General features: G+C 70.4%; 46 protein-coding genes (1 of these 46 only partly in view). 26 read left to right on the top strand and 20 right to left on the bottom strand.

Annotation, left to right across the window (positions count from 1 at the left end):
- The 7 genes from ACFLIT_RS12015 to ACFLIT_RS12045 all read left to right on the top strand — a co-directional run.
- Positions 1-225: the 3' end of a dienelactone hydrolase family protein gene (locus tag ACFLIT_RS12015; protein WP_479911470.1), read on the top strand. It extends 456 nt beyond the left edge of the window; 225 of the gene's 681 nt are visible here — the last part of the coding sequence; its start codon lies beyond the left edge, outside the window; it ends in the stop codon at positions 223-225.
- 128 nt (positions 226-353) lie between these two features.
- Positions 354-986, top strand: a complete 633-nt coding sequence (locus ACFLIT_RS12020; RefSeq protein ID WP_479911471.1) for a YceI family protein — start codon at positions 354-356, stop codon at positions 984-986.
- 158 nt (positions 987-1,144) lie between these two features.
- The gene (gene ccmI / locus ACFLIT_RS12025; protein WP_479911472.1) at positions 1,145-2,251 is read left to right on the top strand and encodes a c-type cytochrome biogenesis protein CcmI; all 1,107 of its coding nucleotides are present in this window, start codon (positions 1,145-1,147) and stop codon (positions 2,249-2,251) included.
- A gap of 5 nt (positions 2,252-2,256) precedes the next feature.
- Positions 2,257-2,772: a cytochrome c maturation protein CcmE gene (gene ccmE / locus ACFLIT_RS12030; RefSeq protein WP_479911473.1), complete on the top strand. Its 516-nt coding sequence runs from the start codon at positions 2,257-2,259 to the stop codon at positions 2,770-2,772.
- Positions 2,769-4,766: a heme lyase CcmF/NrfE family subunit gene (locus ACFLIT_RS12035; RefSeq protein ID WP_479911474.1), complete on the top strand. Its 1,998-nt coding sequence runs from the start codon at positions 2,769-2,771 to the stop codon at positions 4,764-4,766. The genes ccmE and ACFLIT_RS12035 overlap by 4 nt, the downstream gene beginning before the upstream one ends.
- A complete protein-coding gene (locus tag ACFLIT_RS12040; RefSeq protein WP_479911475.1) occupies positions 4,763-5,209 on the top strand; it encodes a cytochrome c-type biogenesis protein in 447 nt (148 codons plus the stop codon). Before ACFLIT_RS12035 ends, ACFLIT_RS12040 begins: the two co-directional genes overlap by 4 nt.
- A gap of 60 nt (positions 5,210-5,269) precedes the next feature.
- Positions 5,270-5,554, top strand: a complete 285-nt coding sequence (locus ACFLIT_RS12045; protein ID WP_479911476.1) for a GIY-YIG nuclease family protein — start codon at positions 5,270-5,272, stop codon at positions 5,552-5,554.
- A 169-nt stretch (positions 5,555-5,723) separates the two neighbouring features.
- On the opposite strand, the gene ACFLIT_RS12050 is transcribed toward ACFLIT_RS12045, so the two are convergent.
- The 5 genes from ACFLIT_RS12050 to ACFLIT_RS12070 form a co-directional block, all read right to left on the bottom strand.
- Complete coding sequence (locus ACFLIT_RS12050; RefSeq protein ID WP_479911477.1) at positions 5,724-6,086, bottom strand: VanZ family protein; 363 nt, start codon at positions 6,084-6,086, stop codon at positions 5,724-5,726.
- Between the two features lie 24 nt (positions 6,087-6,110).
- Positions 6,111-6,485 (bottom strand): c-type cytochrome, encoded by a 375-nt coding sequence (locus ACFLIT_RS12055; protein ID WP_479911478.1) that lies wholly within the window; start codon positions 6,483-6,485, stop codon positions 6,111-6,113.
- 174 nt (positions 6,486-6,659) lie between these two features.
- A complete protein-coding gene (locus ACFLIT_RS12060) occupies positions 6,660-7,946 on the bottom strand; it encodes a hypothetical protein (RefSeq protein ID WP_479911479.1) in 1,287 nt (428 codons plus the stop codon).
- Positions 7,947-7,971: 25 nt separating this feature from the next.
- The gene (locus tag ACFLIT_RS12065) at positions 7,972-10,320 is read right to left on the bottom strand and encodes a putative bifunctional diguanylate cyclase/phosphodiesterase (protein ID WP_479911480.1); all 2,349 of its coding nucleotides are present in this window, start codon (positions 10,318-10,320) and stop codon (positions 7,972-7,974) included.
- A gap of 8 nt (positions 10,321-10,328) precedes the next feature.
- Positions 10,329-10,940 carry a methylamine utilization protein gene (locus ACFLIT_RS12070; protein WP_479911481.1) on the bottom strand — a complete coding sequence of 204 codons (612 nt, stop codon included), beginning with the start codon at positions 10,938-10,940 and terminating at the stop codon, positions 10,329-10,331.
- A gap of 82 nt (positions 10,941-11,022) precedes the next feature.
- Here ACFLIT_RS12070 and ACFLIT_RS12075 point away from each other — a divergent pair, with 82 nt between their 5' ends.
- Entirely contained in the window at positions 11,023-11,766 is a 744-nt protein-coding gene (locus ACFLIT_RS12075) for a hypothetical protein (protein WP_479911482.1), read from the top strand.
- On the opposite strand, the gene ACFLIT_RS12080 is transcribed toward ACFLIT_RS12075, so the two are convergent.
- The 4 genes from ACFLIT_RS12080 to ACFLIT_RS12095 form a co-directional block, all read right to left on the bottom strand.
- Positions 11,763-13,010: a dipeptidase gene (locus ACFLIT_RS12080; protein WP_479911483.1), complete on the bottom strand. Its 1,248-nt coding sequence runs from the start codon at positions 13,008-13,010 to the stop codon at positions 11,763-11,765. The genes ACFLIT_RS12075 and ACFLIT_RS12080 overlap by 4 nt on opposite strands.
- Before the next feature lie 46 nt (positions 13,011-13,056).
- On the bottom strand, positions 13,057-13,698 hold the full coding sequence (gene upp, locus ACFLIT_RS12085; RefSeq protein WP_479911484.1) for a uracil phosphoribosyltransferase: 642 nt from the start codon (positions 13,696-13,698) through the stop codon (positions 13,057-13,059).
- Positions 13,698-14,879 carry a URC4/urg3 family protein gene (locus tag ACFLIT_RS12090; RefSeq protein WP_479911485.1) on the bottom strand — a complete coding sequence of 394 codons (1,182 nt, stop codon included), beginning with the start codon at positions 14,877-14,879 and terminating at the stop codon, positions 13,698-13,700. Before ACFLIT_RS12090 ends, upp begins: the two co-directional genes overlap by 1 nt.
- A gap of 145 nt (positions 14,880-15,024) precedes the next feature.
- The gene (locus ACFLIT_RS12095) at positions 15,025-16,281 is read right to left on the bottom strand and encodes a GTP cyclohydrolase II (protein ID WP_479911486.1); all 1,257 of its coding nucleotides are present in this window, start codon (positions 16,279-16,281) and stop codon (positions 15,025-15,027) included.
- Positions 16,282-16,420: 139 nt separating this feature from the next.
- Between ACFLIT_RS12095 and ACFLIT_RS12100 the strand changes: the two genes are divergently transcribed.
- Positions 16,421-17,554: an acyltransferase family protein gene (locus ACFLIT_RS12100; protein WP_479911487.1), complete on the top strand. Its 1,134-nt coding sequence runs from the start codon at positions 16,421-16,423 to the stop codon at positions 17,552-17,554.
- Positions 17,555-17,607: 53 nt separating this feature from the next.
- On the opposite strand, the gene ACFLIT_RS12105 is transcribed toward ACFLIT_RS12100, so the two are convergent.
- Together ACFLIT_RS12105 and ligK are read right to left on the bottom strand one after the other, a co-directional pair.
- The gene (locus ACFLIT_RS12105) at positions 17,608-18,669 is read right to left on the bottom strand and encodes a 4-oxalomesaconate tautomerase (RefSeq protein ID WP_479911488.1); all 1,062 of its coding nucleotides are present in this window, start codon (positions 18,667-18,669) and stop codon (positions 17,608-17,610) included.
- Positions 18,662-19,333, bottom strand: a complete 672-nt coding sequence (gene ligK / locus ACFLIT_RS12110; RefSeq protein ID WP_479911489.1) for a 4-carboxy-4-hydroxy-2-oxoadipate aldolase/oxaloacetate decarboxylase — start codon at positions 19,331-19,333, stop codon at positions 18,662-18,664. Before ligK ends, ACFLIT_RS12105 begins: the two co-directional genes overlap by 8 nt.
- Positions 19,334-19,442: 109 nt before the next feature.
- Here ligK and ACFLIT_RS12115 point away from each other — a divergent pair, with 109 nt between their 5' ends.
- The 13 genes from ACFLIT_RS12115 (at position 19,443) to ACFLIT_RS12175 (ending at position 33,187) form a co-directional block, all read left to right on the top strand.
- Positions 19,443-20,663 (top strand): LysR family transcriptional regulator, encoded by a 1,221-nt coding sequence (locus tag ACFLIT_RS12115; RefSeq protein ID WP_479911490.1) that lies wholly within the window; start codon positions 19,443-19,445, stop codon positions 20,661-20,663.
- 100 nt (positions 20,664-20,763) lie between these two features.
- Positions 20,764-21,669: an NAD(P)-dependent oxidoreductase gene (locus ACFLIT_RS12120; RefSeq protein WP_479911491.1), complete on the top strand. Its 906-nt coding sequence runs from the start codon at positions 20,764-20,766 to the stop codon at positions 21,667-21,669.
- Positions 21,666-22,685 (top strand): amidohydrolase family protein, encoded by a 1,020-nt coding sequence (locus ACFLIT_RS12125; protein ID WP_479911492.1) that lies wholly within the window; start codon positions 21,666-21,668, stop codon positions 22,683-22,685. The genes ACFLIT_RS12120 and ACFLIT_RS12125 overlap by 4 nt, the downstream gene beginning before the upstream one ends.
- A 2-nt stretch (positions 22,686-22,687) precedes the next feature.
- Complete coding sequence (locus ACFLIT_RS12130) at positions 22,688-23,524, top strand: gallate dioxygenase (RefSeq protein ID WP_479911493.1); 837 nt, start codon at positions 22,688-22,690, stop codon at positions 23,522-23,524.
- Positions 23,524-23,892 carry a hypothetical protein gene (locus ACFLIT_RS12135; RefSeq protein WP_479911494.1) on the top strand — a complete coding sequence of 123 codons (369 nt, stop codon included), beginning with the start codon at positions 23,524-23,526 and terminating at the stop codon, positions 23,890-23,892. Before ACFLIT_RS12130 ends, ACFLIT_RS12135 begins: the two co-directional genes overlap by 1 nt.
- 268 nt (positions 23,893-24,160) lie before the next feature.
- The gene (locus ACFLIT_RS12140; protein WP_479911495.1) at positions 24,161-24,865 is read left to right on the top strand and encodes an alpha/beta fold hydrolase; all 705 of its coding nucleotides are present in this window, start codon (positions 24,161-24,163) and stop codon (positions 24,863-24,865) included.
- Positions 24,866-24,905: 40 nt separating this feature from the next.
- On the top strand, positions 24,906-26,126 hold the full coding sequence (mhpT, locus tag ACFLIT_RS12145) for a 3-(3-hydroxy-phenyl)propionate transporter MhpT (protein WP_479911496.1): 1,221 nt from the start codon (positions 24,906-24,908) through the stop codon (positions 26,124-26,126).
- 17 nt (positions 26,127-26,143) lie between these two features.
- Entirely contained in the window at positions 26,144-27,136 is a 993-nt protein-coding gene (locus ACFLIT_RS12150) for a hypothetical protein (RefSeq protein ID WP_479911497.1), read from the top strand.
- A complete protein-coding gene (locus ACFLIT_RS12155; protein ID WP_479911498.1) occupies positions 27,040-27,912 on the top strand; it encodes a hypothetical protein in 873 nt (290 codons plus the stop codon). The genes ACFLIT_RS12150 and ACFLIT_RS12155 overlap by 97 nt, the downstream gene beginning before the upstream one ends.
- Positions 27,913-28,127: 215 nt before the next feature.
- Complete coding sequence (locus tag ACFLIT_RS12160) at positions 28,128-28,691, top strand: class I SAM-dependent methyltransferase (protein ID WP_479911499.1); 564 nt, start codon at positions 28,128-28,130, stop codon at positions 28,689-28,691.
- A 5-nt stretch (positions 28,692-28,696) separates the two neighbouring features.
- A complete protein-coding gene (locus tag ACFLIT_RS12165) occupies positions 28,697-29,713 on the top strand; it encodes an adenosine deaminase (protein ID WP_479911500.1) in 1,017 nt (338 codons plus the stop codon).
- Between the two features lie 80 nt (positions 29,714-29,793).
- On the top strand, positions 29,794-31,470 hold the full coding sequence (locus ACFLIT_RS12170) for an O-linked N-acetylglucosamine transferase family protein (protein ID WP_479911501.1): 1,677 nt from the start codon (positions 29,794-29,796) through the stop codon (positions 31,468-31,470).
- 58 nt (positions 31,471-31,528) lie between these two features.
- Positions 31,529-33,187, top strand: a complete 1,659-nt coding sequence (locus tag ACFLIT_RS12175; protein ID WP_479911502.1) for an O-linked N-acetylglucosamine transferase, SPINDLY family protein — start codon at positions 31,529-31,531, stop codon at positions 33,185-33,187.
- Here the strand turns inward: ACFLIT_RS12175 and ACFLIT_RS12180 are convergent.
- From ACFLIT_RS12180 to ACFLIT_RS12215, 8 genes are read right to left on the bottom strand one after another with little or no spacing between them, the layout of a single operon-like run.
- The gene (locus tag ACFLIT_RS12180; RefSeq protein WP_479911503.1) at positions 33,184-34,197 is read right to left on the bottom strand and encodes an aromatic ring-hydroxylating oxygenase subunit alpha; all 1,014 of its coding nucleotides are present in this window, start codon (positions 34,195-34,197) and stop codon (positions 33,184-33,186) included. The two genes, ACFLIT_RS12175 and ACFLIT_RS12180, sit on opposite strands and share 4 nt — an antisense overlap.
- 2 nt (positions 34,198-34,199) lie before the next feature.
- Positions 34,200-34,820, bottom strand: coding sequence for a NeuD/PglB/VioB family sugar acetyltransferase (locus ACFLIT_RS12185; protein ID WP_479911504.1), 621 nt, complete (start codon positions 34,818-34,820; stop codon positions 34,200-34,202).
- A gap of 21 nt (positions 34,821-34,841) precedes the next feature.
- The gene (locus ACFLIT_RS12190; protein WP_479911505.1) at positions 34,842-35,606 is read right to left on the bottom strand and encodes an SDR family NAD(P)-dependent oxidoreductase; all 765 of its coding nucleotides are present in this window, start codon (positions 35,604-35,606) and stop codon (positions 34,842-34,844) included.
- Positions 35,603-36,655 carry a 3-oxoacyl-ACP synthase III family protein gene (locus tag ACFLIT_RS12195; protein WP_479911506.1) on the bottom strand — a complete coding sequence of 351 codons (1,053 nt, stop codon included), beginning with the start codon at positions 36,653-36,655 and terminating at the stop codon, positions 35,603-35,605. The genes ACFLIT_RS12190 and ACFLIT_RS12195 overlap by 4 nt, the downstream gene beginning before the upstream one ends.
- Positions 36,652-36,873, bottom strand: a complete 222-nt coding sequence (locus tag ACFLIT_RS12200; RefSeq protein WP_479911507.1) for an acyl carrier protein — start codon at positions 36,871-36,873, stop codon at positions 36,652-36,654. Before ACFLIT_RS12200 ends, ACFLIT_RS12195 begins: the two co-directional genes overlap by 4 nt.
- Before the next feature lie 16 nt (positions 36,874-36,889).
- Complete coding sequence (locus ACFLIT_RS12205) at positions 36,890-37,900, bottom strand: ketoacyl-ACP synthase III (RefSeq protein WP_479911508.1); 1,011 nt, start codon at positions 37,898-37,900, stop codon at positions 36,890-36,892.
- 25 nt (positions 37,901-37,925) lie between these two features.
- Entirely contained in the window at positions 37,926-38,774 is an 849-nt protein-coding gene (locus ACFLIT_RS12210) for a class I SAM-dependent methyltransferase (protein ID WP_479911509.1), read from the bottom strand.
- Position 38,775: 1 nt separating this feature from the next.
- Positions 38,776-39,918 carry a DegT/DnrJ/EryC1/StrS family aminotransferase gene (locus ACFLIT_RS12215; RefSeq protein ID WP_479911510.1) on the bottom strand — a complete coding sequence of 381 codons (1,143 nt, stop codon included), beginning with the start codon at positions 39,916-39,918 and terminating at the stop codon, positions 38,776-38,778.
- 165 nt (positions 39,919-40,083) lie between these two features.
- Here ACFLIT_RS12215 and ACFLIT_RS12220 point away from each other — a divergent pair, with 165 nt between their 5' ends.
- From ACFLIT_RS12220 to ACFLIT_RS12235, 4 genes are all read left to right on the top strand, one after another.
- Positions 40,084-40,542: a MarR family winged helix-turn-helix transcriptional regulator gene (locus ACFLIT_RS12220; RefSeq protein ID WP_479911511.1), complete on the top strand. Its 459-nt coding sequence runs from the start codon at positions 40,084-40,086 to the stop codon at positions 40,540-40,542.
- Between the two features lie 71 nt (positions 40,543-40,613).
- Positions 40,614-42,050 (top strand): efflux transporter outer membrane subunit, encoded by a 1,437-nt coding sequence (locus ACFLIT_RS12225; protein ID WP_479911512.1) that lies wholly within the window; start codon positions 40,614-40,616, stop codon positions 42,048-42,050.
- 14 nt (positions 42,051-42,064) lie between these two features.
- Entirely contained in the window at positions 42,065-43,108 is a 1,044-nt protein-coding gene (locus ACFLIT_RS12230) for an efflux RND transporter periplasmic adaptor subunit (RefSeq protein ID WP_479911513.1), read from the top strand.
- Entirely contained in the window at positions 43,105-46,329 is a 3,225-nt protein-coding gene (locus tag ACFLIT_RS12235) for an efflux RND transporter permease subunit (RefSeq protein WP_479911514.1), read from the top strand. The genes ACFLIT_RS12230 and ACFLIT_RS12235 overlap by 4 nt, the downstream gene beginning before the upstream one ends.
- An 11-nt stretch (positions 46,330-46,340) precedes the next feature.
- Here the strand turns inward: ACFLIT_RS12235 and ACFLIT_RS12240 are convergent, their stop codons facing one another.
- Positions 46,341-46,796 (bottom strand): GNAT family N-acetyltransferase, encoded by a 456-nt coding sequence (locus ACFLIT_RS12240; RefSeq protein WP_479911515.1) that lies wholly within the window; start codon positions 46,794-46,796, stop codon positions 46,341-46,343.
- Positions 46,797-47,013: the final 217 nt, after the last annotated feature.

The raw sequence follows: 47,013 nt of genomic DNA on the forward strand, positions 1-47,013 counted from the left end.
GTTCCGGCCATCCTGCACTACGGCAAGACCGACCCCTCGATCCCGCCGGAGAACTACGAGGCGGTGATCGCCGCCCAGCCGGACCTGCCGGTCTACCTCTATGACGCCGGCCACGGCTTCAACTGCGACCAGCGCGAGGACTACGCCCCCGACGCCGCGCATCTCGCCCGCCTGCGCACCCTGCAGCTTTTCACGCGCAACAGCGGCGTGAAGGCCGAGGCCTGAAGGTCGCGGAGACTGAAGGTCGCCGGGAATGTATCGGATCTGAAATAAGCTGCGACAGCTTCGCAGGTTAGTATCAGCACGAGTTACGCGTCTCCCGCGCCAGCCGACCACACCGGAGATTTCCCCTTATGATCCGTCCCGCCCTCGCGGCCGCCTTCGGCCTCGCCCTGATCGCCGCCCCGGCCTTCGCCCAGGCGCCGCCCGCGCCGCAGGTGCCGGCGGTGGTTTCGAAGGACCCGACCAAGGCCCCCACGGGAACCTACAAGCTCGACGAACGCCACGCGGCGGTGGTCGCCCGCATCGGCCACGGCGGCGGCTTCTCCTACAGCGTGTTCCGCTTCGACAAGATCACCGGCACGCTGAACTGGGACGGCGCCGACGTCACCAAGTCCAAGGTCAACATCACCGTCGACCCGGCCTCGATCACCTCCAACGTCGCCGGCTTCGCCGACGAGCTGAAGGGCGACCGCTTCCTGAACACGCCGAAGTTCCCGACCGCCACCTTCGTCTCGACCAAGGTCGAGAAGACCGGCGCGACCACCGGCAAGATCACCGGCGACCTGACCTTCATGGGCGTCACCAAGCCCATCGTCGTCGACGCCGAACTGGTCGGCGCCGGCAACAACGCCCGCAACGTCAAGATCGTGGGCGTCCACGGCAAGACCACCTTCACCCGCGCCGACTGGGGCTTCACCACCGCCGCGGGCGCCATCGGGCCGACGGTCGAACTGACCATCGACCTCGAATTCAACATGCAATAAAGGCAGGCGATCCGGTTCGAGACGCCGCGAGGCGCGCTCGGACCGGAGCGTGTTCGCTTGGAGCGCGGGTTCGCCCCCGCGTCTCCCAATAAAAGGTCGGGCCCGCCGACCGCCCCGGGCTCGCCGCCCGGACGGGCAGATGGGCCTCAGGGGTCGGAATGATCACCTTCTGGATCGCCGCGGCGCTGCTGTCGGTGCTGGTCGCCCTGCCCATCCTGGCCGGCGCGGCGCGGGGCGCGAAAGTCGGCCCCACCGATGAAGACCCGACCCTGGCGCTGCATCGCCGCCAGCTGGCCGAGATCGACGACCTCGCCGCGCGCGGCCTGCTTTCCGAAGACGACAGCCGCATCGCCCGCGCCGAGGCCGGCCGCCGCCTGCTGGCCGCCGCGGACGCCGCCGCCCCCGTCGACAACGGCGTCAAGGTCCGACGCCTGGCGCTCGGCATCGGCGTCGCCGCGCCGCTGCTGGCGGTGCTCGCCTACATCTTCGTCGGCTCGCCCAGCGTGCCCGATCAGCCCTTCGAGGCCCGCCTGAAATCCTGGTTCGCCGCCGATCCCGCCACCCTGCAGCCCGACCAGATCGTCGCCATGCTGGAGTCGCGAAAACAGGCGCAGAAGGGCGATCCGCAGTTCTGGCGCTTCCTGGGCCTGGCCCGCGCCCGCGCCGGCGACGCCGCCGGCGCCGCCGAGGCCTTCCGCAGCGCCGTGCGCCTCGATCCCCAGCGCGCCGATCTCTGGCTGCAGCTCGGCCAGGCCCTGGTGATGGGCGCGAACGACACCATCGGCGACGATGCGCTCGCCGCCTTCCGCGAGGCCGACCGCCTCGACCCCGGTCTGCCCGCCGCCAACTACTTCATCGGCCGCCGCCTGATCTCCGACGGCCAGGCCGCCGAGGGCGTCGCCCGCTGGCGCGCCATCCTGCCCAACATGCCCGAGGCCGCCCGGCCCGCCCTGCAGCAGGAGATCGAAACCGTTCAAGCCACCGGCCGCCTGCCCGGCGCCGTGGACGCCGCCGCCGCCCAGGCTCAGGGTCAAGGCCAACAGGTCAGCGGCGCGCAGATCGCCGCCATGGTCGAAAGCCTCGCCGCGCGCCTGAAGCAGAACCCCGACGATCCTGAGGGCTGGGTCCGCCTGGTGCGCGCCTATACGGTGATGGGCGAGACCGCCAAGCGCGACGCCGCGCTCGCCGAGGCCCGCGCCCGCTTCAAGGATCGTCCCGAAGTGCTGCAAGGCCTCGATTCCGCCGCTCAGCCGGCGCAAAGATAAGAGCCATGAGCTGGTTGCCGAAATCCCGAACCGCCCGTCGCCGCCTGATGGTGGTGGCCGCCGCCGCCCCGGTCGTGGCCCTGGCCGTGGGCCTGACGCTGTTCGCCATGCGCGACCAGGTGTCGTTCTTCTACACGCCGTCGCAGGCCATCGAGGCCAAGGTGCCGGCCGGGCGCAACGTGCAGCTCGGCGGCCTCGTCCAGGCCGGCAGCGTGATCAAGCACCCAGACGGCCGCGTCGAGTTCACCGTCGCCGACGTGAAGGGCGCCTCCAAGGTCAGCTATCAGGGCGACCTGCCCGACCTGTTCCGCGAAGGCCAGGGTGTGGTGGCGCAGGGCGCGTTCGACGCCGGCGGCGTCTTCCAGGCCAAGCAGGTGCTCGCCAAGCACGACGAGAAGTACATGCCGCGCGAAGTGTCCAAGGCCCTCAAGGAGCAGGGCGAGTGGCGCGGCGACGGCGCCGCCCCTCCCGACTACAACAAGGCGACTGACGCCGCCCCCGTTCGGACCACCGGCGCATGACCGCGGAACTGGGCGCCTTCGCCCTCACCCTCGCCCTCGCCCTCTCGGTCGCCCAGGCCGTGCTCTCGGCCGTCGGCGGCCGTCGCCGCGCCCCGGCCCTCACCGCCGCCGGCGAGGGCGCGGCCTTCGCGGCCTTCCTGGCCTGCGCCTTCGCCTTCGCCTGCCTGATCAAGGCCTTCGTCACTTCCGACTTCTCGGTGGCCAACGTCGCGGCCAACTCCCACACCGCCAAGCCGATGCTCTACAAGGTGGCCGGCGCCTGGGGCAGCCACGAAGGCTCGATGCTGCTCTGGTGCATGGTGATGACCGCCTACGGCGCCGCCGTCGCCGCCTTCGGCCGTCACCTGCCGCTGCGCCTCAAGGCCTACGCCCTGGCCACCCAGGGCGTGCTGGGCGTGCTGTTCCTGTCCTACACCGTCTACGCCTCCAACCCGCTGGCGCGGCTGGCCGAGGCGCCCGTCGAGGGCCGCTCGCTGAACCCGCTGCTGCAGGACCCGGCGCTCGCCTTCCATCCGCCCTTCCTCTACTGCGGCTATGTCGGCTTCTCGGTGGTGTTCTCCTTCGCCGTCGCCGCGCTCCTCGAGGGCAAGGTCGAAACGGTGTGGGCCCGCTGGGTGCGTCCGTGGACTTTGGCGGCCTGGAGCCTGCTGACCATCGGCATCACCCTCGGCGCCTTCTGGGCCTACTATGAGCTCGGCTGGGGCGGCTGGTGGTTCTGGGATCCGGTCGAGAACGCCTCGTTCATGCCCTGGCTGATCGGCGCGGCCCTGTTGCACTCGGCGGTGGTCACCGAGAAGCGCGGCGCCCTGCCCGGCTGGACCGTGTTCCTCAGCCTGGCCGCCTTCACCTTCTCCATGCTCGGCGCCTTCCTGGTCCGTTCGGGCGTCCTGACCTCGGTGCACGCCTTCGCGGTCGATCCGACCCGCGGCGTGCTGCTGCTGTCGATCCTCGGCCTCTCGGCCGGGGCCGGCTTCGCCCTGTTCGCCTGGCGCGCGGGCGCCTTGCCCAGTGGCGGCGTCTTCGCCCCGATCAGCCGCGAGAGCGGCATGGTGCTGAACAACATCTTCCTGTCGGCGGCCACGGCCACCGTGCTGCTCGGCACCCTCTATCCGCTGATCCGCGAGGCCATGGGCGGCGACACCGTCTCGGTCGGCCCGCCGTATTTCAACCTGACCTTCCTGCCCCTGATGGGCCTGACCATGCTGCTGGTGCCGCTCGGTCCGATGATGTCCTGGAAGCGCGGCGACGCGCGCGGCGCCCTGCAGCGCCTGTGGATCGCGGCCGCCATCGGCGTCGCCTGCGGCCTGCTGACCTTCGCCCTGGTCTCGCCGCGCAAGGCCCTGGCCAGCCTGATGATCGGCATCGGCGCCTGGCTGATCCTCGGCGCCCTCACCGAGATGGCCGAGCGCATCCGCGCCTTCCGCGCCCCGATGGCCGAGGTCATGCGCCGCCTGCGCGGCCTGCCGCTGGGCGCCTACGGCATGACCCTGGCCCACGCGGGCCTGGGCGTCTTCGTGCTCGGCGCGGCGGTGGAGACGGCGTGGAAGACCGAGGCCGCCGAGACCCTCCAAGTCGGCCAGTCGATGCGCTTCGGCGCCTATGAGCTGACCTTCCAGAAGATCGAGGACGTCGAGGGCCCGAACTACCAGGCCCAGCGCGGCACGACGATCGTCACCAAGGACGGTCTGCCCGTCTGCATCGCCACGCCCGAGCGGCGCTTCTACCCGACCGGCGGCCAGACCACCTCCGAGGTGCATATCTGCCCCCGCGGGCTGGACGACATCTACATCGTGCTCGGCGAGGGCCGCATGGGGCCCCAGGGTCCGGTCTGGCTGATCCGCGCCTATGACAACCCGTGGGTGCGGCTGATCTTCCTCGGCCCGCTGATCATGGCCCTCGGCGGGGTGGTGTCGCTCTCCGACCGCCGCCTGCGCTTCGCCGCCGCCAAGCGCGCGGCGACCGCCCCGGCGTTCGTACCGGAGCCGGCCGAATGAAGCTGCGGGCCTTCTTCCTGACCCTGGCGGCGGTGGTCTGCATGGCCGCCGCCTCCGATCCATCGGAACGGTTGCGGGACCCGGCCCAGGAGGCTCGCGCCCGTTCCCTGTTCAAGGAAGTGCGCTGCCTGATCTGCCAGTCGGAATCGATTGACGATAGCGAAAGCCTGTTCGCCCAGACCGCCCGCAAGGTGATCCGCGAACAGGTCGAGCAGGGCGCCAGCGACGCCCAGGTCAAACGCTTCCTGATCGACCGCTACGGCGAGTACATCCTGCTGAAGCCGCCGTTCAACCCGGCCAACCTCGCCCTGTGGCTCGGCCCCTTCGTGCTGGTCGCCGTCGGCGGCGCCGGCATGTTCATGCTGCTCCGCCGCCGCGAGGCCCCGGCTCCCCTCAGCCCCGAGGAAGAGGCCCGCGTCGCGCGGCTGATGAGTGGCGATTGACGGGAACTTTCCCCTAATTCCGCTCATCCCCGCGAAGGCGGGGACCCAGGTTTTTTTTGCATGGCGTTCTACACCTACATCCTCGCTAGCAAACGCAACGGCACGCTCTACACCGGCTCAACCGACAACCTGATCCAGCGCACGGCCGACCATCGGGATGAGGTCCGGGCGGGCTTCACGGCACGCTACGGCGTGAAGACGCTCGTCTGGTACGAAACCCACGACACGCGCGAAGCGGCCTTCTTGCGCGAGCGCCAGATGAAGAAATGGAACCGAGCCTGGAAGCTGGCCCTGATCGAACGGTTCAATCCGGGCTGGCGTGATCTGCTTCCGGACTTACTGTAAAAAGCCTGGGTCCCCGCCTTCGCGGGGATGAGCGGATTTTTAGGAATCGGAGTTGTGAGACTCTAAGGAACGCTCGTCCCTGCATCCACGCTCGCGACCACCTCGGCCCCACCGGCCGACTTCACCATCGTCAGCCCCGGCTTCACCTTCGACGGCGTCCGGAGGGCCGCTAGCGCGGCGCGCGGGCGGGCAGGTTCGGCCAGCGGTGGGCCAGCGCCCACGGCAGAATGGCGGCGCAGACGCCGAGGATGTCCGCGACGAGATCCCAAAAGCTGCGGTCGCGCCCCACCATGCCCTGCACGATCTCGATCAGGGCGCCCAGCGCCACGAGCCCGACGGCCGGCAGGATGCGCCTACGCCGCGCCGTGACCAGGGCCAGCAGCTCGAGCACGTAGAAGGTGGTGAAGTGAAGATACTTGTCGCCGCCCTGGCTTTCGACCGCCAGGGGATCGGGCCAGATCGCGGCCGTGAAGGCGAAGAGGCAAGCCGCCACGAAGGCGACCCGCATCAGGGCAAGCGGCGGCCGGACCATGGACTGCTCCGGCCGCCTCTTGGATTACTTCTGGGTTTGCAGGAAGGCGACGATGTCGGCGCGGTCCTGCGGGTTCGGGACCACCATCATCATCTTGGTGCCGGGCACCATCTTCTGCGGCGCGGTGATCCAGGTGTTGATCTTGTCCGGAGTCCACACCGGCGCGGCCTTCTTCAGGGCGTCGCTGTACTTGAACGTCGCCGAGTGCGCGCCGCCCTTGGCGCCCACGATGCCCTTCAGGGTCGGGGCCATCGGGGTGTCGGTGCCGGTGGTGTTGTGGCAGACGCCGCAACGCATCTTGAAGGTGGCGGCGCCCTTGGTGGCGTCGCCGGTCTGGGCCAGAGCCAGGGCGGGAGAGAGGGCAGCCGCAACCGCGGCGACGGCGAACAGGCGTTTCATCACAGGTCCTTGCGAGGGCTTTCTTCCGGTTTTCACGGACGGGGTCAGATTGTCGCCATATCCGTCTAAAGTAAGGCGGATGACTGCAAGCTGAACGAGCCGGACCGGTTGCGGGGCGCTGTATAGACGTATCCTGACGCGTCCTCAATCACCCCGCCGCGCGACCGCTCGCCGCTACAGCGCGAATCTGAGAGACGATTGCAGAACTGTTTGCGACTGCATCGCATCTAGTCCGAGGCGCAGCCGATCGTTGCGCCGGCTGTCGATGCGCAGCGCCTCCACCAGCCAGGTGACCCGCGCGTTCAGGGGGCGCTTGTAGGCTGCGGTGAAGGCCCAGCCGTGCTCGGCGTTGTTGTCGATGTCCTGGTAGGTCTTGTCGACGATGTCGAACCAGTCGACCCGCCCATGGAGCGAGGGGGCGTCGGCCTCGTCGTCGAGCTTGCGCGTGGCCGAGAGGTAGGCGCTGTCGAAGTCGACGTCGATCCACACGCCGCGCGGCCGGGGAAACCCCATCAGCGTCACGCCGCGCATCGCCTGCGCCTTCAGGGTCGTGCGGTCGTCCAGCGTCGCCGTCGCCCCGAGGTTCCAGAACCGCGTGTCCCACGCCCACTCCTTGCCTTCGGGGCGGGCCGGCCCCGCCGGGGTGTTCGAGATCAGGTCGCCGGCGTTGTCATAATAGAGGGCGTTCAGCGAAAGCCGGCCCGAAGGCGACCAGTCGAGGCGTCCGTAAAAGCCGACGCGGCCGTCGATCTCCAGCACCGGCGTGGTGTACCCGGTCTGCCGCCCGCTCATGAAGGTCGAGAGCTTCGGCAGCGGGAAGGCCCCGCCGATCACGGCCTTCTGGTCGCCCAGCGCCCAGCCCCGCATCGAGACCAGGGTTCCCGAGGTGTCGTTCCACCCGAACGCTCCCAGCGTCGCCGCGACCTCCTGGCCGCCGAGCGCCGCAGTGGCCTTGAACTCGACGCCGCCCGTGCGCAGTTCCTCACCCACCCAGCTGTTGATCGCCGAGGGCGTGATGCTGTCGGAGACCAGCCAGGCGCCGCCTTCGTGCTCCTGGCTGATGGGCGGATAGAAAACGCCCGCCTTCACCGCATAGCGCACCGGCCCGCTGGGGGTCGGCTTGTAGGTGACATAGGCTTCCGAAACGCCGACGGGATCGGGCATGTCCGGCTGGGCCTGCACGACGACGAGGCCCGAGAGGTTCCAGCCGATCCGCGGACGCCAGATCAGGTCAGCCTCGGCCAGGGATAGACTTCCGCCTTTCGCCGCCCGCGCCTTGCCCAGGCCGCCGTCGACCCAGGACTCTTCGCCATCGCTGTAGGCGGCCCGCAGGTCCACCACGCCGCTGACGGCTTCTCGGGAAAAGAGATCGATCTGGGCGCGGGCGGGCGCCGCGAACCCAAGGGCCGCCGCCCCAAAGGCCGTCGCAAGGACGATCAGCCCCGCCGCCGGACCGCGCAAACGCCTGCTCCCCTTCAGCCCGGCGTCACGCCAGCCGAAGGGCCTTCGGCGAGGTCACGGGCTTTGCGTCGTGGTTATTGGCCAGAAACGTCAAAACATCGTTGAGCGGCATGGGCCTGGCGATGTGGTAGCCCTGCGCCAGGTCGCAGCCCATGGCGCAGAGGGCGGCGAGCACGGCGGCGTCCTCCACCCCCTCGGCGGTCACCTTCAGGCCCAGGCCGTGCGCCAGGTCGATGGTCGACTTCACCAGCAGCGAGTCGTCGCCGGCCGCCATGCCCATGACGAAGGCCTTGTCGATCTTCAGCTCCTGGGCGCGGATCTGCTTCAGATAGGCCAGCGACGAGAGGCCCGAGCCGTAGTCGTCGATCGACACCGCCACCCCGGCCAGCTTCAGCCGCTCGATGGTCTGCAGCGCCACTTCGGGATTGTCGATCACCGCCGTCTCGGTGATCTCGAAGCATAGCTCGCCCACGGCCCGACCCACCGCTTCCAGGGCGCTTTCGGCGAAGTGGGCGTCGCCCAGCAGGCGGCCGGAGATGTTGATCGACATCGCCAACGCGTGGCCGGCGGCCTTCATCACCGCCTGGTCTTCCAGGGCGCGATTCAGCACCCAGTCGGTCAGGGCGCGGATATGGCCGGTCTCCTCGGCCATGGGGATAAACAGGTCGGGGCCGAGACGGCCGCGCGTCGGATGGGTCCAGCGGATCAGAGCCTCGACGCCGGTCACCGCGCCGCTGCGAAGATCGAGCTTGGGCTGGTGGTGCAGGCTGAACTGTCCCCGCTCCAGCCCCGCCAGCATGTCGCTCATCAGCGAGAGGTTGCTGGCCGGATCGCCGTAGGCCACGGCGTCGAACACCGCCAGCTTGTTGCGGCCGGCGATGGCCTGGTCGAAGGCGATGGTGGCGCGGTCGATCAGGGCGCCGGGCTCGTCGCCGTGCAGGCCGAGCGCCGCCATGCCGATGGTCAGGCTCACGTCGATGCGCACGCCGTCCAACTCCAGCGGCGCCTCCACCGGCTCCAGGGCCGAGACCAGATCGATCCAGGCCTCGTCGATGTCCTTCGCCCAGAAGGCCAGACCCAGCATCTTGGTGGAAAGCCGCGCCACGCGCCCCGCGAAGCCGGCCGCCTCCAGCCGTTCCCCGACGACGCCCATCATCCGGCCCGACAGTCCGTAGCCTATGGCGCCCCTTACATGCTCGAAGCGGTCGATGCCGACGGCGGCGACGATCAGGCTTTCGCGCCCGGCGGCGGCCGCCATCTCCGAGACGGTCGTCTCCAGGGCGCTGCGGTTCGGCAGGCCGGTCTCGGCGTCGTGCAGGGCCTGATGGGTGATGCGGGCCTGCCGCTCGCGCAGGTCCACGGCCATGGCGTTGAAGCTGTCGGCCAAGCGGCCCAGTTCGTCGCGGGTCTCCACCTCGACGCGCGCGTCCTCCCCGCGACGCAGACGATCGACGCCGCCCTCCAGGGCGGAGATCGGGCGCGTGACGCTGCGCGACAGCGTCCAGCTGCCGATCAGCAGCAGCGCCATGCCGAGCACGGCGGCGGCGATCACGGTATGGATCAGAGGCTGATACGGCGCGAGGGCCTCGGCGAGCGGGAAGCGCAGCACCAGCACCGAGGCGCCCTCCCCGGTCAGGGACTTCAGCGGCTTGACCAGCACCAGGTCGGCCTTGCCGTCGACGCGCAGCTCGGCCTGGCCCGCGCCGGCCGGCTTGCGGGCTGCATCGATGATCCGGCTGAGGGCGACGTTTTCCCGCGGCGACGACGCGCGGGTGGCGATCCAGGCGCCCTTGGCGTCTTGCGACACCACTTCGGCGGTCAGCGGAATGGCGGCCAGTTCTTCCAGCGCGCTCATCTCGGTGCGGTCGAGATGGATGGCGAACACCACCCAGCCGTTGAGGGTCGGCGACAGGATCGGGGCGGCGATGGCCTGGTAGGGCCGACCATGGCTCATGAACACCCCGGTGGCGCTGCGCTCGTCCAGGCTCGCCAGCAGCTGCTCGGCCACCGCGTCCGCCCCGGCGTCGCCCGAGGCCGCCACCTTGCCGTCGATGCCGACCATGAAGGCCATGTCGACGCCCAGCCGGCGGCGCAGGTTCTCCAGGGCCGAGCTGATTGTCGCCTCGTCGCCCGAGGCCACCGCCTCGCGGAAGCCGAAATCGCGCGCCAGCAGCGAGGCGCCGTCCTCCAGTTGCTGCGAGCGCAGGGCCCACACGCGGTCGAACACCGTGCCGCTGGCGGCCAGTTCGTTGCGCACGCCGGTCCGCGCGTTCGAGTTCACCCCGGCGTAGACCGCCAGGGCCACCGCCAGCAACGCCACGCCGAACAGGCTGGCGTAGAGCACAGTGAGCTTGGTGCGCAGGTGCGTGAACATGCCGGCCGTCAGTAGGCGTGATTGTGCGAGACGGGGGTGCGCAGATCGAGCTGCACCTCCTGGCGGCCGCCGGTCGCGGGCAGGGTCACGGTCCGCACCACTTCGCCTCCGGCCGCCTTGCCGTAGGGATGCCAGACCCGCAGGGTAATCTGGCCGGCCGGCACGCCGCGCAGGCGCGCCTCGCCGTTGGCGGCGGTCTTGTCGGCGAATGGGGTGGTCACCACGCGGATGAAGGCCACCATGCTGTCGTGGATGTTGCAGCCGACGGCGACGATCCCCGGCTTGTCGAAGGTGACGCTGCGCGTCTCGTCCTTGCCGTAGAGCTTCAGCTCGAACTTCTTGGCGCCGGAGAACGAATAGACGTGGTGGCGCACGGTGTCGTGGTTCGGAAAGGCCACCGCCGCGCCGACCGGGACCACCAGCATGAAGGGGCGGAACTGCATGTCCTTCTGCTCGATGACCAGCGGCCAGTCGAAGCGCGCCGTCCCCTGCCCGTCGACCATCACCACCGCGTCGGTCACCGGCTGGCCGCGCGGGGTCTTCACCGCGACCGTCAGATCTGCGGCATGGGCCGGGACGGCCAGGGCGAAAAACGCCAGGGCGGCGAACGCGGTGCGCATAGGGCGCAGGATCGCCCGCGCTCTGTGAAGTTCACGTAAATTCCGATAGTTCGCTTGAGTTGGACGCCTCCGGAGAGCCCTGATGAACCGCCTCGCCGCCCTCGCCCTGGCGCTCGCCGCCGTCGCCGCCCCGGCCGCCCCGGCCGCCGCCGAGCCCACCCGCGTTATCGTCCGCGCCCACAGCCTTGACGCCAAGTTCATCGGAACCTCGATGGGCGGCGTCGAAATCACCCTCACCGACCCCGGCGGCAAGGTGCTGGCCAAGGGCCTGACCAGCGGCGGCACGGGCAATACCGACATCCTGGTCCGCAATCCCCACGCGCGCGGGACGCCCCTGGCCGACGCGGGCTCGGCCGCCTTCACCGCCACCCTCGATATCGACAAGCCCACCCTGGTCACCGCCACCGCGCGCGGCCCCATGGGCAAGCCCGCCTCGGCGATCACCGTCAGTTCCAGCCTGTGGATTCTGCCCGGCCGCGAAGTCGGCGGCGACGGCTGGATCCTCAGCTTCCCCGGCCTCGTGGTCGAACCGACCGCCGTCCCTGCGCCGGGCGGCCTGCGGGTCACCGCCAAGGTCTCTCCGATGTGCGGCTGCCCGATCGAGCCCGGCGGTCTGTGGGACGCGGCGAACTACGCCGTCGAGGCGCGGCTCCTGCAGGGCGAGCGCGTGGCCGCCAAGGCGCCCCTCGCCTACGCCGGAACGGTCGGCACGTTCGCCGGCGCCGTGAGCGGCCTCGCGCCCGGCCGCTACACCCTCCAGGTCGTCGCCGCCGACGCCAAGACGCCCAACGCCGGGGTGGTCGAACAGGCGGTGGAAGTCCGCTAAGCCGCCGGCCTCTGGCTGGCCGCGTAATCCTGCACCTGCTGCATCACCCGCAGCACATTGCCGCCCATCACCTTGGCCACGTCGTCCTGGGTGTAGCCGGCCTGGATCAGCCGCTCGCTGACGCCCGGGAAGTCGGCCACGCTGTCGAAGCCGTCGATGCCGCCGCCGCCGTCGAAGTCGCCGCACAGGCCCACGTGATCGACGCCGACCAGGCGGATCACATGCAGGATGTGGTTCATCAGGTCGTCGAGGTTCGCCCTCGGCGGTTCGGGGAACCGGGCCATCGCCGCCTTCCGCTCGGCGGTGATCTTCACCACGTCGGCCTCGCTCCAGCGCCCGCGCGGCCCGTACTTGGCGGCGACGGAGGCGTTGAAGGCCGCCAGGGCCTTGTCCCGTTCGGGGTTGGCGGCGACCGGTATCATGTAGCTGTTGTAGGCGTTGATCTGGATCACCCCGCCCTTGTCGGCCAGCTTGCGGATCAGGGCGTCGGGCACGTTGCGCGGATTGTCGAACACCGCCTTGGCCCCCGAGTGCGACAGCACGATCGGCGTCTTTGAGAGGTCGAGAATCTGGTCCAGCACCTCGTCCGACGAGTGGCTGGGGTCGGGGATCACCCCCAGCCGGTTCATCTCGGCCAGCAGCGCCTTGCCCTTGGGGCTGAGCCCATGCCACTCGGGCGTCCCGTTGGCGCTGTCGGCGAAGTCGTTGTTGCCGAAGTGGGCGAAGCCGACCATCCGCACGCCGAGCGCGTAGAAGGCCTGCAGCATCCCCGGGTCGCTGGCCAGCGGATAGGCGTTCTCCATGCTCATGAACACGAAGCGCTTGCCCTTGCCGGCGATGCGCACCGCCTCGGCCGGCGTCGTCGCCAGCTCGAACGTGTCGGCGTGCTTGACCAGCATCTCGCGGATTTCCATCGCCCGCACCAGGCCGGCGGCGCGGGCCGCGTTGTTGCCCGCCTCCGTGCGCGGCCCCTGGCCGATGTAGACCGCGAAGAACCCGCCATCGACGCCGCCGTCGATCATCCGCGGCAGGTCCACCTGGCTGCCGTCCACCTTCACGTCGTGGCGGTCGGCGATGTCCCAGCCCGGACGCGAGAACAGGGCCGGGGTGTCGAAGTGGGTGTCGAGCACGATGGCCGCCTCATGCGCGGCCTTGGCGGCGGGGCTGATCCTCACGGCCTGGGCCGAGGCGGCGCTGGCGAGGACCGAAAGGGCGGCGGCGAGGAGGAGAATGCGCTTGGTCATGCGCTCAAGCTGCCACGCAAACCAAGGCCCGCGCGAGCGGGAAGCGCTACTTGGTGCCAAACATTCTGTCGCCTGCATCGCCCACGCCCGGAACGATGAAACCCTGGGCGTCCAGGCCCTCGTCGACGCCCGCCGTCCAGACCCCGACGTCCGGATGTTCGCCCCGCAGCCGCTCCAGCCCCTCGGGCGAGGCCAGCAGGCAAACCACGCGAACTTGCCGCGCCCCCGCCTCCTTCAGCCGGTCGACCGCGGCCACCGCCGTGGCGCCCGTGGCCAGCATCGGATCGACCACGATCACCAGCCGGTCCTCCAGCTCGGCGGGCATGCGGAAATAGTACTCCACCACCCCCAGGGTCGCCGGGTCGCGATAGAGGCCGATGTGGCCCAGCCGCGCGGCGGGCACGAGGTCGAGCATGCCCTGCACCATCTCCGCGCCGGAGCGCAGCACGGCCGCGAACACCAGCTTCTTACCGGCCAGCATCGGGGCGCTCGTCGCGGCGACCGGCGTCTCGATCTCCACCGTCTCCAGCGGCAGGTCGCGCGTCACCTCGTAGGCGATCAGCCCAGCCACCTCGCGCAGCAGCTGGCGGAAGGCCTTGGTCGAGGCGTCCTTCTTCCGCATCAGGGTCAGCTTGTGCTGCACCAGCGGATGGTCGACGACCGTCACGCCCTTCGGAACTTTCGGCATCAGAACACGGCTCCGTCGGAGATGATGGTCAGGGGCGGCCCGCCGCCCGGGCGCTTCTCGGCGGCGATGCGTCGCCCGGCCGCCCAGGTGCCGCCCTCCAGCACGCGGGCCAGGGGAAAGGCCTCGGCGGAGACGCCCAGCCGCTCGCGCACCATCGGCGCGACGCGGTCGAGCAGGGCCACGGTCAGCGACCGCCAGCCGACCACCAGCGGGCTTTCGACGGCGTGGCTGCGCGCCAGGGCCGTGGGGTCTTTCGGCGTCAGCACGCCGGTGTCGATGAACAGGCCGCCGTTGCGATATTCGGCCAGGCCCGTCAGCCCGTCGATGTCGGTCACTTCGATCCCCGCCGCCTGCAGCGGCTCGATCAGCGAATAGGACAGCCACTGCGAAAGCTTGTGCAACGGCGTCAGCCCGGCGACCGGATGGCGCCAGGTGTCGCCCAGCGCCACGCCGTCGATCACCGGCCGCCCCTTCCAGATCGGCCCCAGGCCCTCCAGCACCGCCTCCAGGATGCGCGGCGCCGCCAGGCGGCCGCCGACGGCCCGGCTCGCCAGCAGATCGTAGAGTCCGCCGGGTCGAGGGCCGTCCTTCAGGGCGAACAGGTCCGACCGCGCCAGCGCCGCCTCGCCCAGCCGACGCAGCAGCGCGGCCCGCCCCTCCAGCCCGACCAACGGATTGGCTTCGCCAACCTGGAACGCCGCCGCCAGCTTCGCCGCGTCGAACCGCGCCAGCGCCCTGGCGTCCGCCCGCATCGGGTCGTCCGCGTCGTCGGAAAACCCGCCCGCCTGAAACAGCCGGAACGAGGCGATCCCCAGCCCTTCCGACCGCCGGATCGTCAGTCCCGTCACCGGATCGCGAAACGCCCAGTCCGGCCCCGAACCGGCGTCCAGCAGCACCGAGGTGATCGCCAGGTCGAACGCCGCCCGCGCCCGCGCATCGCCCGCAAGTCCCCCCGCCGCCTCGGCCCACAGGTCGCGCCCCTCCAGGGTGAAGTGCCGCCACCGCGCATGGAACGGTACGTCCAGGGTCGGGTACTGGTCGCGGATCACCTCGGCCGTCAGGTCGGCGGCGACGGGCAGGCGCGAAAGGTCCACCGACCAGTCGTCGAGCCGGTCCTCCAGGGCGAGGTCCAGCATGCGCTGGGCTTGCCGCCGCACGGCGGCGGCTGAGAGCAAGTTCATGATCCCTCTCCCTCGATGGGAGAGGGGCAGGGGTGAGGGTGAATGCTGAGCCTGCCGGAAGCGCGGCGCTCACCTTCAACCACCGGAGTCACCCCCATCCCTGCCCTTCCCCCATCAAGGGGGAAGGGTTCAATCTTTCGCGCCCTCAAAACTCCTTCAGCCCCCGCCCCACCACCTTCCTCAAATCCTCCGCCGTGGGCGCGGGTGCGGGCGTGAAGTAGCCGGCCGCCTTCTTGGCCTCCATCTCCACCGAGGCGTCGTCGGGGATCAGGTCGGCAGGGATCGGCACGCGTTCCCCGATCGTGATGCCACTGGCGGTCAGAGCGTCGTGCTTCATGTTCGACATCGAGACGAAGCGGTCGATGTGCGAAATGCCCAGCCAGTGCAGCACGTCCGGCATCAGCTGCTGGAAGCGTGCGTCCTGCACTCCCGCCACGCACTCGGTCCGCTCGAAATAGGTCGCCGCCTGGTCGCCGCCCGGCTGCCGCTTGCGGGCGTTGTAGACCAGGAACTTGGTCACCTCGCCCAGCGCCCGGCCCTCCTTGCGGTTGTAGGCGATCAGCCCCGCCCCGCCCTCCTGCGCCTGGCGCACACACTCCTCGATGCCGTGGATCAGATACGGCCGGCAGGTGCAGATGTCGGAGCCGAACACGTCCGAGCCGTTGCACTCGTCGTGCACGCGGCAAGTCAGCTTGCGCGCCCGGTCGCCCAGGTAGGCGGGGTCGCCGAAGATGTAGAGGGTGATGTTGCCGATCGGCGGCAAGAAGACCTTGATGTCCGGCCGCGTGACCAGCTCGGGATACATGCCGCCGGTCTGTTCGAAGAGGGTGCGGCGCAGGTCCGCCTCGGCCACGCCGAACCGCTCGGCCACGCCGGGCAGCCACCACACCGGATCGACCGCCGCCTTGGTCACCGCCACGTCGCCGCCTTCGTGCACGATCTTGCCGTCGACCTTCAGCCGCCCGGCGGCGATGGCCATGTCGATCTCCGGCAGCGACAGCCGCGCCTTGGTCACCGCGATGGACGGGCGGATGTCCACCCCCTCGGCAATCTCCTTGGCGAAGGCGCCGGCCACCTCATGGCCATAGGGATCGAGGCTGACGATCTTCGACGGATCGCTCCACTGCGGATGCGGGCCGAAGTCGAAGGTCGGGGCCGTATCGGTCAGGTCCGGCCGCACCAGCGGGCTCATCGCCCCCGCGCTGATCGCCAGCGCCCGATAGACCGAATAGGCGCCGCCGTGGGCGCCGATGGCGTTGCGGTCGCTCCCCGCGTTCACCGTCGCGATCACCGGCCCCCGCTCCCGCGCCGTCGCCGCCCCCCACTGGATCGGAAACCGCGAGGCCGCGCCGGCGCCGGGGTGGGAGGTGATGCGGATGTGGGAGGACTTGTTCACCGACATGGCCGGCCTTTTCTGCAAAAGAAAAAGGCCCCGCGCCGGGGTTCGCCGGCGGGAGGCCTTTGAGCGGAAATGCTGCGCCCGAGCTTCCGACTTGGCAAGAGGCTTCAAGGACTTGGGCGGGCGGTGTAGAGCGCTGCAGGTGACGCCTCCGCAGCCCAAGCAGCATTTCCTTACCCTCGACGGCCTGCGCGGCGTCGCGGCGCTGACGGTGATGGTCATGCATCGCGGCCGCTGGTTCTACGAGTCGGGCGGCTTTCTCGGCCACGCCTACCTGGCGGTGGACTTCTTCTTCCTGCTCAGCGGCTTCGTCGTCGCCTTCGCCTATGAGGACCGGCTGCGCTCGGGGATGACCTTCCTGAAGTTCGCGCGTCTGCGGCTGATCCGCCTCTATCCGCTGATCTTCCTGGGCATGTTGATCGGCGGCGGTTTCGCCTGGGCGCAGTTCGCCTTCGACTTGCCCGGCTCGCGCCAGACCGGCGACCTCGCCACCCGCCTCGCTCGCCACCTGCTGCTGATCCCCTCCGTCGGCGGCAATCCGGCCGGCATCTTCCCGCTGAACGGCCCGGCCTGGTCGCTGTTCTTCGAGATCGTGATCAACCTCGCCTACGCCCTTACCCTGCGCTGGATGCGGCTGCGCTGGGTGATCGCGGTGATCGCCGTGTCGGCCCTGGCCCTCGGATATTACGCCCTGCAGGGCGACGTCGACGTCGGGGCCGCGCCGGGCAGTTTCTGGGGCGGTTTCCCGCGCACCGCCTTCGGCTTCTACGGCGGCGTCCTGCTCTATCGCCTGATGCGCATGCAGCGCCTGCCGACGCTGGGCGCTCCCGTCTGGCTGCTCGGCCTCGCCCTGATCGCGGTGTTCGCCACGCCCCACCTGCGCGCCGCCAACGCGGCGTTCGACCTGGTCTGCCTGTTCGTGATCTTCCCGGTGATCCTGGTGCTCGGCGCCCACGCGGCGACGGGCTGGTGGGATGGGTTCAACCGCGTCTCCGGCGCCCTCTCCTACCCGGTCTACGTGCTGCACTACCCGCTCTACATGGTCGTCGGCGGGCTCCTGCTCGAAGCCGGCGCCCCGCTCGCGGCGCCGCTGCACGGCCTGTTCGCCGCCGCCGTGGTGCTGGCCGTCTCCTGGGCCGCCCTCAAGCTCTACGACGAGCCGCTGCGGGGCTGGCTCTCGAAGGCGGCGTTTCGCAAGAAAGCTTCCTTCCCCCTGGATGGGGGAAGGGTCGGGGATGGGGGTGGTGCCCTTTCCGGCAAACCCACCGAAGGCTGAACTGCTTCCACCCCCAATCCCTGCCCTTTCCCCCATCCAGGGGGAAAGGGTTCTCAGTCGAACACCACCCCGTCCATCAGCTTCCGCGCCGTCCGCAGCATTCCCGCCCGAACCACCGTCCCGGCCTCGTCCGTCTCCAGCACACACTCGGTGATACCCGCCGGATGTTCGACATCGACGGTCAACCGCCCCGAGGTCGCCCCCAGCGTCGCCAGTCGATGCGCCGGCGAGCCCTCCAGAAGACATGCCGTCGCCACCGTCACCGCCCCGAACACCCCGATGGAATCGTGGCAGCGCTGCGGGATGAACGAGCGGGTCGAGATCGCGCCGCCGTCGCGCGGGGCGGCGACCAGCACCAGCTTCGGCACCGACTTCGTCGTCACGTCGCCGAAGCCCATCAGTGGCCCGGCGGCGATGCGGATCGCCTCGATCTTCGCCCGCAGCGCCTCGTTGGCGTCCAGCTCGGCCGGCGTCTCATAGCCGGTGACGCCCACGTCCTCGGCCGCGAAGACCGCGCTCGGCATGCCGTTGTCGATCAGGGTGCAGGCCACGCCCTCGACCATGTCCACGGCGTTGCCTGTCGGCAGCAGGGCGCCGCAGGTCGAGCCGGCGGTGTCGCTGAACAGCAGGGGGATGGGCGCCGAGACGCCCGGCACGCCGTCGATGGCCGCGTCCCCGGCGTAGGTCACTTTCCCGCCCGGCGTCTGGATGGTCGCGCGGGCGACCTGATTGGTGTTCTCCATGAACACCGTCACCTCGGTCTCGCCGTCCTTGGCCGCCACCAGGCCGCGCTCGATGGCGAAGGGGCCGACGGCGGCCAGCAGATTGCCGCAGTTCTGGCTGTCGGTGACGATCGCCTGATCCACAAACACCTGCAGGAACAGGTAGTCGACATCGACGCCCGGGCGCTCGGAACGCTTCACCACCGCGATCTTCGAGGTCAGCGGATTGGCCCCGCCCATGCCGTCGATCTGGCGCGGATCGGGCGAGCCCATGATCCGCAGCAGGAAGGCGTCGCGCGCCGCCGGGTCGGCCGGCAGGTCGTCGGCGAGGAAGTAGCCTCCTTTGGAGGTGCCGCCCCGCATCCACATGCAACGCACGCCCGCCTCAGACATACTTCAGCCCCTTCGCCGCCAGGGCGCCGCGCATGTCGTAGATGTCGAGCCCCAGCTCACCGGCCTTGAACCGCTCGCGCCGCGCCCCCTCCGAGGCCTCCCGCTTGCGCGCCGCCTCCAGCACCGCCGCCGCCGTCTCCCGCGCCACGACGCAGACGCCGTCGTCGTCGGCCACGATCACGTCGCCCGGGTTCACCGCCGCGCCCGCGCAGACGATGGGGATGTTCACCGAGCCCAGGGTCGCCTTGATCGCCCCCTGGGCGTGGATCGCCTTCGACCACACCGGAAAGCCCATGTCCTCCAGGTCGCGCACGTCGCGCACCCCGGCCTCGATCACCAGGCCGCGGCAGCCGCGCGCCTGAGCCGAGGTGGCCAAGAGGTCGCCGAAGTAGCCGTCGGTCGAATGGCTGGTCGGGGCCAGCACCATGATGTCGCCGTCGCGCAGCTGCTCGATGGCCACGTGGATCATCCAATTGTCGCCGGGCGCGGCGCTGATCGTCACCGCGTTGCCGGCGATGCGGGCCCGCCGATAGATCGGCCGCATGTGCGGGGCCATCAGGCCGGTCCGCCCCTGCGCCTCGTGCACCGTGGCGACGCCCAGTTCGGCCAGGCCGTCGACCACCTCCAGCGGGGTGCGCTCGATGTTCTGCACGACGACGGGCATGGGCGGCGGCCTCTCTTGTTATCGGACGGCGACGTTCTCGCCCCGCCGCCGGGCTTTCCCAAGTTCGATCTGTCGGGCGGCTATAAGAAATGCGAAAGTCTCGCCGCCGATGTCGATGCTTTCGCCCTACGACCTGAACCTCCGCCACCTCCTGGCCGTCAGCGCCATCGGCGCGCTCGGCAGCCTCGGCCGCGCGGCCGAGGCCGTGCACCTGTCGCAACCGGCGCTGACCCAAGCGGTCGTCAAGCTGGAGGGGCAACTGCAGCACCGGTTGTTCGACCGCCTGGCCAACGGCATGACCCCGACCGCCGCCGGCGTCGAGCTGATCGAGCGGATCGACCGCGCCGCCCGCGAACTGGCCGACGCCTTCGACGCCGTCGCCGGCGCTCGGCGCGGCCGCTCCGGCCACGCGATCCTCCTGCGCATAAGCTTCACGCACTTGCGGGCGGCCGTGGCGGCGGTCGAGTTCGGCAACTTCGTGCTCGCCAGCCGCGCCACCGGCGCCTCGCCGCCGGCCATCCACCGGGCGGTGCGCGAGTTCGAGCGCCTCACCGACGTCACCTTGTTCGAACGTCGCGGCCGCTCCGTCGCCCCCACGCCGAAAGCCCGCCGGCTCGCCGCCGCCGCCCGTCGCGCGGTGGCCGAGATCGAGGCCGCGCTGGCCGACCTTTCCGCCCGGCGCGGCGAAGGCGGCGGCCGGGTCGCCATCGGCGCCCTCCCCCTCGCCCGCGCCCGCCTGATCCCCGAGGCGGTCGCCGCCTTTCACCGCGCCCGGCCGGAGGTCGCGGTCAGCATCGTCGACGGTCCCTATGCCGAACTCTTCGCCCGCCTTGTGGCCGGCGAACTCGATCTGGTGGTCGGCGCCCTGCGCCTGCCCCTGCCCTCGCCCGAGGTGGTGCAGACCCCGCTCTATGAAGACCGTCTGGTGGTCGTCGCCCGCGCGGGCCATCCGCTGAGCCAAGCTTCCGATATCCAGATCGACGACCTTGCCGCCTACCCCTGGATCATGGCCGCCCCCGGCGTGCCGATGCGGGCGATGTGGGAGGCGATGTTCACCCAGGCCGGTCACGCGGTTCCGTCCGTCGCCATCGAATGCAGCTCGGTCGTCACCATCCACGGCCTGCTGAAGGGCGGCGACTGGTTGACCCTGCTCTCCCCCGAGCAGATCGCCGGCGAAGTGGCCGCCGGGCGCCTCGCCATCGTCGCCGACCTCGGCGCCAAGCGAACGATCGGCGTCACTACCCGCGCGAACTGGCGGCCTTCAGGGGCGCAGGCGGGGTTCATGGAGCAGCTGAAAGTTCGAGCCGCCCAAAGAATCCCTCCCCCTTGATGGGGGAGGGGTTCTCGTTGGAGATATAAATTCCGGAAATTGAATAGGCCGCGGCCTGTTCGAATTTTCCGCCCGCCGCCCCCTGTCGCTAGGTGGCGCCATGCCGAACGCCGCCGAAAGCCCCGACGACCGGACCCTCGCTCTCATCGGCTTCGGCGAGGCGGCGCAGGCGTTCCTCGAAGGCATGGGCGACCGACGCCCCCCCGCCTGCCGCGCTTTCGACCTCATGACCCTCGACCCCGCGACCCGCGCCGCCAAGCTGGCCGACTACGCCCGCTGGTCCGTCACCGGCGCCGGCGCCTCCGCCGAGGCCGTCAGCGGCGCCGCCGCCGTGCTGTCGCTGGTCACCGCCGACCAGGCCGTCGCCGCCGCCGAGACCGCCGCCCGGGCCATCGCCCCCGGCGCCTTCTACTTCGACGGCGCCAGCGTCTCGCCCGACGCCAAGCGCGCCGCCGCCATGGCCATCGAGGCTGCCGGGGGCCGCTACGTCGATGTGGCCATCATGTCGCCGGTGCGCCCGGCCCTGACCCTCACGCCCCTGCTGCTCAGCGGCCCTCATGCCGAGGCCGCCGTGGACGCCCTCACCGCCCTCGGCTTCACCCACGTCCGCGCCCTCGAAGGCCCGGTCGGGGCCTCGTCGGCCGTGAAGATGATCCGCAGCGTCATGGTCAAGGGCATGGAAGCCCTCACCGCCGAATGCCTCACCGCCGCCGTCGCCGCCGGGGTGGACGCCGAGGTGATCGCCTCCCTCGACGCCAGCGAGAAGCCCCGGCCCTGGGCCGCACGCGGCGATTACAACCTCGATCGCATGATGGTGCACGGAACCCGCCGCGCCGCCGAGATGGAGGAGGTGGTCAAGACCCTCGAAGCCCTCGGCGTCGCCGCTCCCCTGACCCGCGCCGTCGTCGCGTGGCAGGCCGCCGTCGGCGCCGCGAACCTCAAGGCCCCGCCCGAGGGCTATGTCGAAAAAGTGCGTGCGATCACCAAGGCCGGAGCGACCCCATGATCATCGACTGCCACGGCCACTACACCACCTGCCCCAAGGCGCATGACGACTGGCGCGAGGCCCAGGTCGCCGCCTTCAAGGCCGGGGCGACGACGCCGCCCTATCCCGAGATTTCCGACGACGACATCCGCGCCACCATCGAGGCCAACCAGCTACGCCTGCTGACCGAACGCGGCGCCGACATGACCATCTTCTCGCCGCGCGCCTCGACCATGGCGCACCACATCGGCGACGAGGCGGTGAGCCAGGAGTGGACCCGCCGCTGCAACGACCTGATCGCCAGGGTCGTGCGCCTCTTTCCTGAAACGTTCATCGGCGTCGCCCAGCTGCCGCAGTCGCCGGGCGTGACCATCGCCCATTCCATCGCCGAGCTGGAACGCTGCGTGCTGGAGCTCGGCTTCGTCGGCTGCAACCTGAACCCCGATCCCTCGGGCGGCCACTGGACCTCGCCGCCGCTCACCGATCGGGCCTGGTATCCCTTCTACGAGAAGATGGTCGAGCTCGACGTGCCCGCCATGGTCCACGTCTCCGGCTCCTGCAATCCCAACTTCCACGCCACCGGCGCCCACTACATCAACGCAGACACCACCGCCTTCATGCAGTTCCTGCAGGGCGACCTGTTCGCCGACTTCCCGACCCTGCGCTTCATCATCCCCCATGGGGGCGGGGCCGTGCCCTACCACTGGGGCCGCTACCGGGGCCTGGCCGACATGCTGAAGAAGCCGGCCCTGCGCACCCACGTCATGAAGAACGTGTTCTTCGACACCTGCGTCTACCACCAGCCGGGCATCGACCTGCTGTTCAAGGTCATCGACATCGACAACATCCTGTTCGGATCGGAGATGGTCGGCGCGGTGCGCGGCGTCGATCCGGAGACCGGCCGGTACTTCGACGACACCAAGCGCTACGTCGACGCCCTGGGCCTCTCCGATCACGACCGTCGCAAGGTCTACGAAGGCAACGCCCGCCGCGTCTATCCGCGGCTCGACGCCCAATTGAAATCGCGAGGACTCTGACCATGGCCCGCATCATCGGCGGCATCGGCACGTCCCACGTGCCCACCATCGGCGTCGCCTACGACAAGAAGAAGCAGGCCGACCCGTCGTGGGCGCCGCTGTTCGAAGGCTACAAGCCGGTGGCCGCCTGGCTGGCCGAGCAGAAGCCGGACGTGCTGCTGTTCTTCTACAACGACCACGCCACCACCCTGTTCTTCGACCTCTACCCGACCTTCGCCCTGGGCGTCGGCGAGCGCTTCCCCGTCGCCGACGAGGGCGCGGGCCTGCGCGGCCTGCCGGACCTGCGCGGCGACGTCGATTTCCAGGCCCACATTGCCGAGAGCCTGGTCAACGACGAGTTCGACATCGCCGTCTTCCAGTCCAAGCCCATCGACCACGGCATCGCCTCGCCCCTGCCGCTGATGTGGCCGCACGAGCCGGACTGGCCGGGCACGATCGTGCCCATCGCCGTCAATGTGCTGCAGTATCCGCTGCCCACCGCCCGCCGCTGCTTCCGCCTCGGCCAGGCCGTGCGCCGCGCGGTCGAGAGCTATCCGGAGGACCTCAAGGTGGTGGTCGTCGGCACCGGCGGCCTATCGCACCAGATCCACGGCGAGCGGACCGGCTTCAACAACACCGAGTGGGACCTCGAATTCCTCGACCTGTTCCGCGACAACCCCGAACCCCTGACCCGGCTGACCCACGCCGACTATGTGAAACGCGGCGGCGCCGAGAGCGTCGAGCAGATCATGTGGCTGGCCATGCGCGGCGCCCTGACGCCGACCGTGCGCGAGGTGCACCGCAACTATTACCTCGCCACCACCACGGCCATGACCGTCACCGTCTACGAGCCGGCCTGATGAAGACCCAGAACCCCCAGCTCGCCGGTCTGGAAGACCTCCCGGGCACCTATGTCTTCGACCTGCGCGTCTCCAACCGCACCCTGGCGATCAATCGCTTCTTCTGGAACATGATCCACCAGTGGGCGCGCGACGCCTTCCTCGCCGACGAGGAAGCCGCCTTCACGGCCGCCGGCCTCTCGGAGCCGGAAAAGGTGCTGATCCGCAACCGCGACTGGCTCGGCCTCATCCAGTACGGCGTGAACTTCTTCGTGCTGGAGAAGTGGGCCCGAGTGGTCAAGCACACCAACCTGCAGGTCTACGCCATCATGCGCGGCGAGACCTTCGAGCAGTTCATGGCCACCCGCAACGTGCCGGAGATGCGGTGATGGCGCGGGCGAATGAAGAACCTTCTTCTCATCCAACGGGCAGGACAACGACCGCTCGGCGATCGGCTCGCCCCCTTCCCCCTGTTGAAGGGGGAAGGGCCGGGGATGGGGGTGCAGACCGTCCGGAAAAATCTGTGAGCGGCAGTTTGCGTCGTCATTCTCTTGGTGACGCGGACCTGCCCAGCCCCCCCCAATCCCTGCCCTTTCCCCCTCCAGGGGGGAAAGGGTTCATCCGCGCCTCCTCCCCCGTCGAAGGAGAGGCGTTGCAATGACCCGTCCCACCCTCTTCCTCCTGCCCGGCCTGCTCTGCGACGCAAGCATGCTGACCCACCAGATCGCCGCCCTGTCGGCCGACTACGACGTCCGCGTCCCGGACTTCACGACCTTCGACAGCATCGGCGACATGGCGCAGTCGGTGCTCGACGCCGCGCCGGATCGCTTCTCGGTCGCCGGCCACTCGATGGGCGCCCGCGTCGCCCTGGAAATCTATCGCCGCGCCCCCGAGCGCGTCGAACGCATCGCCCTGCTCGACACCGGCGTCCACCCGGTCAAGGAGGGCGAGCCGGCTCAGCGCCAGGCCCTGATCGACCTGGCCTTCAGCGAAGGCATGCAGGCGCTGTGCGACCGCTGGCTGCCGCCGATGGTGCGCGACGAGCGGCTCGGCGACGAGGCTCTGATGGCCCCGCTGCGGGCCATGGTGCTCGCCAAATCGCCGGACATCTACAAGCGCCAGGTCACCGCCCTGCTCGGCCGCCCCGACGCCGCCGCCGTCCTGCCGACCATCACCGTGCCCGCCCTGGTCGGCGTCGGCCGCCAGGATCGCTGGAGCCCGCCCGCCCAGCACGCGCCGATGGCCGCCGCCATTCCCGGCTCGACCTATGTCATCTTCGAGGAAAGCGGCCACATGTCGCCCGCCGAGGCGCCCGAGGCGGTGACCGAAGCGCTGCGGTCCTGGATGGCGCGGCCCGCGTAATGATATAAACCATAACAATAACAAGCCGGGGAAACGACCAGTGACGATCCAGAACAATGGCAAAGCCCGCGGCGGCTCGACCGCCGTCCTCACCATCGCCCTCTGTTACCTCGTGGCGATCTTCGAGGGCTTCGACCTCCAGGCCGCCGGCGTCGCCGCCCCGGCCCTGAAAGGCGTCTTCAACCTGACGCCCAACCAGCTGTCGTGGTTCTTTTCCTCCTCCACCTTCGGCCTGATGCTCGGCGCGGCCGTCGGCGGCCGGCTCTCGGATCGTTTCGGCCGCAAGGCGGTGCTGATCGCCTCTGTGGCGGTGTTCGGCGCCATGTCGGTGCTCACCGGTCTCGCCCAGGACTTCAACATGCTGCTGTGGGCCCGCTTCCTCACCGGGGCCGGCATCGGCGGCGCCCTGCCCAACCTCGTGGCCCTGGCCAGCGAGAACGCCTCGCCCGCCCGCAAGAACACCGCCGTCGGCCTGCTCTACGCGGGCCTGCCCAGCGGCGGCGCCCTCTCCAGCCTGATCACCCTGCTGGGCGGCCACGGCGACTGGCGCACGGTCTTCTTCGTCGGCGGCATCGCGCCGCTCGTCGCCGTGCCTCTGCTGCTGTTCGTGCTGCCGGAATCCCAGCAGCAGAAGGCCGTCGCCGGTCAGAACAAGAAGGTCGGCTTCGCCATCGCCGCCTTCGGCGAAGGCCGCGCCGCCCGCAGCCTGCTCCTTTGGGTCAGCTTCTTCCTCTCCCTGCTGACCATGTATCTGCTGCTCAACTGGCTCCCGACCCTGATGGTCGCTCGCGGCCTTTCCCGCGCCGACGCCTCGATCCTGCAGATGCTGTTCAACGTTTTCGGCGCCATAGCCAGCATGGTCACCGGCCTGCTGATGGACCGGATGTCGCTGCGTAACGTGGTCATCCTGTCATTCGTCTCCGCGGCCATCGGCCTCCTGGCCCTGGCCGGCGCGCCCTCGGTAGTCTCGATCTCCCTGGCCGTCGGCGCCCTGGTCGGGTTCACGGTGTCGACGACCCAAGCCCTGCTCTACGCGGTGGCCCCCAGCAACTACCCGACCGAAGTCCGGGGCACCGGCGTGGGCGCGGCCGTCAGCGTCGGCCGTCTCGGCTCGGCCGCCGGGCCGATCCTGGCGGGCGTGCTGCTGACCTCGGGCCAGACTCCGGACCAGCTTCTGTCGCTCCTCGTGCCGATCATCCTCGTCGCGGGCCTCGCCGCCCTCGTCCTCGCCATCCTCATGAAGCGCGCCGAGGCGCGCTGAGCCCGAAAGCTCCACCCATGTCCAACCTCCGCAAGGCCACCGCCCTCGCAGCCCTGCTGCTGACGGGCTCGGCCACGCACGCCCTGGCGCAAGCGCCCGATCCCCTGGTCTTCGACCCCGCGAACTTCACCACCGTGAACGTCACCATCGACGGCCAGCCGATGCAGGTGCGCCGCTACCGGATGGTCTACGTCGCCAAGCCGGTTGAGATCGACGTCACGCGCGTCGTCAGCATGGGCCCGCCCGGCGGCGCCCCGGGCGGGCCTCCCGGCGCAGGCGTCCCGCCGACCTCCAACGCCACCGCCCCGCCCAACGGCCAGGGTCCGATGGCGGCGGCCAGCGATCCTCACGCCTGGCAGACGATGTACGTCTACGTGCCCGCCGCCAGCGCCGCCGACCAGGCCAATGCCATCGTCCTGCAGGTCAACAACGGCGGCTGGATGGCCAGCCCGGCCCGCGACATCCTCCGCGAAGGCGCCGCGCTGAGCGCCACCAGCAACACCGACAACACCGGCGCGGCTCTCAAGGCCGGCTACATCGTGGTCAGCGCCGGCACGCGCAGCCGCGGCATCCGCGACATGGCGGGAGACTGGGTCGGCAAGGCCCCGGCCGTGGTCGTCGACGCCAAGGCCGCCATCCGCTACCTGCGCAAGAACGACGCTGTCATGCCGGGCTCGGCCGAGCGCATCGTCATCACCGGCACGAGCGGCGGCGGCGGCCTCTCCGTCGCGGTCTCGGCCAGCGAAACAGCCCGGACTACCTGCCTTACCTCGCGGCGGTCGGCGCCGCCGGCGTCGACGCCTCCGGCAAGAGCACGCTCCGCGACGATGTCTTCGCCACCATCGCCTACTGCCCGATCAACGACCTCGGAAACGCCGACACCGCCTACGAGTGGCAGTACGGCGCCGTCCGCATGGCCGAAAACACGCAAGGAGGCCGCTGGACCGCCGCCAACCAGGCCGCGTCGAAAACCCTCGCCGCCCAGTACCCCGCCTATCTCGACGGCCTGAAGCTCAAGCGGGAAGACGGCTCGCCGCTCACCGCCGCCACCCTGCCCGCCGCCATCACCGCCATGGTCCGCGACGCCGCCGAGGCCGCCCTGGCCAAGGGGACCAAGCTGCCCAACCTCGGCGAGGATTTCGAGATCGCCCGTCGCGGTCCGCCCGGCGGCGCCCCGGCGGGGGTGAACCGGATCAGGAATACGTGGCTGACCCTCGATGGCGGCCACGTGAAGTCGATCGACTACGCCGCGTATCTGGCCTTCGTCGCGGGTAACCAGACGCTGAAGGGCGTCCCGTCCTTCGACGCCACCGCCAGCACCGGCAATCAGGGCGTTTCCGGCGAGAACACCCTCTTCGGCTCGGCCAAGCTCGAATACTCGAACTTCAGCGCCTACCCCTGGGACAACAACGACAGGCCCGGCGACGGCTCCGGCAAGGACGACACCGGCCTGACCTTCGCGGCCTACACCGCCGGGCCTCAGGGCGCCGAACTCGCCCGCCAGATCAAGCTGACCAGCCCGATCCCTTACCTCACCGGCCCAAACCTGAATGAAAGGGGGGGCTCGACCGTCGCCCCCAACTGGTACGTCCGCCACGGCACGCTCGACCGCGACACGTCCTTCGCCATCCAGGCCACCCTGGCCGCCGCCATCCACAACAATCCGGCGGTGAAGGACGGCGACGTCAAGCTCGCCTGGGGCCAGGGCCACGCCGGCAACTACGACGTACAGGAAGCCTATGCCTGGCTCGCCGGCGTGCTGCGGAAGGCGGGCGCTCCCCAGTAACCAGAACCCCTCTCCCTCGAAGGGAGAGGGGCAGGGGTGAGGGTGCGCGCACGAGTTCGACAGCGAAGCGCTGGAGGCGCTGCCTGTTGAGGCTGCTCGGCGCCGCTCTGCCAACACCCTCATCCCCAACCCTTCTCCCTTCGAGGGAGAAGGGTGCAGGACTCTACTGACGCCCGCGGCGTGGCCGTCGCACCGACGCGTGCTAGAACCTTCCCATGCTGAAGTTCAACATGGGCTGCGGGCACAACAAGGTCCCCGGCTACGTCAATGTCGACGCCTATGCCGAGGCCCGGCCGGACGAGGTCTGGGATCTCGAAAACACCCCCTGGCCGTGGGACGACAACTGCGCCCAGGAGGTGCTGTTCATCCATTCGCTGGAGCATATGGGCGCCCGCAGCGAAGTGTTCCTCGCCATCATGCAGGAGCTCTACCGGATCTGCGCGCCGGGCGCCGTGGTGCGTATCCACGTGCCCCACCCGCGCCACGACCATTTCCTCAACGACCCCACCCACGTGCGCCCGATCACCGCCGAGATCCTGCAGCTGTTCGACCGCGCCGAGAACGACCGCATCAAGGCCGCCGGCTACTCCAACACCCCGCTGGCCCACTACCTCAACGTCGATTTCCGCGTGGAGCAGAAGACCGCGATGCTCGACGAGCCGTACCGCAGCCAGTTCAACGCGGGCCGCATGTCCGCCGAGGAGATCGGCGGCTACATCATGCAGCGCAACAACGTGGTCGCCGAGCTGCAGATGCTCCTGCGCGTGCACAAGGGTTAGCCACAATGAGCGCCGATCTCGCCGACTTCATCCGCGGCCTGCCCAAGGCCGAGCTGCACCTGCACATCGAGGGCAGCCTCGAGCCCGAGCTGATGTTCGAGCTTGCCCGCCGCAACAAGGTCGCCCTCCCGTTCAAGACGGTGGAGGAGGTCCGCGCCGCCTACGCCTTCTCCAACCTGCAGGACTTCCTCGACATCTACTACCAGGGCGCTCAGGTGCTGCTGACCGAGCAGGATTTCCACGACCTCGGCATGGCCTATTTTCGCCGCCTCGCCGCCGACGGCGGCCGCCACGCCGAAATCTTCTTCGATCCCCAGACCCACACCGACCGGGGCCTGCCGTTCGGCGTCGCCATCGAGGGCCTGCTGTCGGCCATGACCGCCGCCGAGGCCGAGCTCGGCGTCACCTCCAGGCTGATCCTCTGCTTCCTGCGCCACCTCTCGGAAGAGGCGGCGTTCGAGACCCTCAAGGCCGCCGAACCCTGGCTCGATCGCCTGGCCGGCGTCGGCCTCGACAGCTCCGAGGTCGGCCATCCGCCGGAGAAGTTCCAGCGCGTCTTCACCGCCGCCCACAGCCAAGGCCTGCTGCGCGTCGCCCACGCCGGCGAGGAGGGGCCGCCCGAATACGTCTGGCAGGCGTTGGACCTGCTGAAGGTCGACCGCATCGATCACGGCAACCGGTCGCTTGAAGACGACGCCCTCGTCCGCCGCATCGTCGACCAGGGCCTGACGCTCACCGTCTGCCCGCTGTCCAACCTCAAGCTCTGCGTGGTGGACGACATGACCACCCATCCCTTGAAGCGGATGCTGCAACTCGGCCTGCGCGCCACCGTCAACTCCGACGACCCGGCCTATTTCGGCGGCTACCTGCACGACAACTTCATGGCCGCCGCCACCGGCCTCGGCCTCACGCGCGACGAGCTGGCGACCCTGGCCCGCAACAGCTTCACCGGCTCCTTCCTGCCCCTCGCCGACAAGGCCGCGCACCTGGCCGGGATCGACCGTTACCTGGCGCAGGCCTAGGCGCAACAGCCAAGCTTCACGCCGCGTTAACCACGTTTGCCCCAAGTCTCCACGGTCCATTCTCGCCCTGGGGGGCCCTGATGACCGTAGTTTCGCCTGACGCCTTCGCCGAGGCGCGCGCCCTCTTGATCGGTGGTCGGGTCGCCGCCGCCCTCGCCGCCTTCCGCGCCCTGGTCGACAGCCATCCCAACGCGCCGAACCTGCGCTACTGGCTGGGCTCGGCCCTGGCCGCCAACGGCGACGACGCCGCCGCGGTCGACGCCTGGTCCACCGCCCGCATCTTCCACAGCCTGGCGCTGATGCGCGACCTCGGCGTCGACATGGACGCCATGGCCGGCAATCCAGCCTACGCCGCCGAAGTCGGCCGCCAATTGATGGGTCAGGGGCTGCCCGGCGTCGCCGCCAGCGCCCTGGCCAAGGCGTCGGAAAGCGCCGTCAGCGCCGACGCCCTCACCGACTACGGCCTCGCGCTCGCCGGCCTCGGCGAGCTGGCCGGCGCCTTCGAAGCCCTGCAGTCGGCCGCCATGCTGCAGCCCGGCCCCGCCAGCCAGGCCTGCCTGATCGCGCTTGGCGCCTTCCTGCCCGATGGCGGCGCCGACCGCGCCGCCGCCGCCCATGCCTGGAGCGCGACCTACGCCCCTCGCGTCACCGCCCCGCCGGTCGCCGAGCCGCTCGGCCGCCCGCTCCGTGTCGGCTACCTCGCCTCCAGCTTCCATTCCGAGTCGCTGCAGCGTCACGCCCTGCCGGCCATCGCCAACCACGATCCGGCGGTCGTCCATCCGATCCTCTATCTCGCCGATGGTCGCGGCGCCCCGGCGGACGAGCAGATTCGTCCGCTCGACGGCCTCGACGATCACGCCGCCGCCGAAGGGCTCCGCGCCGACAACCTCGACATCCTGGTCGACATGGCCGGCCACGGCCCGGGCGGCCGCCTCGGCGTCCTGGCCCTGCGCCCCGCCCCCATCCAGATCGCCTGGTCGCGCGACCCCTACACCACCGGCCTGACGGCCATCGACCACCTGCTGCAGGCCGACGGCGTCGCCGACGCCGCCAGCAACGCCCTGTTCGCCGAAGCGCCCCTGGCCATCGGCCCGGTCGCCGCCCCCTACCGTCCCGAGACCGAAGTCGCCGGCGAGGCGACCCCCGCCCTCGCCAAGGGCCACGCTACGTTCGGCTTCTTCGGCGCCCCGGCCTGGCTGGCCGACAGCACCGTCGCCCTGTGGTCGCGCCTGCTGGTCGCCCGGCCGGACGCCCGCCTGATCCTCAAGCACGCCCTGTTCGACGATCCGGTGGTCCAGCGCCAGACCGGCGCCCGCTTCGCCACCCAGGGCGTCGCGCCCGAGCGCATCGAGTTCCGCGGCCAGACCAGCGGCGCCTTCCATGACGCAGAGTTCGCCGATGTCGACATCGGCCTCCTGCCCGCCGCGTGCGTCGAGGCCGCGCCGCTGCTGGAGATGCTGGCCCACGGCGTGCCCGTGCTGGCGGTGGACGGCGGCGACTTCCAGTCCCGCGTCGCGACCTACCCCCTGCGCGCCTGCGGCCTCGACGGCCTGATCAGCCACCGCGACGACGCCATGATCGGCGTCGCCCTGCGCCTGGCCGAGAACGTCGCCATGCTCGACAAGCTTCGCCGCGAAACCCTGGCGGCCTTCCGCGCCTCACCGTTCCGCGATGAAGCCGGCTTCGCCCGCCGCCTGGAAGCCGCCTATGCCGCCATGATCGAAGCCCGCACCGAGCGCGCCGCGGCGGCGGCCTGAGGCCTCGTCGCCCAACGTGGTTAACGCCGCCTTCACCGGGCGGCTTCAGCTTGCGGGCATGAGCGCCCTCGCCCTTCTCGACACCGCCCGCGACGCCGTCATCGCCGGCGACAGCGATACCGCGACGGCGCTGCTGCAGGCGCTGGTGAGCGAGGCGCCGCAACTGCACGACGCGCGCTACGGCCTGGCGTCCGCCCTCTTCGCCTCCGGCCGGTTCGACGCGGCCGCCGCGACGATGGACGACGCGCGCCTGCTTCATGCCGCCGCCATCATGCGCGCCAACGGCGTCGACTTGGCGCGCTGCCGCGCCGACGCGGTCTACGCCGCGACCATCGGCTCCAAGTTCTACGCCGCCAAGCACGTCGCGGTCGCCTCGGTCGCCTTCAGCCTCGCCGTCTCGGCCGGCTACACCGACAAGCCCGGCCTCCTGACCTATGGCCTGTCGCTGCAGCATCAGGGCCGCGCCGAGGAAGCCGCCCAGGTCTTCGCCGCCGTCACCGAGATGTATCCCTCGGCCGCGACCCACCAGTTCCTGCTGTTTTCCCTGTTCGCCTGCGACAACGGCGTCGAACGCCACGCCGCCGAGGCGCGCCGCTGGGGCGAACTCTACGGCCGGTCCAGCGAGCCCGCCCCCCGCCTCCAGCCGCTCGGCGGGCGCCGCATCCGCATCGGCTACGTCGCCCCCTCCTTCTACGGCAGCCAGGTCCGCCAGTTCCTCGAGCCGGTGCTGGAAGGCCATGACCGCGCCGCCTTCGAGGTCTTCGCCTACGCCGCCAAGGACGAGGCCGACCGCTGCCCGCCGGGCGTGGTCGCCCGCGCCATCGGCCACCTGCCCGACAGCCAGGCCGCCGCCCTGATCCGCGACGACGGGATCGACATCCTGATCGACTGCTGGGGCCACAACGCCGGCAGCCGCCTCACCTTGTTCGCGCGCCGCCCGGCGCCGATCCAGGTCAGCTGGCTGAACTACCAGCAGACCACCGGCGCCCCGGCCATCGACTACGTGATGTGCGCCGACAGCGTCGATCAGCCGGGCATGGACGCCCTGTTCACCGAAAAGATCGTCCGCCTCGGCGTCACCTCCGCCCCGTTCCGCCCGGACGCCGCCGGGGCCAGCCCAGCCCCGGCTCTGCGCAACGGCCACGTCACCTTCGGCAGTTTCCTGAACCCCACCAAGCTGACCGCCGAAACCATCGCCGGCTGGGCGCGCGTTCTCATCGGCCGGCCCGACTCGAAGCTGGTGCTCAAGTACGGCTATTTCGCCGATCCGGTGCTGCGGTCGGTCACCGCCGCCCGCTTCGCCGGCCACGGGGTCGATCCCCGCCGCATCGAGTTCCGCGGCCACACCACCGGCGACGCCTACGAGGCCGAATTCGCCGACATCGACCTGGCCCTCGACGCCTCCCCCTGCCCCGGCGGCACCACGACGCTGGAAGCGCTGAGCCGCGGCGTGCCGGTGCTCTACCTGGCCGGCCCGACCTACTATTCGCGTATCGGCATGCAGATCGTCGCCGGCGCCGGCCTGCCCGATCTGGTCGCCGAGGGTTGGGACGACTATGTGGCGCGCGCCGTCCGCCTGACCGAGAGCCCCGAGGCGCTGCAAGCGCTGCGCGACCGGGCGCGGGAAGGCTTCGCCGCCGCCATCTATCGCGACGAGCCGGCGGTGATCGGGCGTCTCGAAGACGCCTATCGCGAGATGGTCCGGCGCAGCCTTTAGCGCGGCGTGAGGCCGTCGAGGACCGACCACAGGCGGCGCACCCGCGCTTCCGATTGAGCGAAGAACCGGCCCGGCTTGGCCATGTCGTAAAGCGAGCTCACCCGGGCGCAGATCGCGTGATCTTCTTCGAAAACCTGCCGATTCACCCGTGCGGACGAGTCGAAGAAAGCGCCGAGCGCGGCATCCGCTCCCGGCTTGGTCTTCGACGCCAACAGACGGCTGGTGAACCAGCTGCGGTTCGCCTCGGGCGCGGGGAAGAAGGTCTGCAAGGCATAGGAATAGCCGAAGGTCGAAGAGACCATGGCGAAGGGAAAGACGTGGATCGTCCAGTAGCCGTCATAGGCATGGTCGATGTCGAAGAAGCGCCGCATGCGCTCCAACCCCTTGCGGCTTCGTTCGTCGCCGATCCGCGCGGTGTAGATCGCGTTGGCCGCCGCATAGCTGGTTTCGTCGTCGATCAGGCCCAGGGGCGCCAGGGTCTCGGGGTGGATCGGATTGACGTGGTAGCCCTCGAGCGCGTTCTCGACCGCCACCCTCCAGTCGGACCTCCACTCGAAGGCGTTGAAGTCCCGCCGCCTAGCGATCTGCCGTGAGACGGCGGCCAAGGGCTCCGACGCGCCCGCAAGCTGCTCCGCCAGCGACTGCTCGGGGTCCAGGGCCGCGAACAGGAAGTCCCCGCACCAGTCGGTCCGGTAGGTGTTCAGCCGGGCGGAGGCGATCTCGGCCGCATCGAAAGTCTGTTTCAGGGGGATGCGCAGCTCGCCGCCGCGAAAGCCCCAGCCATGGTAGGGGCAGGCGATGCGCCCGTTGCCGGCGTCCTCGATAAAGTAGCGCGCGCCGCGATGCGGGCAGAGATTGTCGAACGCGACGACCGTCTCCTGGTCGTTGAACAGCACCAGTTCGCCGAGCGGCCAGTCGAGGCGCAGGTAGTCTCCGGCCTCGGCCAGTTCGCTGCGGTGGGCGACGAGGTGCCAGAACCCGTGCGTCAGGCGCTTCGCCAGCGCATCCATGGTCAGAGGCGCCGCGCCGGCGCGGCGTAGTAGGTCGATCCGGCCGGCGCATTGCGCACGATCACCGCGCCCGCGCCGATGGTGCAGTCGTCGCCGACGCTGACACCCGGCAGCACCCGCGCGCCGGAGCCGATGAAGGCCCTGGCGCCGACCTTCACGCCACCCGTCAGGTCGACGTAGCCGGACAGCGTCGAATAGTCGCCCACGGCGGCGTCGTGGCCGATCGAGGCGTAGGCGTTGAGGCCCACGAGAACGCCGGCCCTGGCGTCCGCCGAGACGTCGGCGAACGGGCCGATCACGCAGCCGCGCCCCAACTTCGCCGAGGCCGACACCCAGGCCGTCGGGTGAACCAGGGTCTCGAAGGCGTCTGTCCCCAGCGCCGAGGCCACCGCCGCCTTGCCGGCCGGATCGCCGATCGCCATCACCAGCCGCCACGAAGGATCGAGCTTGGCGCCGTTGATCGCGCCCAGTTGCGGCAGGTCGCGCCCATAGGCGGCCATCGGCTGATCATTGTCGTCGAGGTAGCCGATGAAACGCCCGCCCTGCTCGGCAAGGCCGGGGGCGAACCAGTCGTGCAGCTCCCGCCCGAAGGCGCCGCCCCCCACCAGAACGTAATCGGTCATGGCGTCCTCCCTTGTCCGTTGTCAGCTCGCCAGATAGCCGCCGTCCACAGCCATGGTCGTCCCGGTGATCCAGCGCGCGGCTGGCGACAGCAGGAAGACCACGGCGTCGGCCACATCCTGCGGCCGGCCGAAGCCCAGCAGATGCTGCGCCGCGTAGGCGTCGATGGCGTCCTGGCTCAGGGTGCGCGTGAGGCGCGCGTGCATCTCGGTCTCGATGCCGCCGCCGGCGATGGCGTTGACCCGCACGGACTTGGCGGCCAGCTCGCAGGCCAGCGAGCGGGTGAGCCCCTCCACCGCCGCCTTGGCCGCCGAATAGGCGACCATCCCCGGCCGCCCGCGATGCGCCGCCGACGACGACATGAACACGATCGAGGCCCCCGGCTTCATCACCTCGCTTCTGGACGCCGCCCGCGCGACGCCCAGCGCGCCGTCGAGCGCCGCCCCGAGCACCTGGTCGAGATGCTTCTGCTTCACCAGCCGCATCGGCAGCACCAGTTCGGCGCCGGCCGCGTGGAACACGCCGTCGAGTCCGCCGGCCTCCGCCGCCGCCTCGGCCACCAGCGCCGCCGCCTGGTCGGCGTCGTCCAGCGGCGCCGCGATCGCGCGATGCCCCTCGCCCGCCAGGCTCGCCACGGTCTCGTCGAGCCGCCCCTGGTCCCGCCCGCTGGCGATCACCCGCCCGCCGCACGCCGCCACCGCGATGGACGCCGCCCGGCCGAGCCCCGAGGACGCGCCGGTGATCAGAACGGTTCGCCCGGCCAGGGCGTCGGCGGCGAAGCTGCTCATGCCTCGATGGTCTCCGCCACGGCGAGCGGCGCCGTCTCGATCAGCGCCGCGCCCCAGGAAAAGCCGACCCCGAACCCGACCAGCATCAGTCGGCTCGGCGCCTCGGTGATCCGCGTCGCCAGGTCGGTGGTCAGCAGCAGCGGGATCGTCGCCGACGAGGTGTTGCCGAAGCGCTCGATGTTGATCGGCACGCGTTCCTCGCCCGCCCCGATCTTCTTGGCGAGATGGCGCAGCATGAAACGGTTGGCCTGGTGCAGGGCGTAGGCGTCGACGTCCACCGGCGCCAGGCCGGCGTCCTCCAGCGTCTCGCGCACCAGCTTGGGCACGGCTTTCAGCGTGAAGGTGAAGACCTCGGCGCCGTCCATGTAGAGGCGCGAAGGATCGAACTCGGCGCTCCACCGCGCGTCGGTCTCCCCGGTGCGATAGGCGCCTTCCGGCACGATCAGGTGTCGTGCGCCGGCCCCGTCGGAGCCGAGACGGAAATACATCGGCCTGGCGTCGGCGTCCGCCTCAAGGCCGCTGGCCGAGCCGCCGTCTCCGAACAGGATCGCGGTGGAGCGGTCGGCCTGGTCGACCAGTCGCGATGAGGTGTCGCCGGCCAGGAGCAGCACCCGCTTCAGGCCCGAACGGATCAGGGTGGCGGCCAGCCACAGACCGTAGGTGTAGCCGGAACAGCCAAGCCCGACATCGAAGGCCTGGGCGTGCGGCGAGAGACCCAGGCGGCCGTGCAGCGAGCAGGCCGTGGCCGGCAGGCGGTAGTCCGGCGTCTGCGAAACGAAGATCAGTCCGTCGACGCTCTCGCGAGTCCAGCCGAGCCGGTCGAGCAGCGCCTCGGCCGCCGCGAAGCAGAGATCCGCCGTGGTCTGGTGCGGCTCGGCGATACGGCGCTGTTCGACGCCGATCATCTTGACCACGTCGGAGACAGCGGCCTCGCCGAAGCGTTCGATGAAGGCCGTGTTGTCGACCACGCGCCGGGGGGCGGCGGATACGACGCCGCGCAACGCCACGCCCGCAATGGCGTAGCCGCCCGGTGGCCGCTCGGTCGTCATCCCTTGGCCTTGGCGATCAGGGCCTCGATATCGGCCACGGTGGCGCATTTTCCCAGCGACGCGCCATCGATCATCTCGCCGTGCACCTCGTCGATCAGGGCGATGGTCGAGACGATGGCCAGGGAATCCCAGTTGTGGGCGGTCAGGTCGAAGTCCGGGCCGACGTCGCTTTCGGGGATTTCGAAGATTTCGGCCAAGCCCGCGTAGAGGTCGCTCATCGTCCGCCCAGCCCTGTCAAATCCGAACGCATGCGGCGGCCCACGAATAGCCGACGCCGAAGCCCACGAGTACAGCGAGTCGCGCGCCGCTCCCCGCGTCGAGGCGACGCTCCAGGGCGAGGGGGATGCTGGACGAGACGGTGTTGCCGACCCGCTCCAGTTCGACCAGCCAGCGCTCCGACGCGACCCCCAGCTTGCGGCGCAGGCGCTCCAGCATGAAGGCGTTGGCCTGGTGCGGCGCGAAGAGATCGACCTCGCCCTTGTCGATCCCCGCCTTGGCCAGCACCGCCTCCACCGCCGCCGGCACGCTGGCCAGGGTGAAGGCCATGATCTCGGCCCCGTTCATGTAGAGGTCGTCCGCCGTCCGCACATTGCCGGACCCGTCCTCGACCTCGACGGCGCTCGCCGCGTCGCGGGCGCGCCGGAAGCCGCCGGTCGGCACGATCAGGTTCCGGGCGCCGCGTCCGTCCGACCCGAACACGAAGGGACCGATGGCCGGCGCGTCGCCCTCCGCGGCCTCGATCAGGGTGGCGCAGGCGCCGTCGCCGAACAGGGTGCGCACGCTCTTGTCACCCGGATGGATCAGCTTCGAATAGGTGTCGGCCGTCAGCAGCAGCACCCGACCGGCCTGCCCCGTTTCGATCAGGCCCTTGGCCAGCGACAGGCCGTAGACGAAGCCCGAGCAGCCGAGATTGAAGTCCAGCGCCCCGCAATGGGTCGGCAGGCCGAGCCGATCCTGCAGCAGACAGGCCGTCGTCGGCAGGATGTAGTCGGGCGTCTGGGTGCAGAACAGCAGGAAGTCGATGGAGGCCGGATCGATCCCGCGCTCCTCGAACAGCCGCCGCGCGGCCGCGTGGGCGAGGTCGGCCGCCGTCTCGTCCGGCGCGGCGATACGGCGCTCGGCGATGCCGGTCTTTTCCAGAATCTTCCCGGCGGTCCAGCCGGGATAGAGGGCCGCGAGGGCGTGGTTGTCGAGCCGCTGCTCCGGCAGCCAGCCGGCGATGGCGGCGATCTTGGCGATACGCATCGCGGCCTCCCTCTCGCCGACAGACCTAGAGCGCTTCGGCCCCGGACGAAATCTCCGGCCGCCGCGTCCGCGGATCGGACTTCCAGTAGTCCAGGAAGCCGGCCTTGAAGCACAGCGGCTCGAGTCCTTCCGCGTTGTGGGCGGCCGCCCCGCGCTCGATCTCGCCCGGATCGGCGCGGAACCAGACCCAAAGGCTGGCGGCCGGGCTGTAGACCGACGCGCGATACCCCCAGTCGTCGAACAGCCGGGTCATGGCGGCGTTGGTGAAGAACGCGCAGTGCGGAGGCTGCAGGTAAAACCAGTTCGGATCCCGCGGCACGGTCTCGGCCACCAGGGTGTGCAGCGCCATCGCCCCGCCCGGCGCGACCAGGGCGTTGATCGCATCCCAGTCCTCACGCCGCCTGATGTGTTCGAACACCGAGGTGGTCAGCACCAGGTCGAACCCCTCGGGCTTCAGACCCTCGGAGCCGAGGTAACCCGGCCCCGGCGGCATATAGGCGTCGTGCTTGAGCAGCCGCAGGCCCGATTGCGCCTCCACCAGGTCCGACAAGCCCCCGTCGCCACAGCCGTAATCCAGCCAGCGCCCCTCCCGGCTCAGCAAGCCGCTCGCCGCCAGGTCGCCCAGCATCTTCGCCTGGGCCGACATTCGCGACCGCCATTTGGGATCGAGCGGGTTGGACAACGTGCCCTGGTAACCGCCGTGGCAGGCGGCGTTCAGCGCCTCCCACGCCCCGGCCGTCATCTCGGCGTGGGTCCGCGAAATCACGAACCCGCAGTCGCCGCAGCGCCAGTAGTCGACGTCGGACAGGCCAAACTCATCAAACGTCTTGCTGAAATAGAACGCCGCCGGCCCGCCGCAGATCTCGCATCGCATCTCAGCCGCCCCGCACGGCGGCGGTCAGCGCCTCGGCCACCCGGGCTGCCTCGTCCTGCGTCATGTCCGCGAAGTACGGCAGGCCGATGGTGCGGCCCGCCAGGCGCTCGGTCACCGGCAGATCGGTCTGCGGCATGCCGATGAAGGCTCGCGCTCGGTGGCAGCCGAGCGCCCACCAGCGGCGGGTGTCGACGCCCGCTGCGCGGAGGCTCGCTTCCACGCGGTCGGCCGAACCCTGCGGCAGGCCGACGACGCAGGTCGAGGTTACCCATGACAGGCCCCAGCCCGGCTGGAACTCCACTTCAGGCACGTCGATCAGGGCCATCCGCAGCCACTGCGCCGCCGTGGCGTAGCGCAGCCGCGTGCCCGCCCAGCCGTCCAGCGAGGCGAGGCCGACGGCGGCGGCGTACTCGCTGAGCTTGGCGTTGGTCGCCGGGGCGCGCGCCTCGCGGTCGCCCGAGAAGCCGAACACGGTCAGGCAGCGCACCGCCTCGATCAGCTCCGGGTCCGGCCCGGCCAGCAGGCCGCCCTCGCCCACGCCCAGCGCCTTGGTGGCGTGCAGGCTGACCATCACCGGCACGGGCGCCGTGGTCGTCGCGTCGAAGGCGGCGGCCGCATCGGCCAGGATCGGCAGGCCGGTGGCGTCGCGGAACGCCGCCCAGGCGGCCAGGTCCATTGGCCGGCCGAAGGCCGAGACCGGCAGCACCGCCGAGATCGGCCCCGGCGCGTGGCGGCGCGCGGCCAGCACCGTCTCCGGCGCCAGCATCCAGGTCTCGGGGTCGACGTCGCAGAAGAACGGGGTCAACCCCGCCGCCAGCACGGCGTGGGCGGTGGCGACGAAGGTCCAGGAGGGCACGGCCACCAGGGCGCCGCGCCGCAGCTTCATGGCCATCAGCGCCATGGTCAGGGCCTGGGTGCCGTTGACGGCCGTGATCAGGGCGGGCGCGTCGGTGAAGCGCGCCTTCAGCCGCCGCTCGAAGTCGATCAGCAGCGGCCCGAAGTTCGAATACCAGCGCGCCTCGTCGATTCGCCGCAGGTAGGGCAGGAGTTCGTCGGCCACCGGCATCGTCGGGCGCGCCACCGGCAGCAGCCGAGGCGCGGTCAGGACGGGAGCGTGGGTCGCCCGGGCGGCGCTCGGAGGCATGGGGGCTGGAATCCGCAAGTCAGACAGCCCAGCAGACCACCGTCATGGTTAACCGAGCCTTAGGCATACCCGCGACGAAAGCGCTTGACCGCCGTTCGCCCAAAGGATAGTTCGCTCGCCTATCTAATTTCATAGTTAGCTAGCCTAACGAATTATAGCGATTTCATGACGGCTCCCGACCCCGAAGCGACCGAGCTGGCCGACCAGCTGATGTCCGCGATGTTCCGCCTCCTGCGGCGCCTCAAGCGCGAGGCGCCGCCGATGACGCTGAAGCCGATCGAGCTGATGGTGCTGTTCACCGTGCGCCACGCGCCCGGCATCGGCATGGCCGAGCTCGCCGCCCGCGAAGGCATCTCCAGCCCCACCATGAGCGCCCATGTGAAGCGCCTCGAGGCGGCCGGCATGCTGACCCGCGAGATCGGCGCCGAGGATCGCCGCCGCGTGACCCTGGCCCTCACGCCCCTCGCCCGTGAGACCCTGGAATCCACCGAGCAGCGCGGTAACGGCGTCATGGCCGCCTGCATCGCCGACCTGTCCGCCGAGGACCGCGAGGCCCTCGCCCGCGCCATCGCGCCGCTGCAACGGCTGGCCGGCGACGCGCCTTGCGTGAAAGAAGTTTCATGATCGCCCCCCTGGGAGACCCGCGTTCGCACGACTATTTTGCGCCGCAACGTAAAGCCGCGTTCGGGGGATCGATGACGCGCCGCACTGCCCTGCTCGTCGTCGCCGCCTCGGCCCTGACCCTGGCCGCCTGCGCCTCGCCGCGGAAGCCGGACCTCACCCTGCCGGCGGCCTTCGAGGCGCCCGCCGGAGGCCAGTCCGCCGCCGCGGTCAACCTCGATCGCTGGTGGGAAACCTTCGGCGACGCCCAGCTCGACAGCCTGATCGACACGGCCCTGGAGCGCAGCCCGGACGCCCGCACCGCCCTGGCGCAGCTGGAGCAGGCCCGCGCCGTCCGCGAAGGCCAGCGCGCCCAGCTCTACATTCCAAGCGGCGACATCGCGGGCTCGACCAGCCGTCGCAACACCACCATCCTCGAAGGCTCCCAGATCGACTTCCCCGGCTTCCGCAACAGCGGTAACGCCGACAGCCAGTCGCTGAACTTCGACGTCTCGTGGGAGCTCGACCTCTACGGCCGCCGCCGCGCCGCCAACCGCCGCGTGAACGGCGACTTCGCCGCCGCCCGCTTCGCCTACGAAGCCGCCCGCGCCAGCCTCGCGGCCAATGTGGCCCAGAGCTATTTCGAGGCCCGCGGCCTGGCCATCCAGCTGGAGGACGCGCGCGCCACCGCCGCCCTGCAGAAGCAGACCTACGACCTGGCCGACGCGCGCGGCAAACGCGGCCTCGTCGCCACCTCGGAAGGCGACCGCGTCGCCGGCGATCTGGCCCAGGCCGAGGCTCAGGCTGCCGCCCTCGAGGCGCAGCTGCAGGCGGCCAAGCGCACCCTGCTGATCCTCACCGGCCGGGGCGTCGAGCCGACCGCCAGCCTCGTCACCGAGCCCAACGTCGGCGTCGCGCCCGCCGTGCCGGCCACCGTGCCGGGCGACCTGCTCGAACGCCGTCCGGACGTGCGCCAGGCCCAGGCCAGGCTCGACGCCGCCGCCGGCAGCCTGCGCGTCGCCGAGCTCGCCCGCTTCCCCACCTTCACCCTGGCGCCCGGCATCGGCCTGTCGCGCAGCGAGCAGCCGGGCTTCAGCTCGACCACCCGCATCTGGACCCTGGCCGGCAGCCTGAAGGTGCCGGTGCTCGACCAGTTCCGCCTCGCCGCCGAGGTCAAGAACTACGACGCCCAGGCCGAGCAGGCCGTGATCGCCTACGAGAAGGCGGTGCAGACCGCCTATGGCGAGGCCGAGAACTCGCTCGTCCAGCTCTCCGCCGACCAGCGCCGCGTCGTTCTCCTGCGCGACGGCGAGGCCCGCGCCCGCCGCGCCTACGACGCCGGCCGCAAGGGCTACGACCTCGGCCTCACCGACCTTTCCACCCTGATCCAGTCCGAACAGGGCTGGCGCGCCGCCCGCTCCGCCTACACCGGAGCCCAGGTGCAGGCCCTGACCCGCGCCGTCCAAGCCTACAAGGCCCTGGGCGGCGGCTGGTCGCCCTCCAATCCCGCCTCCGAGACCGCCTCGCGATGAACAAGACGGCCACCATGCACAAAGCACCCCTGATCGCCGTGGGGCTGACCGCCGCCCTGCTCCTGCCCCTCGCCGCCTGCGGCAAGAAGGAGGAGGCCGACAAGCCCATCGCCGCCAACGCCGGCCGCTCGGTCACCGTGGTGAAGGTCGAGAACCGTTCGCTCGCCGCCGGGGTCACCGCCTCGGGCCTGCTCGCCGCGCGGGAGGAAGGCGCCGTCGGCTCCGAACTCTCCGGCTACCGTGTCGCCAGCGTCGCGGTGGAGGAAGGCGCCACGGTCCGCCAGGGCCAGGTCCTCGCCCAGCTCGACACCACTCTGCTGCGCGCCCAGATCGACCAGCAGGCGGCCGTCACCGCCCAGGCCCAGGCCGACGCCAAGCGCGTCGAAGGCCTCGATAACCAGGGCGTCCTCTCGCAGGAGGCCATCGAGACCCGCCGCTACCAGGCCAAGGCGCAGGAAGCCGCCCTGGCCGAGATGCGCACGCGCCTGTCGCGCATGACCATCACCGCCCCGTTCAACGGCGTGGTGATCGAGCGCACCGTCAACCCCGGCCAGATCTCGGGCGGCGGCACGACGGCCTGGTTCCGCATCGTCCGCGACGGCCTCGTCGAACTGCAGGCCGAACTCAATGAAACCGACCTGTCGACCATCCGCGTCGGCCAGACCGCGCAGGTCACCCTGCCGAGCGGCCAGGTCGTCTCCGGCCAGGTGCGCCTGATCAGCCCGCGCGTCGATCCGCAGACCAAGCTGGGCGTCGTCCGCGTCCGCCTGCCGGTCCGCGCCGACCTGCGCCCGGGCGGCTACGCCCGCGCCGCCTTCTTCGGCGGCGGCGGCAGCTATCCCTCCGTGCCGGAAACCGCCGTGCGCTACGACAGCGACGGCGCGGCGGTGATGACCGTCGATAACGCCGGCAAGGTCACCCGCGTCCCGGTGAAGACCGGCCGTCGCGGCGGCGGCTTCGTCGAACTGGTCGAAGGTCCGCCCGTCGGCGCCCGCGTGGTCAAGGCCGCCGGCGCCTTCGTCATCGAGGGCGACCGCGTGAAGGCGACCGAAGGATGAGCGACTCCTCCTCCAACCAGGCGCCCGCCGCGCCCCACGAGTCGGCCTTCGCCATCTCCGCCTGGGGCATCAAGAACCCCATCGCGGTGGGGGTGATCTTCATCGCCCTCATCCTGTTCGGCCTGGTCGCCTACACGCGCCTGCCGATCAAGCTGTTCCCCAACGTGACCTTCCCGGCCGTGACGGTGACCGTCACCCAGTCGGGGGCCGCGCCGGCGGAGATGGAGACCCAGATCACGCGTCCCATCGAGGACGCCCTGGCCAGCATCTCCAACATCGACTCGACCACCTCGACGGTGACCCAGGGCGTCTCGACGACCATGGTCAGCTTCGAGATCGGCACGGATCTGCAGGCCAAGACCGAGGAAGTCCGCTCCAAGGTCGCCCAGGCCCGCGCCCTGCTGCCGCGTGAAATCGACGAGCCGACCGTCCAGCGCGTCGAGATCGACAGCGCCCCGATCCTGACCTACGCGGTCTATGCCCCCGGCATGTCCGACGTCGACCTGTCGTGGTTCATCGACGACACCGTCACACGCGCCCTGCAAGGCGAAAAGGGCGTCGCCCAGGTCGCCCGCATCGGCGGCTCCAACCGCGAAATCAACGTGGTGCTCGACCCCGACCGCATGGCCGGCGTCGGCCTGACCGCGCCGGAGATCAACAACGCCGTCGCCAGCGTGGCGGTGGACGCCACCGGCGGCCGCGCGGCCATCGGCGGCCGCGAGCAGTCCCTGCGCATCCTCGGTTCGGTAAAAACGCTCGAGGCCCTGCGCGACCTGACCATCCCCATCGGCGGCGGCCGTTTCGTCAAGCTGACCGACGTGGCCGAGATCGGCGACGGCTCCAGCGAGGTGCGCGGCTTCGCCCGTCTCGACGGCGCCCCCGTGGTCGCCTTCCAGGTGATGAAGACTCGCGAGTCGAGCGACGTCCAGGTCGAGGACGCCTCGGTCAAGGCCATCGAGAAGCTCGAGAAGGAACACCCGGGCGTCAAGTTCACCCGGGTCATCTCCACCGTCGATGAGACCCGCGCCGCCTATGAAGCGACGCTGAAGAGCCTTGGCGAAGGCATGCTGCTGGCCTCGCTGGCCGTGCTGCTGTTCCTCCGCGACTGGCGCTCGACGGTGATCACCGCCCTGGCCATGCCGGTGTCGCTGATCCCCACCTTCGGCTTCATGCTGCTGTTCGGCTTCTCGTTGAACGTCGTCACCCTGCTGTCGCTCACCCTGGTGATCGGCATCCTCGTCGACGACGCCATCGTCGAGATTGAGAACATCGAAAAGCGCGTCAGTCGCGGCCAGCGGCCCTACCAGGCCGCCATGGAGGGGGCCGACGCCATCGGCCTCGCCGTGGTCGCCACCACCTTCTCGATCGTGGCGGTGTTCTTCCCGGTGTCGTTCCTCAGCGGCATCGTCGGCCAGTTCTTCAAGGAGTTCGGCATCACCGTCTCGGTGGCGGTGCTGATGTCGCTGGTCACGGCGCGTCTGCTGACGCCGCTGCTGGCGGCCTACTTCCTCAAGCCGTCGCACAACCCCAAGCCGCGTCCGGAGTTCAAGGGCTTCTATCCCAAGGCGCTCGAATGGGCGCTCGCCCACCGCATCGTCTCCTGCGTCCTCGGTGGCGTGGTGTTCGTCGGGGCCATCGTCCTGGCCGCCGTCGCGCTGCCGTCCGGCTTCCAGCCGCCGTCCAACGCCGACTACTTCTACGTCAAGATGCAGGGCCCGCCCGGGGCCACGGCCGACGAGATGGACGAGACCGTCCAGAAGGTCACCAAGGTCTTCCTCGACCGGCCTGAAACCGCCCACGTCTTCGCCCAGGTCGGCTCGACCTCCTCGGGCGGCTTCGGCGGCGGCGGCAGCTCTGGGCTCGGCGACGGCACCGTCACCGTGGTGCTGAAGCACGAGCGCGCCCTCAAGGTGCCGCAGATCAAGGCCGCCGCCCGCGAGGCCCTGCGCGCGGTGCCCGACGCCCGCCTCAACTTCCAGGGCGACAACGGCACGGCCGACCTCGTCGTGGTGCTCACCGGCGACGACGGCGAAAAGCTCGCCTTCGCCGCCGAGGAACTCGAGCGTCAGATGCGGACCGCCACCGACGTCATCGCCGATCCGCGTCCGGCCGCCGCGCCGGTCGGGCCGGAGCTGATCATCAGCCCACGCGTCGACGAAGCCGCGCGCCTCGGCGTCTCGGTGTCCAGCATCGCCTCGGTGGCCCGCGTGGCGACCCTCGGCGACATCGACGCCAATGTGGCCAAGTTCACCGTCGGCGAACGCCGGATCCCGATCCGCGTCCGCCTGCCGGCCGACGCCCGCTCCGACCTCGACCGCATCCGCAACCTGCAGGTGCCGACCGCCACCGGCGCGACCACCCTGCTCGGTTCGGTCGCCGACGTGTCGTTCGAGGCCGGCCCGGCCAAGATCGACCGCTACGACCGCAAGCGTCAGATCACCGTCGAGGCCGACCTGGCCAACGGCGCTCAGCTCGGCCAGGGCCTGGCGGCGATCGACAGGCTGCCGATCATGCGCCAGATCAACGCCCAGACGCCGCAGACCACGCCCGGCGCCGGCAAGCCCGCCATGCAGGGCCAGCCCGACCCGCGCGCCGTCGGGGTCAGCACGGCCCAGACCGGCGATGTGGAGGCCTTCACCGACCTCTTCACCAACATGATCATCGCCGCCGTCGCCGGCATCCTGATGATCTACGGCGTGCTGGTGATGCTGTTTAAGAGCGTCTTCAAGCCGGCGGTGATCATCAGCGCCCTGCCCACCGCCATCAGCGGCGCGGTCCTGGCCCTGATCGCCACCCGCCTGTCGATCAGCCTGCCGTCGATGATCGGCTTCCTGATGCTGCTGGGCCTCGCCGCCAAGAACTCGATCCTGCTGGTCGAATACGCCATCGAGCGCGAGCGCGAGGGCATGACCCAGCACGACGCGATCATCGAGGCCTGTCGCGAACGGGCCCGCCCGATCGTCATGACCAGCCTGGCGATGATGGCCGGCATGTTGCCCACCGCCCTCGGCCTCGAAGCCGGGTCGGAATTCCGCCAGCCCATGGCGGTGGCGGTGATCGGCGGCCTCATCACCTCGACGGTGCTGTCCCTGGTGGTCGTGCCGGTGGTCTACGAGATCGTCGACGACTTCGAGCGCTGGCTCGGGCCGAAGTTCAAGCGCTTCGTCACCCCGCGCGAGGAGCCCGACGGCTCACAGCCGGCCCACGCCAGGGGCCACTAGCCCGCGCCCCTTCAGGGCTCGACAGCGAGGACGGCCAGACGCTGGCCGTCCTCGTTTGCGTTTTCGATGAACCGCCAGCCCTGCCGCTCGAACAGCGCCCTGCCATTCGCGGTGGCGGCGAACAGCGGCCCAAGGCCTCGTCGCCCGGCCTCGAGGACGAGCGCCGCGATCAGCCTCCCGGCGATCCCCTTCCCCCTATGACCCGGCGCGACCCAAAGCCCCGTCAGCCACGGCGACAGATGCGCCCGGCTGGCGATCGACGACGCGGTGAGCGCCGCCGTCCCGATCGCCCGACCGTCCTCGAACGCCACGACGCCGAACGGCATCGGCCCCGCCCCGGCCCGCTCCCGCAGATCCGCCTCGGCGTCTCCCGGTCCCTGCGGCCCGTACCAGTCGCCCCACTCCGCGCGATAGCCGGCGGCGAGGGCGGGAATGGCGTCGGGGCGGTCGGAGAGCTGGGCGATCATGAGGTTCTTATACCCCCGCAATCCACCCCTTCGTCATCCTGAGCAAGCCGCGCAAGCGGCTGTGTCGAAGGACGCACGGCGGCGGCGCCTGGCGTCCTTCGACTGCGCTGCGCGCGCTCAGGATGGGGTCGGTTGAGGCCAAGAAAAAGGCCCCCGAGGTTTCCCTCGGAGGCCCTGATCTTTCAGCCGTGAGGCTTAGGCGACTACTCGATGATCT

The sequence above is a fragment of the Caulobacter sp. HJHS_5 genome, from assembly GCF_056683955.1.

What these genes read in the sequence shown, in the direction of transcription:
- ACFLIT_RS12205 (WP_479911508.1), bottom strand. Translation starts at nt 37,900, where the DNA reads ATGCGTATCGCCAAGATCGCCGCCATCGCCGGCTGGCTGCCGGAGCAG.
- ACFLIT_RS12065 (WP_479911480.1), bottom strand. Translation starts at nt 10,320, where the DNA reads ATGTTCACGCACCTGCGCACCAAGCTCACTGTGCTCTACGCCAGCCTG.
- ACFLIT_RS12105 (WP_479911488.1), bottom strand. Translation starts at nt 18,669, where the DNA reads ATGTCTGAGGCGGGCGTGCGTTGCATGTGGATGCGGGGCGGCACCTCC.
- ACFLIT_RS12125 (WP_479911492.1), top strand. Translation starts at nt 21,666, where the DNA reads ATGATCATCGACTGCCACGGCCACTACACCACCTGCCCCAAGGCGCAT.
- ACFLIT_RS12080 (WP_479911483.1), bottom strand. Translation starts at nt 13,010, where the DNA reads ATGACCAAGCGCATTCTCCTCCTCGCCGCCGCCCTTTCGGTCCTCGCC.
- upp (WP_479911484.1), bottom strand. Translation starts at nt 13,698, where the DNA reads ATGCCGAAAGTTCCGAAGGGCGTGACGGTCGTCGACCATCCGCTGGTG.
- ACFLIT_RS12220 (WP_479911511.1), top strand. Translation starts at nt 40,084, where the DNA reads ATGACGGCTCCCGACCCCGAAGCGACCGAGCTGGCCGACCAGCTGATG.
- ccmI (WP_479911472.1), top strand. Translation starts at nt 1,145, where the DNA reads ATGATCACCTTCTGGATCGCCGCGGCGCTGCTGTCGGTGCTGGTCGCC.
- ACFLIT_RS12190 (WP_479911505.1), bottom strand. Translation starts at nt 35,606, where the DNA reads ATGAGCAGCTTCGCCGCCGACGCCCTGGCCGGGCGAACCGTTCTGATC.
- ACFLIT_RS12075 (WP_479911482.1), top strand. Translation starts at nt 11,023, where the DNA reads ATGAACCGCCTCGCCGCCCTCGCCCTGGCGCTCGCCGCCGTCGCCGCC.
- ACFLIT_RS12195 (WP_479911506.1), bottom strand. Translation starts at nt 36,655, where the DNA reads ATGACGACCGAGCGGCCACCGGGCGGCTACGCCATTGCGGGCGTGGCG.
- ACFLIT_RS12140 (WP_479911495.1), top strand. Translation starts at nt 24,161, where the DNA reads ATGACCCGTCCCACCCTCTTCCTCCTGCCCGGCCTGCTCTGCGACGCA.
- ACFLIT_RS12070 (WP_479911481.1), bottom strand. Translation starts at nt 10,940, where the DNA reads ATGCGCACCGCGTTCGCCGCCCTGGCGTTTTTCGCCCTGGCCGTCCCG.
- ACFLIT_RS12235 (WP_479911514.1), top strand. Translation starts at nt 43,105, where the DNA reads ATGAGCGACTCCTCCTCCAACCAGGCGCCCGCCGCGCCCCACGAGTCG.
- ACFLIT_RS12035 (WP_479911474.1), top strand. Translation starts at nt 2,769, where the DNA reads ATGACCGCGGAACTGGGCGCCTTCGCCCTCACCCTCGCCCTCGCCCTC.
- ACFLIT_RS12165 (WP_479911500.1), top strand. Translation starts at nt 28,697, where the DNA reads ATGAGCGCCGATCTCGCCGACTTCATCCGCGGCCTGCCCAAGGCCGAG.
- ACFLIT_RS12095 (WP_479911486.1), bottom strand. Translation starts at nt 16,281, where the DNA reads ATGTCGGTGAACAAGTCCTCCCACATCCGCATCACCTCCCACCCCGGC.
- ACFLIT_RS12160 (WP_479911499.1), top strand. Translation starts at nt 28,128, where the DNA reads ATGCTGAAGTTCAACATGGGCTGCGGGCACAACAAGGTCCCCGGCTAC.
- ACFLIT_RS12175 (WP_479911502.1), top strand. Translation starts at nt 31,529, where the DNA reads ATGAGCGCCCTCGCCCTTCTCGACACCGCCCGCGACGCCGTCATCGCC.
- ccmE (WP_479911473.1), top strand. Translation starts at nt 2,257, where the DNA reads ATGAGCTGGTTGCCGAAATCCCGAACCGCCCGTCGCCGCCTGATGGTG.
- ACFLIT_RS12115 (WP_479911490.1), top strand. Translation starts at nt 19,443, where the DNA reads ATGTCGATGCTTTCGCCCTACGACCTGAACCTCCGCCACCTCCTGGCC.
- ACFLIT_RS12215 (WP_479911510.1), bottom strand. Translation starts at nt 39,918, where the DNA reads ATGCCTCCGAGCGCCGCCCGGGCGACCCACGCTCCCGTCCTGACCGCG.
- ACFLIT_RS12225 (WP_479911512.1), top strand. Translation starts at nt 40,614, where the DNA reads ATGACGCGCCGCACTGCCCTGCTCGTCGTCGCCGCCTCGGCCCTGACC.
- ACFLIT_RS12240 (WP_479911515.1), bottom strand. Translation starts at nt 46,796, where the DNA reads ATGATCGCCCAGCTCTCCGACCGCCCCGACGCCATTCCCGCCCTCGCC.
- ACFLIT_RS12045 (WP_479911476.1), top strand. Translation starts at nt 5,270, where the DNA reads ATGGCGTTCTACACCTACATCCTCGCTAGCAAACGCAACGGCACGCTC.
- ACFLIT_RS12050 (WP_479911477.1), bottom strand. Translation starts at nt 6,086, where the DNA reads ATGGTCCGGCCGCCGCTTGCCCTGATGCGGGTCGCCTTCGTGGCGGCT.
- ACFLIT_RS12020 (WP_479911471.1), top strand. Translation starts at nt 354, where the DNA reads ATGATCCGTCCCGCCCTCGCGGCCGCCTTCGGCCTCGCCCTGATCGCC.
- ACFLIT_RS12230 (WP_479911513.1), top strand. Translation starts at nt 42,065, where the DNA reads ATGCACAAAGCACCCCTGATCGCCGTGGGGCTGACCGCCGCCCTGCTC.
- ACFLIT_RS12040 (WP_479911475.1), top strand. Translation starts at nt 4,763, where the DNA reads ATGAAGCTGCGGGCCTTCTTCCTGACCCTGGCGGCGGTGGTCTGCATG.
- ACFLIT_RS12155 (WP_479911498.1), top strand. Translation starts at nt 27,040, where the DNA reads ATGGCCGAAAACACGCAAGGAGGCCGCTGGACCGCCGCCAACCAGGCC.
- ACFLIT_RS12200 (WP_479911507.1), bottom strand. Translation starts at nt 36,873, where the DNA reads ATGAGCGACCTCTACGCGGGCTTGGCCGAAATCTTCGAAATCCCCGAA.
- ACFLIT_RS12150 (WP_479911497.1), top strand. Translation starts at nt 26,144, where the DNA reads ATGTCCAACCTCCGCAAGGCCACCGCCCTCGCAGCCCTGCTGCTGACG.
- ACFLIT_RS12185 (WP_479911504.1), bottom strand. Translation starts at nt 34,820, where the DNA reads ATGACCGATTACGTTCTGGTGGGGGGCGGCGCCTTCGGGCGGGAGCTG.
- ACFLIT_RS12135 (WP_479911494.1), top strand. Translation starts at nt 23,524, where the DNA reads ATGAAGACCCAGAACCCCCAGCTCGCCGGTCTGGAAGACCTCCCGGGC.
- ligK (WP_479911489.1), bottom strand. Translation starts at nt 19,333, where the DNA reads ATGCCCGTCGTCGTGCAGAACATCGAGCGCACCCCGCTGGAGGTGGTC.
- ACFLIT_RS12120 (WP_479911491.1), top strand. Translation starts at nt 20,764, where the DNA reads ATGCCGAACGCCGCCGAAAGCCCCGACGACCGGACCCTCGCTCTCATC.
- ACFLIT_RS12130 (WP_479911493.1), top strand. Translation starts at nt 22,688, where the DNA reads ATGGCCCGCATCATCGGCGGCATCGGCACGTCCCACGTGCCCACCATC.
- ACFLIT_RS12055 (WP_479911478.1), bottom strand. Translation starts at nt 6,485, where the DNA reads ATGAAACGCCTGTTCGCCGTCGCCGCGGTTGCGGCTGCCCTCTCTCCC.
- ACFLIT_RS12090 (WP_479911485.1), bottom strand. Translation starts at nt 14,879, where the DNA reads ATGAACTTGCTCTCAGCCGCCGCCGTGCGGCGGCAAGCCCAGCGCATG.
- ACFLIT_RS12180 (WP_479911503.1), bottom strand. Translation starts at nt 34,197, where the DNA reads ATGGATGCGCTGGCGAAGCGCCTGACGCACGGGTTCTGGCACCTCGTC.
- ACFLIT_RS12210 (WP_479911509.1), bottom strand. Translation starts at nt 38,774, where the DNA reads ATGCGATGCGAGATCTGCGGCGGGCCGGCGGCGTTCTATTTCAGCAAG.
- ACFLIT_RS12170 (WP_479911501.1), top strand. Translation starts at nt 29,794, where the DNA reads ATGACCGTAGTTTCGCCTGACGCCTTCGCCGAGGCGCGCGCCCTCTTG.